This is a genomic window from Pseudonocardia phyllosphaerae, from assembly GCF_046546475.1.
Classification (GTDB): Bacteria; Actinomycetota; Actinomycetes; order Mycobacteriales; family Pseudonocardiaceae; genus Pseudonocardia; species Pseudonocardia phyllosphaerae.
On sequence record NZ_JBKGXS010000012.1, the window covers coordinates 55,764 to 96,743 of the forward strand.

General features: G+C 73.5%; 36 protein-coding genes (1 of these 36 cut by a window edge). 23 read left to right on the forward strand and 13 right to left on the reverse strand.

Annotated features, from left to right (window positions below; translation table 11 throughout):
* Both ACLE50_RS20985 and ACLE50_RS20990 read right to left on the reverse strand, forming a co-directional pair.
* On the reverse strand, positions 1 to 1,044 hold the 5' portion of the coding sequence (locus ACLE50_RS20985; RefSeq protein ID WP_410945321.1) for an AMP-binding protein. It extends 516 nt beyond the left edge of the window; the window shows 1,044 of its 1,560 coding nt (coding positions 1–1,044); its start codon is at positions 1,042 to 1,044; its stop codon lies beyond the left edge, outside the window.
* Positions 1,045 to 1,208: 164 nt separating this feature from the next.
* Positions 1,209 to 2,360 (reverse strand): MFS transporter, encoded by a 1,152-nt coding sequence (locus tag ACLE50_RS20990; protein ID WP_410945322.1) that lies wholly within the window; start codon positions 2,358 to 2,360, stop codon positions 1,209 to 1,211.
* Positions 2,361 to 2,486: 126 nt separating this feature from the next.
* On the opposite strand from ACLE50_RS20990, the gene ACLE50_RS20995 reads away from it, so the two are divergent.
* Positions 2,487 to 3,695, forward strand: a complete 1,209-nt coding sequence (locus ACLE50_RS20995) for an ROK family transcriptional regulator (protein WP_410945323.1) — start codon at positions 2,487 to 2,489, stop codon at positions 3,693 to 3,695.
* Between the two features lie 3 nt (positions 3,696 to 3,698).
* Here ACLE50_RS20995 and ACLE50_RS21000 read toward each other — a convergent pair whose 3' ends face one another.
* Positions 3,699 to 5,435: a pyruvate dehydrogenase gene (locus tag ACLE50_RS21000; RefSeq protein WP_410945324.1), complete on the reverse strand. Its 1,737-nt coding sequence runs from the start codon at positions 5,433 to 5,435 to the stop codon at positions 3,699 to 3,701.
* A gap of 115 nt (positions 5,436 to 5,550) precedes the next feature.
* On the opposite strand from ACLE50_RS21000, the gene aroQ reads away from it, so the two are divergent.
* On the forward strand, positions 5,551 to 6,171 hold the full coding sequence (gene aroQ, locus ACLE50_RS21005) for a gamma subclass chorismate mutase AroQ (protein ID WP_410945325.1): 621 nt from the start codon (positions 5,551 to 5,553) through the stop codon (positions 6,169 to 6,171).
* A 33-nt stretch (positions 6,172 to 6,204) separates the two neighbouring features.
* Here aroQ and ACLE50_RS21010 read toward each other — a convergent pair whose 3' ends face one another.
* Positions 6,205 to 6,678 carry a hypothetical protein gene (locus ACLE50_RS21010; RefSeq protein WP_410945326.1) on the reverse strand — a complete coding sequence of 158 codons (474 nt, stop codon included), beginning with the start codon at positions 6,676 to 6,678 and terminating at the stop codon, positions 6,205 to 6,207.
* Between the two features lie 89 nt (positions 6,679 to 6,767).
* The gene (locus tag ACLE50_RS21015) at positions 6,768 to 7,361 is read right to left on the reverse strand and encodes a TetR/AcrR family transcriptional regulator (protein WP_410945327.1); all 594 of its coding nucleotides are present in this window, start codon (positions 7,359 to 7,361) and stop codon (positions 6,768 to 6,770) included.
* Positions 7,362 to 7,524: 163 nt separating this feature from the next.
* Here ACLE50_RS21015 and ACLE50_RS21020 point away from each other — a divergent pair, with 163 nt between their 5' ends.
* Positions 7,525 to 8,376: an SDR family NAD(P)-dependent oxidoreductase gene (locus ACLE50_RS21020; protein ID WP_410945328.1), complete on the forward strand. Its 852-nt coding sequence runs from the start codon at positions 7,525 to 7,527 to the stop codon at positions 8,374 to 8,376.
* A 3-nt stretch (positions 8,377 to 8,379) separates the two neighbouring features.
* Here ACLE50_RS21020 and ACLE50_RS21025 read toward each other — a convergent pair whose 3' ends face one another.
* Positions 8,380 to 10,059 (reverse strand): glycoside hydrolase family 13 protein, encoded by a 1,680-nt coding sequence (locus tag ACLE50_RS21025; RefSeq protein ID WP_410945329.1) that lies wholly within the window; start codon positions 10,057 to 10,059, stop codon positions 8,380 to 8,382.
* Between the two features lie 133 nt (positions 10,060 to 10,192).
* Here ACLE50_RS21025 and ACLE50_RS21030 point away from each other — a divergent pair, with 133 nt between their 5' ends.
* The 4 genes from ACLE50_RS21030 (at position 10,193) to ACLE50_RS21045 (ending at position 13,547) form a co-directional block, all read left to right on the forward strand.
* Complete coding sequence (locus ACLE50_RS21030) at positions 10,193 to 10,417, forward strand: hypothetical protein (RefSeq protein WP_410945330.1); 225 nt, start codon at positions 10,193 to 10,195, stop codon at positions 10,415 to 10,417.
* Complete coding sequence (locus ACLE50_RS21035) at positions 10,414 to 10,830, forward strand: META domain-containing protein (protein WP_410945331.1); 417 nt, start codon at positions 10,414 to 10,416, stop codon at positions 10,828 to 10,830. Before ACLE50_RS21030 ends, ACLE50_RS21035 begins: the two co-directional genes overlap by 4 nt.
* 270 nt (positions 10,831 to 11,100) lie before the next feature.
* Positions 11,101 to 12,627 (forward strand): alpha/beta hydrolase, encoded by a 1,527-nt coding sequence (locus tag ACLE50_RS21040; protein ID WP_410945332.1) that lies wholly within the window; start codon positions 11,101 to 11,103, stop codon positions 12,625 to 12,627.
* Positions 12,628 to 12,737: 110 nt separating this feature from the next.
* On the forward strand, positions 12,738 to 13,547 hold the full coding sequence (locus tag ACLE50_RS21045; protein WP_410945333.1) for a PIG-L family deacetylase: 810 nt from the start codon (positions 12,738 to 12,740) through the stop codon (positions 13,545 to 13,547).
* Between the two features lie 7 nt (positions 13,548 to 13,554).
* Here ACLE50_RS21045 and ACLE50_RS21050 read toward each other — a convergent pair whose 3' ends face one another.
* Positions 13,555 to 14,718 carry an acyltransferase family protein gene (locus ACLE50_RS21050; protein ID WP_410945334.1) on the reverse strand — a complete coding sequence of 388 codons (1,164 nt, stop codon included), beginning with the start codon at positions 14,716 to 14,718 and terminating at the stop codon, positions 13,555 to 13,557.
* A gap of 289 nt (positions 14,719 to 15,007) precedes the next feature.
* Between ACLE50_RS21050 and ctaD the strand changes: the two genes are divergently transcribed.
* The 3 genes from ctaD to ACLE50_RS21065 are packed head-to-tail and all read left to right on the forward strand — an operon-like array spanning position 15,008 to position 18,775.
* Positions 15,008 to 16,762 carry an aa3-type cytochrome oxidase subunit I gene (gene ctaD, locus ACLE50_RS21055; protein WP_410945335.1) on the forward strand — a complete coding sequence of 585 codons (1,755 nt, stop codon included), beginning with the start codon at positions 15,008 to 15,010 and terminating at the stop codon, positions 16,760 to 16,762.
* Position 16,763: 1 nt separating this feature from the next.
* Positions 16,764 to 18,041 carry a phosphoserine phosphatase SerB gene (gene serB / locus ACLE50_RS21060; protein ID WP_410945336.1) on the forward strand — a complete coding sequence of 426 codons (1,278 nt, stop codon included), beginning with the start codon at positions 16,764 to 16,766 and terminating at the stop codon, positions 18,039 to 18,041.
* Positions 18,038 to 18,775, forward strand: a complete 738-nt coding sequence (locus ACLE50_RS21065; RefSeq protein ID WP_410945337.1) for a peptidyl-tRNA hydrolase — start codon at positions 18,038 to 18,040, stop codon at positions 18,773 to 18,775. The genes serB and ACLE50_RS21065 overlap by 4 nt, the downstream gene beginning before the upstream one ends.
* A 107-nt stretch (positions 18,776 to 18,882) precedes the next feature.
* Here the strand turns inward: ACLE50_RS21065 and ACLE50_RS21070 are convergent, their stop codons facing one another.
* Complete coding sequence (locus ACLE50_RS21070; protein WP_410945338.1) at positions 18,883 to 19,299, reverse strand: organic hydroperoxide resistance protein; 417 nt, start codon at positions 19,297 to 19,299, stop codon at positions 18,883 to 18,885.
* Positions 19,300 to 19,393: 94 nt separating this feature from the next.
* Between ACLE50_RS21070 and ACLE50_RS21075 the strand changes: the two genes are divergently transcribed.
* Positions 19,394 to 19,915 (forward strand): mycothiol transferase, encoded by a 522-nt coding sequence (locus ACLE50_RS21075; RefSeq protein WP_410945339.1) that lies wholly within the window; start codon positions 19,394 to 19,396, stop codon positions 19,913 to 19,915.
* A gap of 3 nt (positions 19,916 to 19,918) precedes the next feature.
* On the opposite strand, the gene ACLE50_RS21080 is transcribed toward ACLE50_RS21075, so the two are convergent.
* Complete coding sequence (locus tag ACLE50_RS21080; protein WP_410945359.1) at positions 19,919 to 21,892, reverse strand: ATP-dependent DNA helicase; 1,974 nt, start codon at positions 21,890 to 21,892, stop codon at positions 19,919 to 19,921.
* 281 nt (positions 21,893 to 22,173) lie between these two features.
* On the opposite strand from ACLE50_RS21080, the gene ACLE50_RS21085 reads away from it, so the two are divergent.
* Positions 22,174 to 23,070, forward strand: a complete 897-nt coding sequence (locus tag ACLE50_RS21085; protein WP_410945340.1) for a thioesterase family protein — start codon at positions 22,174 to 22,176, stop codon at positions 23,068 to 23,070.
* Between the two features lie 115 nt (positions 23,071 to 23,185).
* Here the strand turns inward: ACLE50_RS21085 and ACLE50_RS21090 are convergent, their stop codons facing one another.
* From ACLE50_RS21090 to ACLE50_RS21100, 3 genes are all read right to left on the reverse strand, one after another.
* Positions 23,186 to 23,857, reverse strand: a complete 672-nt coding sequence (locus ACLE50_RS21090; RefSeq protein WP_410945341.1) for a GntR family transcriptional regulator — start codon at positions 23,855 to 23,857, stop codon at positions 23,186 to 23,188.
* A gap of 37 nt (positions 23,858 to 23,894) precedes the next feature.
* Positions 23,895 to 25,268, reverse strand: coding sequence for an L-serine ammonia-lyase (locus tag ACLE50_RS21095; RefSeq protein WP_410945342.1), 1,374 nt, complete (start codon positions 25,266 to 25,268; stop codon positions 23,895 to 23,897).
* Between the two features lie 108 nt (positions 25,269 to 25,376).
* A complete protein-coding gene (locus tag ACLE50_RS21100; RefSeq protein ID WP_410945343.1) occupies positions 25,377 to 26,816 on the reverse strand; it encodes an MFS transporter in 1,440 nt (479 codons plus the stop codon).
* Between the two features lie 345 nt (positions 26,817 to 27,161).
* On the opposite strand from ACLE50_RS21100, the gene ACLE50_RS21105 reads away from it, so the two are divergent.
* From ACLE50_RS21105 to ACLE50_RS21145, 9 genes are all read left to right on the forward strand, one after another.
* Complete coding sequence (locus ACLE50_RS21105) at positions 27,162 to 27,542, forward strand: bifunctional 3-phenylpropionate/cinnamic acid dioxygenase ferredoxin subunit (protein ID WP_410945344.1); 381 nt, start codon at positions 27,162 to 27,164, stop codon at positions 27,540 to 27,542.
* Entirely contained in the window at positions 27,542 to 28,714 is a 1,173-nt protein-coding gene (locus ACLE50_RS21110) for an NAD(P)/FAD-dependent oxidoreductase (RefSeq protein ID WP_410945345.1), read from the forward strand. Before ACLE50_RS21105 ends, ACLE50_RS21110 begins: the two co-directional genes overlap by 1 nt.
* A 156-nt stretch (positions 28,715 to 28,870) precedes the next feature.
* Positions 28,871 to 30,172 carry a serine hydroxymethyltransferase gene (glyA, locus tag ACLE50_RS21115; RefSeq protein WP_410945346.1) on the forward strand — a complete coding sequence of 434 codons (1,302 nt, stop codon included), beginning with the start codon at positions 28,871 to 28,873 and terminating at the stop codon, positions 30,170 to 30,172.
* A 5-nt stretch (positions 30,173 to 30,177) separates the two neighbouring features.
* Complete coding sequence (locus ACLE50_RS21120) at positions 30,178 to 31,434, forward strand: sarcosine oxidase subunit beta family protein (RefSeq protein WP_410945347.1); 1,257 nt, start codon at positions 30,178 to 30,180, stop codon at positions 31,432 to 31,434.
* A gap of 36 nt (positions 31,435 to 31,470) precedes the next feature.
* Positions 31,471 to 31,761 (forward strand): sarcosine oxidase subunit delta, encoded by a 291-nt coding sequence (locus tag ACLE50_RS21125; protein WP_410945348.1) that lies wholly within the window; start codon positions 31,471 to 31,473, stop codon positions 31,759 to 31,761.
* The gene (locus ACLE50_RS21130) at positions 31,758 to 34,622 is read left to right on the forward strand and encodes a 2Fe-2S iron-sulfur cluster-binding protein (RefSeq protein ID WP_410945349.1); all 2,865 of its coding nucleotides are present in this window, start codon (positions 31,758 to 31,760) and stop codon (positions 34,620 to 34,622) included. The genes ACLE50_RS21125 and ACLE50_RS21130 overlap by 4 nt, the downstream gene beginning before the upstream one ends.
* Positions 34,615 to 35,226 (forward strand): sarcosine oxidase subunit gamma, encoded by a 612-nt coding sequence (locus ACLE50_RS21135; RefSeq protein WP_410945350.1) that lies wholly within the window; start codon positions 34,615 to 34,617, stop codon positions 35,224 to 35,226. Before ACLE50_RS21130 ends, ACLE50_RS21135 begins: the two co-directional genes overlap by 8 nt.
* Positions 35,227 to 35,279: 53 nt before the next feature.
* Complete coding sequence (locus ACLE50_RS21140) at positions 35,280 to 37,772, forward strand: GcvT family protein (RefSeq protein WP_410945351.1); 2,493 nt, start codon at positions 35,280 to 35,282, stop codon at positions 37,770 to 37,772.
* Between the two features lie 70 nt (positions 37,773 to 37,842).
* Entirely contained in the window at positions 37,843 to 38,538 is a 696-nt protein-coding gene (locus ACLE50_RS21145; RefSeq protein WP_410945352.1) for a formimidoyltetrahydrofolate cyclodeaminase, read from the forward strand.
* 50 nt (positions 38,539 to 38,588) lie between these two features.
* Here the strand turns inward: ACLE50_RS21145 and ACLE50_RS21150 are convergent, their stop codons facing one another.
* Positions 38,589 to 39,254 (reverse strand): GntR family transcriptional regulator, encoded by a 666-nt coding sequence (locus ACLE50_RS21150; protein WP_410945353.1) that lies wholly within the window; start codon positions 39,252 to 39,254, stop codon positions 38,589 to 38,591.
* Between the two features lie 105 nt (positions 39,255 to 39,359).
* Here ACLE50_RS21150 and purU point away from each other — a divergent pair, with 105 nt between their 5' ends.
* Complete coding sequence (gene purU / locus ACLE50_RS21155) at positions 39,360 to 40,223, forward strand: formyltetrahydrofolate deformylase (RefSeq protein ID WP_410945354.1); 864 nt, start codon at positions 39,360 to 39,362, stop codon at positions 40,221 to 40,223.
* A gap of 535 nt (positions 40,224 to 40,758) precedes the next feature.
* Positions 40,759 to 40,980, forward strand: a 222-nt coding sequence (locus ACLE50_RS21160) for a hypothetical protein (protein ID WP_410945355.1), incomplete at its 3' end; no start/stop codon positions are given.

Sequence of the window (40,980 nt, forward strand, 5' to 3'; positions counted from 1 at the left end):
CACCCGCCCGACGGTCTCGAGCAGCTCGGGCTTCGCGTGCTCCTCCGCGGTGAGCGCGGAGATTCCGCCGGCCTCGGTCTGGCCGTAGAACTGGGTGAGGACCGGACCGATCCGCTCGACGGCCTCGGCGATGCGCCGCGGGTTCGCCGGGGCGCCGCCGTAGACGATCGTGCGCAGCGACGACAGGTCGGTGGTGTCCAGCGCCGGATCGTCGAGCAGCCGGTAGACCAGCGGCGGGAGCAGCCAGGAGTGGGTGATCCGCTCGCGCTCGACGGCGGCGAGGAACGCGCCGGGCTCGAACTCGTCCTGCAGGACCACGGAGCCGCCGACGGTGAGCATCCGGTCGGCGATCCCGCCGCCGGCGTGCGCGACCGGGGTGGCCAGCAGCATCCGCGGCGGCGCACCGGCCGACAGCGCGGACAGGTGCCTGCGCACGTCGGCGGAGCGGGCGTGGTGGCCGAACGTGTAGGTGATGCCCTTGGGGTGGCCGGTGGTGCCGCCGGTGTGCCGGATCTGCTGGACGTCGGCGGCGCGCGCCCGCCCGGTGACCGGCTCGGCCGACGCGCCCGCGGCCTCGGCCAGGACGTCGGGGAAGCGGCCTGCGGTGTCGCCGAGACCGAGCACCTCGACCGGGGACGACGCCGCGGCGAGGATCCGCTCGGCGATCCCGAGCTTCGGAGGGTCGACCAGGACCAGGGCGGCGTCGACGTCGTCGACGATGCGGGCCTGCGCGGCGGCGGACAGGCCCTCGTGCGGCTGGGTGACCCCGGCGCCGAGCAGGTTGACCGCCCAGCGGGCGATGACGGCCTCCGGGGTGTTGCCGGCCAGCAGCGCGACGATCGAGCCGGGGCCGACCCGGCCGTCGAGGGTGCGGGCCAGTCGGTGGGCCGCGTCGGCGACCTCGCCCGCGGTGAGTCGCCGGTCGCCGTGCACCAGGGCCTCGCGGTCCCGGTGCCCGGCCAGGCCCTCGAGCAGCTCCTCGGTGTCGGAGTGCACGTGCCCGGCGGGGGCGGTCGTGCCGGCGCGGGGTGCCGCCGTCGTCATGCGGGGTTCCTCCAGGAAGCGGTACTACGAAAGATCAGTTGTCTGGCGCAACGATCCGTCCGGTACCGGGCTTCCCGAAGGTGATCCGATCGACACCTATCACTTGCAATCTGTTCGTCACGCGGGCCGGGGAGGCCATGCGGGCCGGGGAACCCGGCCCCGGCTCAGGCGGCCAGGGCCAGGTTCGCGCGGCGCTCGTTGCGCTCCATGCGGACCGCGATCGCGAGCGTGCCCAGGCCGAGCAGCGGCAGGAGCGCGGCGACCGCGGCGGGCGAGGTCCAGCCCCACCCGGCGGCGAGCACGACACCGCCGAGGGCGGCGCCGAGTGCGTTGGAGACGTTGAACGCCGCGTGGTGCAGGGCGGCGCCCAGGGTCGGACCCTCGCGGCCGGCGTCCATCAGGCGGGTGGCCAGGGCCGGGGTGGTCGAGGTGCTGGCGAACGACAGCGCGAACAGGGCGATGATCGCCGCGACCGCGGAGCCCGCCACGACGGCGAACGACGCGGTGGCCAGCGACGCGACACCCATGCCGACCGCGATCGTGCGGACCGGGGCCTTCTCGGCGAGCCGGCCGCCGACCTGGTTGCCCAGGGTCATGCCGAGACCGAACACGGCCAGGGCGATCGGCACCGCGGACTCGGCGAGGCCGGAGACCTCGGTCAGCACCGGGGTGACGTAGCTGTAGACGGCGAACGTGCCGCCGAACCCGGCCGCGATGACGGCCATGGTGATCCAGACCTGCCCGCGGCGCAGGGCCGAGAGCTCGCCGACGATCGAGCCACGGGTCTCCTCGCGGACGTCGGGGACCAGCACGTAGATCGCGGCCATGGTGACCAGCGCGATCACGCCGACCGTCAGGTACGCGGCGGGCCAGCCTGCGGCCTGGCCGAGCCAGGTCGCGCCGGGGACGCCGATGATGTTGGCGATCATCAGGCCGCTCATCACCGTGGCGATGGCGCGCGGGCGCTTCTCCTGCGGGACCAGCGATGCGGCCAGCACCGACGCGGTGCCGAAGTAGGCGCCGTGCGGCAGGCCTGCCAGGAACCGGGTCGCGACGAACGTGCCGAACGTCGGGGCCAGTGCGGAGAGCACGTTCGCGACGCCGAGGGCGGCCGCGAGCGCGATGACCAGCCGCTTGCGCGGCCAGCGGGCACCGAGGACGGCGAGGATCGGGGCGCCGACGACGACGCCGAGTGCGTAGGCGCTGATCGCCGTCCCGGCCTGCGGGACGGACACGCCGAGGTCGCCGGCGAACGAGGGCAGCAGGCCCATCGAGGCGAACTCGGTCGTCCCGATGGCCAGCCCGCCCAGCGCCATGGCGAACAGGGCAAGACCGGGTGAACGCGTGGTGGTGTCGGGGGTGGGAGACTGTCGGGAGAGGAGCGCTACGTTTTTCATCGTGACACGAGGATAAATCCGCGCAGGTGGGAGGTGTCAAACGTGATGACTACGTTGTCAGGCGGCTCACGTCCCGACCGTGCGCGGCTCGGGCCCGGCCGGGCCGAGATCGACCGGTGGCGCACGGCCGCCGAGATGCTCGACGCCGTGCGCAGCGAGCCGGGACGCACCCGCGTCGAGCTGGCGCGTGACCTGGGCCTGACCAGCGGTTCCGCCACCGAGATCACTGCCCGGCTGCGGGACCTGGGCTGGGTGACCGAGGAGCGTGCGCCGTGCGGCGGGCGGGGCCGGCCGACCACGAAGGTGGTGCCGGCACCCGACGGGCCCGCCGTCGTCGCCGTGGACGTGCGGTTCGAGGGCTGGCGCGCCGCGCTGGCCGGGCTCGACGGCGTGCCGGTGGCGGTGCGCTCCGGGCGGCACGCCGTCCGCGACCCGGACCGGGTCGCCACGGACCTGGCCGCAGTGGTGACCGGGCTGGTCGACGCCCATCCCGGCCCGGTCGTCGGCGTCGGGGTGGGGGTGGCGGCCACGCTGGTCGACTCGCACCTCGCGCAGGCGTCGGGTCAGGGCTGGAGCCCGCTCGACGTCCGCCGGATCGGCGCCGGCCTGGACCTGCCCGTCTACGCGGGCAACGACGCGAACGTGGCCGGCGTCGCCGAGGTGCGCGACGGCGCGGCCGCGGGCGCGGACCCGGCGCTGTACCTGACCGTCGAGGTCGGGATCGGTGGCGTCCTGCTGCTGGCCGGGCGCCCGCAGACCGGTGCGCGCGGCGCTGCCGGTGAGTTCGGGCACCTGCCCTTCGGCGACCCGTCGCTGCCGTGCTCCTGCGGCGCCCACGGGCACTGGGACTCCGAGGTCGACGGCCGCGCGCTGGCCCGGATGCTCGGCGAGCCCGAACCCGACGACCCGTACGGCTACTTCCTCGAGGTGCTCGCCCGCGCCGCGGCCGACGAGCCCGGGGCGACCGAGGTGATCGGCCGGGCCGCGCACGCGCTCGGCCGGGGAACGTCCGGGCTGGTCAACGCGCACGACCCGGAGATCGTCGTGTTCGGCGGCCTCGGAATCGCACTGCGCCACGCCGCCCCGGACCGCTTCCACGACGCCTACGTGGCCGGGCTCATGGCGTTCCGCCGCGACGACCCGCCCCCGGTCGTCGACGCCGCGCACGGCGCCGACGGGGTGCTGCGGGGCGCCGCCGCCATCGCGCTGGACCACGCCACGTCGGCGGAGGGGCTGGCCGAGCAGGCGGCGTGACCGTCAGGGGCGGGGGATGGACCGCAGGTTCGACCGCGCCAGCTCGATCATCTTCCCGACGCCGCCGTCGAGCACCGTCCGGCTGGACGCCAGCGCGAACCCGCGCACCTGCGCCGCGGTGATGTGCGGCGGGATGGACAGCGCGTTCGGGTCGGTACGGACGTCGACCAGCGCCGGGCCGGGGTGGTCCAGCGCGGCCCGGATCGCCCGTCGCACGTCGGCGGGGTCCTCGACGAGCGTGGCGTGCGCACCGGCCTCGCGGGCGATCCCGGCCAGGTCGGCGGGCCCGTGGTCGGTCTGGAACGACGGGTAGCCCGCCACCATCATCTCCAGCCGGATCATGCCGAGCGAGCCGTTGTTGAATGCGACCACCGTCAGCGGCAGGTCGTGCTCGACCGCGGTGAGCAGCTCGCCGAGCAGCATCGTCAGGCCGCCGTCGCCGGACAGCGACACGACCTGCCGGTCCGGGTACGCGCACTGCGCCCCGATCGCGTGCGGCAGGGCGTTGGCCATCGTCCCGTGCCGGTAGGAGCCGATGATCCGGCGACGACCGGTCGGGGTCAGGTAGCGCGCGGCCCACACGTTGCACATGCCGGTGTCGACGGTGGCGATCGCGTCGTCGGCCAGCTCGTCGTCGAGGACGGCGGCGACGTGCTCGGGGTGGACCGGGCGCAGGTCCTCGACCTTGCGGGTGTAGGCCCCGACGACCTTCTCCAGCGCGTCGGCGTGCTTGCGCAGCATGCGGTCCAGGAACGACCGGTCGGTGCGCGGGGTCAGCTTCGGCAGCAGCGCCCGCAGCGTGGAGCGGGTGTCGCCGTGCACGCCCAGGTCCAGCACGGTGCGCCGGCCGAGGTTGGCGGCGTCGGCGTCGATCTGGACCGTGTTGCGCTGCGGCAGGAACCCGTCGTAGGGGAAGTCGGTGCCGATCAGGATCAGCAGGTCGGCGTCCTGGGTGGCCTCGTAGCAGGCGCCGTAGCCGAGCAGCCCGCTCATCCCGACGTCGTAGGGGTTGTCGTACTGGATCCACTCCTTGCCGCCGAGCGAGTGCCCGACCGGCGCCTGCACGGTCCCGGCGAGCTGCAGGACCTCGTCGCGGGCCCCGGCGATGCCGGCGCCGACGAACAGCGTGACCTTCTGCGCCTCGGTGATCAGGCGGGCGAGCTCGTCGACCTTCTCCTCGTCGGGCACGACGGTGTGCGATGGCGTCACCAGGTCCGAGCGGCCGGTGTCGCGCGCGGCCGGCTCGGCGCTCACGTCACCGGGCAGGACCAGCACCGACACGTCACGCTGCGCGATCGCGGTCTGCATGGCGATCCGCTGCAGCCGCGGCATCTGCTCCGGCCGGGAGATCTGCTCGCAGAACGCGGAGCACTCGGTGAACAGCCGCTCCGGGTGGGTCTCCTGGAAGTAGTTCGTCCCGATCTCGGTCGAGGGGATCTGCGAGGCGATGGCCAGCACCGGCGCACCGGTGCGGTGGGCGTCGTAGAGGCCCTGGATCAGGTGGGTGTTACCGGGCCCGCAGCTGCCCGCGCACACGGCCAGACGCCCGGTGAGCTGGGCCTCCGCGGCCGCGGCGAGGGCGCCGGCCTCCTCGTTGTGGACGTGCACCCAGCGGATGCGACCGTCCCGGCGGATCGCGTCCGCCAGCGGGTTCAGGCTGTCCCCGACCAGCCCGTAGATCCGCTCGACGCCCGCCTGGTGCAGCAGTTCGATCATCTGGTCGGCCACGGTGCGGCTCACCGGTGATCCCTCCTCCCGTTGGACACACCGACCGGGTTCCCGCTCCCGGCGGGGTGAACCCGGCCGGGGTCGTGACACTCGACGCGGTGCAACGGGGCACACGTAGGGTGGCCGCGTGTCCGGTCATCGCTCGCCCGCCCACGCCGTGCTCCGGTGCGCGGCGGCCACGGCGCTCGCCGTCGCGGCCCTCGCCGGGTGCGGCGCGCAGGCGCCGCCGATCACCGCCGGTCCGCCCGGGGCCAGCCCCGCCGACGGGCTCACCCGGATCGCCGGGCTCGCCGCCGAGCGTGCGGTGCTGTCCGACCGTGTCGCGATCGCCAAGTCCGCCACGGGTGGCGCGATCACCGACCCGCCGCGCGAGGCCGCCGTACTGGCCGGGGCCCGGGCGTCCGCGGTCCGCGACGGGGTCGACCCGGAGTGGGTCGCCCGCGTGGTCGCCGACCAGATCGCGGCGTCGACCCAGGTGCAGGATGCGCTGACCAAGCAGTGGGCCGAGCACCCCGACACCCGACCGGCGCAGCGGGTGGACCTGGCGACCGTACGGCCCGAGCTGGACCGGATCGGGCGCGAGCTGGTCGCGGCGCTGAAGGTGGCGCAGCCGGCCCGGGCGAACGAGGACTGCCCGTCGAGCCTGGCGCAGGCCGCCGTCGCCGCGGCCGGCCCGCTCGACGACGTGCACAAGGCGGCGCTGGGGCGCGCGCTGCACTCGGTCTGCGACCGCAGCTCCGACAGCTGACTCCCGGCCGGTGACTCCTGGGGCGGTCCGGGGTCAGGAGGCGCCGACGGCGCCCGCGATGCCCTGCACCCCGGCCTGCACGGCGGCGAACGCCGGCCCGCAGACCGCGGGGTCCCCACCGCCGACGGCGCCGGGGGAGGCCTGGCAGCGGGCGTCGGAGAACCGGTCGAGCGCCTGCTCGGTGGCGTCCGCCCGCGATCCCGCCGCCGGGGCGTCGCGGCGCACCTGGCCGACGATGTTGCGCACCTCGACGGTGAACCGCCCGCACCGGGTGAACACCTGCGCGGGCGGACCCGTGGCGCACTCGTCGCGGGTCAGGAATCCGGTCTTGGTGCGCAGCGCCTCCAGTCCGGGCGCGCCGACCTCGTCCGACGCCGTGTTGCTGCGCGGGGCGGGCGAGCCGCGCTCGAGGGTCGCCGGTCCGGACGCGCATCCGGCCAGCGTGCACGCGGCGGCCACGGCCAGGGTGGTCACCTTCCAGGCGGCGGGGCGGCTTCGCGAGGACACCCCGCGACAGTAGGCCCGCCGGACGCGGCCCGCCGGGCTGGGGTGATCACCGCCCGGACGCCCGTTCCGTCCGGCCGCCCGCGGTGCGCTCAGCGCGGGCGCAGGCCGTCGACGAGCAGGTCCAGCAGGCGTCCGGCCTGCTCGCGGCCCTGCGGGTCGGCGATCGCCATGCAGATCCCGGAGGTGCCGACGAGCACGTCGGCGGCGTCGACGTCGTCGCGCAGGGTGCCGTCGGCGATGCCCGCCTCCTGCAGCGAGCGGACCGCGGCGACCATCCGCTCGCGGCTCTGCGCGAACGGGTTCCGCCCGCACGCGACGAGTGCGTGCAGCGAGTCCGCCAGGTGCTTCTTGGTGATCACGTAGTCGACGAACCGGTCCATCCACGCCCGCAGCGCCCGGTCCGCGGGCAGCTCGGTGCGCAGCTCGTCGGCGGCGCGGCAGAGCCGGTCCAGCTCGTTGCGGTAGACGGCCTCGACCAGCGCGTCGCGGTTGGGGAAGTGGCGGTAGAGGGTGCCGATGCCGACGCCCGCGTCCTTGGCGATGCCGTCGAGGGTGGGGGCTGGGCCCCCGGTGCTCTCCGCGGCGAACGCCCGGACCGCGGCCGCGAGCAGCAGTTCCCGGTTGCGCGCGGCGTCCGCGCGCAGTGCGGGACGGGTTCCGGGCTCACCGGTGCCGGTCGCCATGACGTGCCTCCTCGAACGCGATCGGCCCCACGATACGGCTTGCGATCCGGAGGGTGCTCCGGATAGAGTTCCGGTTCATACGGAGGCCTCTCCGTTTCTTCGCCCGGACCGCCGCCGCCCGAGGGTGCCGCACCGGTTCCGGTGAGCCAGAAGGGATCAGCCCATGTTCCTCCGGTCCACGACCACCCGATCCCCGATCGTCCCGCCCGTTCCCGTTCCCGTTCCCGCTCCGGTCTCCGGCGAGGCCGGATACGACGGCCCGGCCGCCGTCGAGGTGCTCGACGGCGTCGACCTGACCGGGCGGCGTGCGGTCGTCACCGGCGCCGCGTCCGGCGTCGGCTACGAGACCGCCCGCGCCCTGGCCGCGGCCGGCGCCGAGGTGACCCTCGCCGTCGACGACGCCGACGCCGGAGCGCTCGCCCGCGCCGGGATCGTCGCGGACACCGGCAACGAGCAGGTGCGCGTCGGTGAGCTCGACCTCGCCGACCAGCACTCGATCTCCCGGTTCGTCCGCCTCTGGGACGGCCCGCTGCACGTCCTGGTCGACGCGGCAGGCCCGGCCGCCACGACCGGCACGACCGTTGATGGCTGGGACCCGCGCCTGGCCGTCGGGTACCTCGGCCCTGCGGCACTGACCACCGGCCTGCACTGGGCGCTGACCGCGGTCGACGGGGCGCGCGTGGTGCACCTGACCGACCCCGCCCGCGACGACGCGCACGTCCGGCCCGCCGAGGCGACGGCCCTGCACACCGCCGAGGCCGCCCGCCGCTGGGCAGGCGACGCGATCGCGGTGAACACCGTGCACCGGACCGCCGTGCCCGGCCGCGACGCGGCGACGGTCGTCCTGGCCGCCGCGTCGCCGCTGGCCGCGGGGATCAGCGGGAGCCGGTTCGCCGGCCTCGCCGAGGCCGGCCCGGCGCAGGACCCGTACGACCCGGCCGCCGCCCGCGGGCTCTGGGACCGGACCGAGCGGACCCTGCGCGAGGTCTGGCTGCCGGGCCTCGCCGCCGCCTGAGCCTCAGCTCCGCAGCCAGACGGTGGTGTCGGCGGGGACCTCGCCGCGGGCGGTGAGCGGGCCGCTGGTCAGCAGCACCTCGGCGTCCTCCGGCAGCGAGACCGGCGCCGAGGACACGTTCACCAGCGCGGTGAAGCCGCCGCTGCCGTCGTCGCCGGTGCGGCTGAAGGCCAGCGTTCCGGTGGGGGAGTCCTGCCAGGTAAGCCCGCCACCGCCCAGGGCCGGGTGGGCCCGGCGGATCGCCAGCGCGTCCCGGTAGAGGTGCAGCGTCGAGTCCGGGTCGGCCTCCACGACGTCCGCGGCGTGCCGGGCGAACACCGGCGGCTGCGGCAGCCACGGCTCCGCGGGCGCGGACGTCGGCGCGGTCGCGGCGAACCCGAAGCCGGGCTCGCCTGCGACCCAGGGCAGCGGGACCCGGCAGCCGTCGCGGCCGCGGTCGGTGTGCCCGGACAGCTCCCAGGTCGGGTCGTCGAGCCGGTCGACCGGGATGTCCTCCACCTCGGGCAGCCCGAACTCCTCGCCCTGATAGAGGTAGGCCGTGCCCGGCAGCGCCAGCATCAGCAGCGTCGCCGCGCGGGCGCGGCGCAGGCCGAGCTCCGGGTCGGCGGGCAGGCCGGCGACGTCGACCAGGTTCCAGCCGCGCCCGGCCTCCGGCTCGCGGGCCAGCCGGGACGGGTGCCGGCACACGTCGTGGTTGGACAGCACCCACGTCGCGGGTGCGCCGACCGCGGTGTTCTCCGCGATCGCGTCGTCGATGTTGTTGCGCAGGTCGTCGGCCAGCCACGCGGCGGTGAGGAAGTTGAACCCGAACGCGGTCTGCAGCTCGTCCGGGCGCAGATAGCGCGCGAGCCGCTGCGGGTCCGGCACCCAGGCCTCGGCGACGAACACCCGCGGCGGGTCGTAGGAGTCGCCGATCCGGCGCCACGACCGGTAGACGTCGTGCACCCCGTCGCGGTCGAGGTAGGGGTGCCCGCCGTCCTGGACGTCGTTGACGTTCTCGACCAGGTCGGGCAGCCCGTCCTGCTTGACCATCGCGTTCGCGACGTCGATCCGGAACCCGTCGACGCCGCGGTCGAACCAGAACCGCAGCGTGGTCTCGAAGTCCGCGCGGACCTCCGGGTTCTCCCAGTTCACGTCCGGCTGGCGGACGTCGAACAGGTGCAGGTACCACTGCTCCGGACGGCCGTCGGCGCCGACGACGCGCTGCCACGCCGGCCCGCCGAACATCGACTCCCAGTTGTTCGGCGGCACCTCGCCGAACTCGCCGCGGCCGTCGCGGAACACGTAGCGGTCCCGCTCGGGCGACCCCGGACCGGCGGCCAGCGCGGCCCGGAACCACTCGTGCTCGTCGGAGTGGTGGTTGGGGACGATGTCCAGCAGGACCCGCAGCCCGTGCTCGTGCGCCTCGGTCAGGAACGCCTCGGCCTGCGCGGTGTCGCCGAACATCGGGTTGATCGCCCGGTAGTCGGCGACGTCGTAGCCGCCGTCGGCCAGCGGCGACGGGTACCAGGGGTTGATCCAGAGCGCGTCGACGCCGAGCCGTGCCAGGTGGCCGAGCCGGCTGCGCAGCCCGGCCAGATCGCCGGTGCCGTCGCCGTTCCCGTCGGCGAAGCTGCGGATGTAGACCTGGTAGACGACGGCGTCGCGCCACCAGTCGTGCTCGGCGGACAGGGCCGTGGACATGAGTCTCCCGGGAGATCGGGTGCGGGGGTGGGCCGGAGTGTTCCACGAGCGTGCCCGGAACCGCCCGCGATCCGCCCCGGATGTCGGTCCGGCGTGCTTTCCTGGTGGCGACGCTCCGCCGGAGGGGGATGCCGTGGTCCGGGTCGAGGGACACTGGCGCAACCGCAGCTGGGTCCGCACGCACTACCGCCATCCGCTGCGCCCCGAGGGGCGCCAGACCGGGCTGCTGTTCCCGCGCGCCCTGGTCGTGCGGATCGCCGTCGCGGGCGGTCCGTACCCGTCGTCGCCGGTCACGGCGCGGCCGCCGCTGCCCGTCCCCGGCCCGCGCCGGCCGCACCAGCGGGGGCGGGACAGGTGAGGAGGGGTGCGCTCGCGGCGGTTCTCCTCGCCGGGCTCGCCCTCACCGGCTGCGCCGACACCCCCGCCACGGGCCCCGCCGCGTCCGGGCCGCGCGCCGCCACCGCCGCCGACCTGCTCGGGCGCTGGTTCCCGGCCGACGGCACGGGGCAGGGCCGGGTGTTCGCCGAGTTCGAGCCGGACGGCTCCTGGCACGGCTCCGACGGCTGCAACGGCCAGGGCGGCACCTGGTCGCTGGGCCCGGACGGCACCGTCGACGCCACCGCGAACCCGAGCACGTTGATCGGCTGCGAGAACCTGCCGCTGGCCTCCTGGGTCGCCACCGCCCGCCGCGTGACGCTGGACGGGCCCGCCCTCGTCCTGCGCGACGGGGGCGGCGGCGAACTGGGCCGTCTGGTGCGCGGCCCGGCCTGACCGTCCCCCGGATGCGCGTCCGGCACGCCCGGCGGTGCGCGGCCCGCACGGGTGACCCACGGTGACGGGGTAACCCGAGGTGCCGGAAAAAGTCTGATACGTCCCCTATCGTTACGCCTATCGTGTCCCCGGTCCGGCGCGTTGATTGTGGATCAGGTGCGGAGGGTGGCAGCGTCCTCGCTCACGGTGCCGAGTGCGGCGCCGACGTCGTCGGATCCGCTCGGGATCCGGGAAGCCGGGGGACAGGTGCGCAGGACGTTCGGAGCGACAGTGGTCGCCATCCTCACCGCCGGCGGGCTCGCCGCCGGAGCCGTGACACCCGCCCTCGCGGCGCCCGGCGCGCCCCCGGCCCCGGTCGCCCCCACGGCCCCCGCGCCCGGCCCGATCGCCTGGGGACCCTGCTCCACGCCCGGCCTGGTCGCGGCGAAGGCCCAGTGCGGCTTCCTGTCCGTGCCGCTGGACCACGCGAAACCGGCCGGGAAGAAGATCCAGCTCGCGGTCTCGCGGGTGAAGCACACCGTGCCGGACGCGCAGTACCAGGGCGTCGCGCTCGCCAACCCCGGCGGACCCGGCGGCTCGGGCCTCGGCCTGTCCCGGCTCGGCTCGAAGGTCCCGAAGAACGCCGGCGCGGCCTACGACTGGATCGGCTTCGACCCGCGTGGCGTCGGGTCCAGCAAGCCCGCGCTGAGCTGCCAGGCCGACTACGGCGGCTACCACCGCCCCGACTACCGGCCCGAGCACGGTGCCGAGGCGGCCTGGCTCCCGAAGACCCGCGCCTACGCCAAGGCGTGCGGGAAGAAGGGCGGGGAGCTGCTGAAGCACCTGCGCACCGAGGACACCGTGAAGGACATGGACCTGATCCGTCAGGCCCTGGGTGCCGAGCAGATCACCTACTACGGCTTCTCCTACGGCACCTACCTCGGGCAGGTCTACGCCACGATGTTCCCGGACAAGGTCCGGCGCATGGTGCTCGACGGTGTCATCGACACGCGTGACTGGTGGTACGAGGCCAACCTCAACCAGAACGTCGCGTTCGAGCGCAACATCAAGACCTTCTTCGGCTGGGTCGCCAAGAACGACGAGCACTACCACCTCGGCACCACCGCAGACGCCGTCGAGAAGCGCTACGAGGAGACCTCCGAGAAGCTGCGCAAGAAGCCGGCCGGTGGTCTGATCGGTGCCTCGGAGCTGACCGACATCTTCCTGCGCGCCGGGTACAACGTGACCGAGTACACCGACGTCGCCGACGCGTTCGTCGCCGCCACGAAGAACGACGCCGTGACGCTCAAGGCGGCGTTCGACAGCGCCGGGTCGCCGACCGACGACAACAACTACGCGGTCTACCTCGCCACCCAGTGCACCGACGCCCCGTTCCCGCACGACTGGGCCACCTGGAAGCGCGACAACGTCCGTACCGACAAGAAGGCGCCGTTCAACACCTGGGGCAACGCCTGGTACAACGCGCCGTGCCTGGCCTGGCCCGCCAAGCCCGGCCCGAAGCCGGTCGTGTCGGGCAAGCTGAAGAACGGCCCGCTGCTGATCTCGGAGACCGACGACGGCGCCACCCCCTACGCCGGTGCCCTCCAGGCGCGCCGCACGTTCCCGGGGTCGTCGCTGATCGAGGGCGTCGACGGGCACACCCACTCGTCGTCGCTGTCCGGTGTGAAGTGCGTCGACGACAAGGTCGCCGACTACCTGCTCACCGGTGCGCTCCCGAAGCGGACCGCCGGTGAGGGGCACTCCGACGTGCAGTGCCCGGCGCTGGCGCCGCCGGACCCGGGTGCCCCCGCCAAGTAGCCGGCAGGCGTAGGTAAGCAGAGCAGGGAACGCGCTCCGGGGAGCGGGACGGCCGACGAGGCCGGACCGCTCCCCGGTCGTCGTTCGGGGCGTCGGTAGGGTCGGTCGTCGTGGGGACCCTCGTCAGCTTCCACGCCCATCCCGACGACGAGTCGATCGGCACCGCCGGCACGCTCGCCAAGGCCGCGGCGCTCGGACACCGTGTCGTACTCGTCTTCGCCACCCGCGGGGAGCTGGGCCGTTCCGTGCCCGGCGTCCTCGCCGAGGGCGAGAACCTCGCCGTGCGCCGCTCGGCCGAGTGCTACGCCTCGGCGAAGGAGCTGGGTGTCGCCCGGGTCGAGTTCCTCGGCTACGTCGACTCCGGCCCGGCCGGTGAGCCCGGCGCCGAGGCGCCGTACAGCTTCGCGCAGGTGCCGACCGAGCAGGCCGCGCGCCGCCTCGCCCTCGTCCTCGAGGACGAGGAGGCCGACGTGCTCACCACCTACGACGACAACGGCGGCACCGGCGACCCGGACCGGATCAAGGTGCACCAGGTCGGACAGCGGGCCGGCGAGCTGGCCGGTGTGCCGGTCGTCGCGCAGAGCACCACCAACCGCGACTGGATGCTGCGCGGCATGCGTGGCCTGCGCTCCGAGCGCGGCGAGGCCGCCCCGGACATCGAGATCCCGGACGAGGCACCGGCCATCGGCAAGCCCGAGTCGGAGATCACCCACCGGGTCGAGGCCGTCGAGTACGCCGAGCAGAAGCGGAACTCGATGCGCGCGCACGCCAGCCAGATGGGCCCGGACCACTTCCTGCTGACGATGCCCGACGCGGTGTTCGCGATGGGGCTGGGCACCGAGTTCTACATCGTCGACGAGCCGCCGAACCCGGCGTCGGCGCCGGACGTGTGGACCGACGTGTTCGAGCCGATGCGCTGAGTGCGGCTCAGACCTTCTCGGCCGGGACCGGCGCCGCGTCGCCGGATACCGCCTTCCGGGCGGCGCGGGCGGCGACGAACCGGTCGTAGCCGCGCATCAGGACCCGGTGGGCGGGGCGTTCCACCAGGCGGGTCAGCAGCCAGCCCAGCACCAGCGCGTTGACGAGCATCGCGACGGTCTGCAGGGTCGGGCCGACACCGACCTCCTGCAGCCGGCGCATCAGGACGTAGCCGGTCGTCTGGTGGATGAGGTAGACGCCGTAGGAGATCCCGGCCAGGCGCTGGAACAGCGTGGCCAGCGGGGCGGGCATCCGGCTGCCGGGCCGCGGCAGGTGCGCGACGACGGCGACCAGCAGGATCCCGATGCACACCAGCATCGAGGCGACCAGGTCCTCGGAGATGCCCTCGTCGTTGACCTCGGCGGTGTGCAGGAACTGCCCGAACCCGCACAGCACGAGCATCGCGACGGCATTCGGGGTCCGGAGCCGCCCGGTCGACCACATCCACACCGCGATCCCGGCGACGAACAGGTGCCAGCGGTGGAAGCCCAGGCCGTCGACGACGGTGGTGTACCAGACCGGCGGCTCACCCAGCGGCGTCAGACCGGCCCGTAGCGGCCAGAGCACCATCGGCACCAGCAGCGCCGACCACAGCACGACCCGCAGCGGCGTCCCGCGGCCCCAGCGGCTCGCGCCGAGCAGCGCGGCGACGGTGAACGCCATGAGCTGCAACGGCAGCGTCCAGTAGGCGGGGTCGAGCCAGGGCCACTTGTCGGTGCCCCAGTTGCCGAGCATCAGCCAGTTGTCGATCAGCTGCCCGACCGTCGGGTCGCCCCAGTTGTCCGGGGTGAGGTAGCGCAGGGTCAGCCAGGCGATCGGCACCGCGACGACGAACGCGGGCAGCAGCCGCGAGACCCGGCCCCACCAGTAGTGCGGTGCGGTGTGGCGTCCGCGCGTGGCGGCCGCGAAGTACGCCGAGACGACCAGCAGCAGGCTCGCCCCGACCTGGTGCGGGAACTCGAAGCGCGGCCGCGGAATGAGGTCCGGATGCAGCGCCGGCCCGAGGTGGGTGGAGTGGTAGAGCACGACGAGCAGCACGAATCCCGTGCGCAGCACGTCCCAGCCGGGCTCACGACGACGCCGGGGGCCCGCGGCGCTCTGCGGTGCACTCACCCGACCGACGGTAGCTCCTCGGTCACGCAGCGCCTGCGACCCCCGGTCGTGCGTGTCGATCAGCAGGTCACGGTGCCGCCGGCCCGGAGCGGGTGCGCGGACGGGTCCGCCGAGGGGTGAACCTTGACCCCGCGGTGTAGATTTCTACCCGGTGTAGAGCAGGCGTGCGGCGCACGTGGCGCGGGTGGGTGGCAGGGAGCTGCCCGGTCGGGCCGGACCCGCCGGCAGGGGCTAGAGTTCCCCTGTCCGCGAGGACGTGCTCACAGGTGAGGCAAGTGCAGGAGGCCCAGTGACAGCCGTCGCGCCCAAGCCGATCTCGACGCGCCCGTACCCGGCGCGTCGGACGGGCAAGGGTTCCACGTTCCTGAAGATGCTGCGGACGACGGACCCCAAGGACATCGCGATCCTGTACATGGTCACGTCGTTCGGCTTCTTCCTCGCCGGTGGCGCGATGGCGCTGCTCATCCGGGCCGAGCTGGCCCGCCCGGAGCTGCAGTTCCTGTCGACCGAGCAGTACAACCAGCTGTTCACGATGCACGGCACGATCATGCTGCTGCTGTACGCGACGCCGATCCTGTTCGGCTTCGCGAACTACATCGTGCCGCTGCAGATCGGTGCGCCGGACGTCGCGTTCCCGCGGCTGAACTCGTTCTCGTACTGGCTGTTCCTCTTCGGCGGCCTGATCGTGCTGTCCGGCTTCCTCACCCCGGGCGGCGCCGCCGACTTCGGCTGGTTCGCCTACACCCCGCTGTCGGACGCGATCCGCTCGCCCGGCCCCGGCGGCGACCTGTGGATCATGGGTCTGGCCGTCTCCGGTCTGGGCACGATCCTCGGTGGCGTCAACTTCATCACCACGATCGTCTGCATGCGCGCGCCCGGCATGACGATGTTCCGGATGCCGATCTTCACCTGGAACATCTTCATCACCGCGATCCTGATCCTGCTCGCGTTCCCGGTGCTCACGGCGGCGCTGTTCGGCCTCGCGGCCGACCGCCACCTCGGCGCGCACGTGTTCGACCCCGAGCACGGCGGCGTGGTGCTCTGGCAGCACCTGTTCTGGTTCTTCGGGCACCCCGAGGTCTACATCGTGGCGCTGCCGTTCTTCGGCATCGTCTCGGAGATCTTCCCGGTCTTCGCCCGCAAGCCGATCTTCGGTTACAAGGGCCTGGTCTTCGCGACGATCTCGATCGCCGCGCTCTCGGTCGCGGTGTGGGCGCACCACATGTACGCCACCGGCGCGGTCATGCTGGCCTTCTTCTCCTTCACCACCTTCCTCATCGCGATCCCGACGGGCGTCAAGTTCGTCAACTGGATCGGCACGATCTGGAAGGGCAAGCTGACCTACGAGTCGCCGATGCTGTTCTCGGTCGGCTTCCTGGTCACGTTCCTGTTCGGCGGCCTGACCGGCATCCTGCTCGCGATGCCGCCGGTGGACTTCCACGTCTCGGACACCTACTTCGTCGTCGCGCACTTCCACTACGTGCTGTTCGGCACGATCGTGTTCGCGACCTACGCCGGCATCTACTTCTGGTTCCCGAAGATGACCGGCCGGTTCATGGACGAGACGCTGGGCAAGGTCCACTTCTGGCTGACCTTCATCGGGTTCCACCTGACGTTCCTGGTGCAGCACTGGCTCGGCAACGAGGGCTACCCGCGGCGCTACGCGGACTACCTGCCCACCGACGGCTTCACGACGCTGAACACGATCTCCTCGATCGGCGCGTTCGTGCTCGGTGCCTCGACGCTGCCGTTCATCTACAACGTGTTCAAGAGCTACCGCTTCGGGCGGGTCGCCGAGCACGACGACCCCTGGGGCTTCGGCAACTCGCTGGAGTGGGCGACCTCCTGCCCGCCCCCGCGGCACAACTTCACCGAGCTGCCGCGCATCCGGTCCGAGCGCCCCGCGTTCGACCTCCACTACCCGCACCTGGTCGAGCAGGCGCGCGCCGAGGCCCACGTGGGCAACCGGGCGCACCCGACGGAGGTGCTGGCCAAGGAGGTCGGCAAGGAGTCCTGGCCGGACAACGACCCCAAGAACAACTGAGGTGGGCACGGCCGAACCCGTCCATCCCGGCCCGGCCCGGCCCACCGTCCTGGTGACGGTGACCGGGCCGGACCGGCCGGGCGTCTCGTCCGTCCTGTTCACCGCCCTGACCACGGCCGGGGTCGAGCTGCTCGACCTCGAGCAGGTCGTGGTCAACGGTCGTCTCACCCTCGGCGCGCTGGTGCTGCCCGAGGGCGACGCCGAGGAGCTCACCGAGGTCGTCGGTGAGGCCATGGACTCGATCGGCATGTTCGTGCACATCGAGGTCCAGCGCGACGGCGCCGTGGACGCCGGGCGCGCCCGCCCCGCGTCCACGCACGTCGTCACCGTGCTCGGCCGGCCCATCACCGCCCGGGCGTTCGGCTCGATCGCGGCCGAGCTCGCCGCCGTCGGCGCGAACATCGACTCGATCCGCCGGGTCGCCGACTACCCGGTGACCGGGCTGGAGCTGCTCGTCTCGCCCGTCCCCGACGGGGACCCGGACTCCTACCCGCCCGGCACGCTGCGCAAGCGGATGGTCGAGGTGGCCCGCCAGGCCGGTGTCGACGTGGCGGTGGCCCGGGCCGGGCTGGCGCGGCGCAGCAAGCGGCTCATCGTGTTCGACGTCGACTCGACCCTGATCCAGGGCGAGGTCATCGAGATGCTCGCCGCGCGGGCCGGTGCCGAGGTCGAGGCCCAGGTCCGGAAGGTGACCGAGGACGCGATGGCCGGCGAGCTGGACTTCGCCGAGTCGCTGCGCCGCCGGGTCGCCGCGCTGGAGGGGCTGCCCGCCTCGGTCGTCGACGACGTCGCCGCACAGCTCGAGCTGACGCCCGGTGCCCGCACCACGATCCGCACGCTGCGCCGCCTCGGCTACCGCTGCGGCGTCGTGTCCGGCGGGTTCTCCCAGGTCATCACCGGGCTGGTCGACGAGCTGCGGCTCGACTTCGCCGCCGCGAACGAGCTGGAGATCGTCGACGGCCACCTGACCGGACGGGTCCGGGGCGAGATCGTGGACCGGGCCGGGAAGGCCGTCGCGCTGCGCCGGTTCGCCGCCACCCACGAGATCCCGATCGAGCAGACCGTCGCCGTCGGGGACGGCGCGAACGACATCGACATGCTCTCCACCGCCGGGCTGGGCGTGGCGTTCAACGCCAAGGCCGCGCTGCGGGAGGTCGCCGACACCGCGCTGTCGGTGCCCTACCTCGACGTCGTGCTGTTCCTGCTCGGGATCACGCGCAACGAGGTCGAGGCCGCCGACGCCGCCGAGGGCGTGCTCCGGCGGGTCCCGATCGGATGACGGCGGTGCCGGGGACCTCCGTGCTCGGCCTGCTGTCCGACCGCTACGGCCGGGGCGCGCGGCGCCGGGAGATCCCGCCCGAGGCCGACGGCGTCGTGCGGGCCATGCCGGTCGTCCTGCGGATCGAGCGCGACCCGCTCCCGGAGCGCACACCGCTGCTGGAGGCCGCCGCGATCGCGGCCGTCGCCGTCTGCCTGGACCCGCGGGCCCAGCCCGGCGGGGAGTGGCACGACGCCGTCGAGACCTGGATCGACGGCCGCATCCGCAAGATCGCCCGCCGGGCCCGTGGCGCGCACTGGCGTGCGGTGCAGGAGCTGCCCGGGGTGACTGTCGAGGTGGATGGCGCCGCGGCCCGCGCGCTGCTGCCCGGCCCGGTCGACGACGTGCCGAAGACGGTGTCGCGGCTGCAGATCGGCGGCACCGAGCTGCCCGCCGACGAGCCCGGCCCGGCCCCGGACGGCATGCCGCTGGTGCTGCTGAACCCCCGCGTCGAGATGACGGTCGGGAAGGCCGCGGCGCAGGTCGGGCACGCGACGATGATCCTGGGCGCGGAGCAGGACTGGCCGGTCGGCGAGGCGCCGTCCTGCGCGGTGCGCACCCCGGACGCCGCCACCTGGGACCGGCTGTGCGACGAGCTCGATGCCGGCCTGCCCGGGCTGGTCGCTGTCCGCGACGCGGGGTTCACCGAGGTCGACCCGGGCACCGTGACCTGCCTGGGGCTGGCGGCTGGGTGACGCCCGGGCCCCGGTCGCGCGGGAACCCGGACGTCGCCCGGCACAGGACCGCCCGGGTCCGGCGGCGTGTGCCACGCCGGACCCGGGCGGAGTCGTGGGGACGGAGCTCAGACCGTCGTGGTGAGGCTGACCTCGACGTTGCCGCGGGTCGCCTTGGAGTACGGGCACACCTGGTGTGCGGCCTCGACGAGGTCCTCGGCGGTGTCCTTGTCCAGGCCGGGCAGGTGCGCGGCGATGTCGGCGGAGATCGCGAAGCTGGTGTCGTCCGGCGCGAGCTGCACGGTCGCGGTCACCTCGGTGCCGTCGGGCACGGTGACCTTCTTCTTGCCTGCCGCCAGGCGCAGCGCGCCGTGGAAGCACGCGGCGTAGGCCGCGGCGAACAGCTGCTCGGGGTTGGTGGCCCCACCGGGACCGCCCAGCTCCGGCGGCATCTTCAGGTCCTGGTCGATGAAGCCGTCATCGGAACGGATGTGGCCGTCCCGGCCGCCCCCGGACGACGTGGCCTCGGTCGTGTAGGTCGCCATCTGCGATCGCTCCTTCCGTCTCGCCACGAAATCGATTGCGCACAATCTAACGCGGACGCGTCGAGAACGCAGCACGTGGGGCAGGATCGGCGTCGTGGCCAGCGCGCAGCCGGAGTTCCCCGAGCCCACCGCACCGCGTGCCGATCGGGCCGCGGTACTGCTCGGCTACCTGGACTACTTCCGGGAGACCGTGATCGCGGCCGTCGACGGCATGCCCGGCGACGTGGCCCTGGGCTCCGTGCTGCCCTCGGGCTGGTCTCCGGCCGAGCTGCTGCACCACCTGCGCCACGTGGAACGCCGGTGGCTGGAGTGGGGCTTCCTCGGTCTCGACGTCGGGGACCCGTGGGCCGACCGGGCCGGCACCGACCGCTGGCTGCTGCCCGCAGGCGCGACGCCCGCGACAGTCCTCGCCGCACTCCGCGAGCAGGGGGAGCGGACCCGGGAGATCGTCCTCGCACACCCGCTCGACGCCGTCGGGGCACCGGGCCCGCGGTGGGAGGGCGCGCCCGCGGCGACCCTGGAGCGGGTGCTGCTGCACCTGGTCCAGGAGTACGCGCGGCACACCGGCCAGCTCGACGTCGTCGACGAGCTCACCACCGGCCGCACCGGCGAGTGAGGCTCAGGCGCCGCGCAGGCGTCGTAGCGCGCCCTTGACCTTCTCCGGGTCCGAGGTCTCCCAGAACGGCGGCAGCGAGGCCCGCAGGAACCCGCCGTAGCGGGCGGTCGCGATGCGCGGGTCCAGGATCGCGACGACGCCGCGGTCGTCGGTGGCGCGCAGCAGCCGCCCGGCACCCTGGGCGAGCAGCAGCGCCGCGTGCGTCGCGGAGACCGAGAGGAACCCGTTGCCGCCGCGGGCGTCGGTGGCCTTCTGCCGCGCGGAGACCAGCGGGTCGTCCGGCCGCGGGAACGGGATCCGGTCGATGATCACCAGCGACAGCGAGGACCCCGGCACGTCGACGCCCTGCCAGAGCGACAGCGTGCCGAACAGCGAGGTCTCCTCGTCCTCGGCGAACCGCTTGACCAGCAGCATCGTCGAGTCGTCGCCCTGGCACAGCAGCGGCGTGCTCAGCTTGCCGCGCAACGCCTCCGTCGCCTGCTTGGCCGCGCGGGTGGAGGAGAACAGGCCGAGCGTGCGGCCGCCGGCTGCGGTGACGAGCTCCTGGATCTCCGCCAGCGTCTGCGGCGCGAGGCCGTCGCGGCCGGGGGAGGGCAGGCGCTTGGCGAGGTAGAGGATCCCGGAGCGGCCGTGCGCGAACGGCGACCCGACGTCGAGCCCGGACCAGCGCGGCGCGTCCGGGTCCTGCACCGGCCCGTGCCCGGAGTCCGACGACGTGGACGTCGGCGGGGTGTCCCCGGCCTCCTTCGGCTGCTCGGCGGGCAGCCCCCACTGGCGGGCCAGCGCGTCGAACGAGCCGCCGAGCGCCAGGGTCGCCGAGGTGAGCACCGTGGTGCGCTGCCCGAACAGCCGCTCGCGCAGCAGCCCGCCGACCGACAGCGGCGCCACCCGCAGCACCTTGTACCGGCTGCCGTCGGGGCCCTGCTCACCCAGCCACACGACGTCGTAGCGCTTGGCGGGGTCGGACTCCTCGAACGTCTTCGTCAGCCGGGTGACGGTGTCGGAGACCTCGTCGAGCAGCGCCAGCGCGAGCTTGCGCGCGGCCGCGCCCTCCGGGTCGGTCTCGTCGGAGCGCTTGTTGGCGCCCAGGGCCTGCCGGCAGCCGCCTGCGGCGGACAGGATCGCGTTCAGTGCGCCCGCGACCGGGCCGGGCAGCGACTCCCAGCGTCCCGGTGCCAGGTCCTCGAGCACCGCGGCGAGACCCTCGCCGGACTCGGCGAGCCCGTCGGCGAGGTCCTGGTCGACGAGCTTGCCGCAGCGCCGCGCGGCCGCGGAGACGGTGCCCGCGGTCAGCTCGGCGGTGGCGGCGCCGGTCACCCGGTCGACGAGCTCGTGCGCCTCGTCGACCACGACGACGTCGTGCTCGGGCAGCACCTGCGCCTCGCCCATCGCGTCGATCGCGAGCAGCGCGTGGTTGGTGACGACGATGTCGGCCCGCCCGGCCTCGGCCCGCGCCTTCTCGGCGAAGCAGTCGTCGCCGGACGGGCAGCGCGACGCCCCGAGGCACTCACGCGCGGTCACCGACACCTGGCGCCAGGCGGCGTCCGGGACACCCGGGACGAGCTCGTCGCGGTCGCCGGTCTCGGTGTCGGACGCCCACTCGTGGATGCGCTTCACGTTGCGCCCCATGGAGGATATCGCGAACGCGTCGAAGAGCTGGTCGGCCTCGTCGGCCGGGTCGTCCATGTCGCCGTGCAGCTTGTTCAGGCACAGGTAGTTACGGCGGCCCTTGAGGATCGCGAAGGTGGGCTCGCGGCCCAGCGACTTCTTCAGCGCCTTCGCCACCCGCGGCAGGTCCCGGTCGACGAGCTGGCGCTGCAGCGCGATCGTCGCCGTCGAGATGACGACGGTGGTGTCGCGGGCCATCGCGTGCCGGATCGCGGGCACCAGGTAGGCCAGCGACTTGCCGGTGCCGGTGCCGGCCTGCACGGCGAGGTGCTCGCCGGAGGACAGTGACTTGCGCACCGCGTCGGCCATCGCGTCTTGGCCCTCGCGGCGCGCGCCACCGACGGAGGACACGGCCACCTCGAGCAGCTCGTGCACACCGGGCAGGTCACGGGTCTGCACAGGGGCCGGCACGTCGCCCAGGTTACCGAGCACCCCCGACGGCCACGGCCGGACGGGGGCACCGGGAGGGCCGGCCGGGACGGCCGGCGACCGCACTCGGGCACCGGGGCCCGGCGTGACAACGTACTCACCGGGTGTGATATCGGACGCCCGGTTGCCGGTGAGCGGCGACACAGCGTCACGATAGGGGCGTGACAGCGACTATCCCCACCGAGAACGTGTCGATCCCGGCGCCGGGCGAGTTCCCCGTGCTGATCGAGCACGACGCCCGTTACGCCGACCTGGACCCGAGCCGGCGGATCTCCCGCCAGGCCCTGGTGCGCTGGTTCGAGGACGCCCGCGTCGCCGTCGAGCGCGACGCGTTCGGCGCCGACCTCGTCGCGCGCCTGCAGTCCCGGGTCGGTCTGCTGCTGGCCGCGATCCGGGTCGACGTGCTGGCCCCGCTGCGCGTCACCGGCTCGTACCGGATCGGGATCGGCGTGAGCCACATCGGCACGAGCTCCTTCGCCTACCGCTACGCCGTGTTCGCCGGCGACGAGTGCGTCGCCACCGGCGAGTCGACTTCGGTGCACACCGACGGCGGCGCCCCCGCCGCGCTGCCCGCCGAGGTCCGCGCGTCGCTGGAGAAGCTGCGCGTCGAGACCCCGGCGTCGGGCCGCCCGGAGCGCGCCGAGGCCCGCCTGACCCGCGAGAACTACCCGTTCCGCTGGGACGTCCGGACCCGGTTCACCGACCTGGACACCAACCGCCACGTCAACAACGTCGCGCTGGTCTCCTGGTACCTCGACGGCATCGCCGAGCTGCACACCGACGTCCTCGGCTACCCGACCGGCGGCCCGCTCGACGGCCTCGCGCCGTCGTCGCTGTCGGTGCAGTACGTCGACGAGGTCCAGTACCCGGGCATCTACCAGATGCGCGTCGCGGTCTCGGAGATCACCGAGGACACCGTGCGCTACGTCTGCGGCCTGTTCGACGGCCGCCGCTGCATCGGCCTCGCCGAGGCCGAGGGCGGGCACCGCGGCTCGGACAACGACGGCGACCAGATCGACCTGGCCGAGGCCCTCGCGCCGTTCCGCTTCGAGGACTGAGCACCACCCCTGTCACCGGGTGGCGGTCCGGCGGGCGCCGCCCGACCGCCACCCCACAACTGACCAGAGCTGCACCCGCGCACGGCCGGGTTCACAGCAGCTGACGACGCAGGGCTCAGAGCACCGCTCGGATCGCCTCCTCGAAACCCGCGACGTGCGCCCGGCAGACGACCTCGGCGCGGCCGGTGTCGCCGTCGGCGACGGCGTGCAGCAGCTCGCAGTGCTCGTCGACGTGCCGGGCGACCTCGTCGAGCCGGTCCAGGAACATGCAGTGGATCCGGGTGGCCAGGTTGTTGTACCGGGTCAGGGTGTCCTCGAGGTACCGGTTCCCGGCCGCACGGTAGATCGCGCGGTGCACGCTCACGTCCCAGCGCATCAGCTCCGTGCGGCCCATCCCGGAGCCCTCCAGCCGGCGGACGCGCTCGGCCAACCTGCGCAGCTCGTCCCGCATCGCCGGTGACGCCGAGGCAGCGGCCCGGCGGGCCGCGAGGGGCTCCAGTGCGGTCCGGACCTCGCTGACGTCGCGCAGGTCGGAGATGTCGACGGCGGTCGCGAACGTCCCGCGGCGGGCGTAGGACACGACCAGCCGCTCGCCCTCCAGCCGCTTCACCGCCTCCCGCACCGGTGTGCGGCCCAGACCCAGCTCGGTGGACAGCGCGTCGTCGTCGATCGGGGCCAGCGGCGGGATGTCGAGCATCACCAGCTGGTCGCGGATCGCGACGTAGGCGCGGTCGGCCAGCGAGACCGGCTCGTCGAACTCCAGCGGGGTGTCGTCCAGGGTCGTCATCGGGGTTCTTCCGGGTCGGGGAGCGGGCAGGAGCTGCTCAGCACTCGACGATGTTCAGGGCGAGCCCCCCGCGGGAGGTCTCCTTGTACTCGTCCTTCATGTCGGCGCCGGTCTCGCGCATCGTGGTGATCGCCTTGTCCAGCGAGACGTGGTGGACCCCGTCGCCGTGGCACGCCATCCGGGCCGCGGTGATCGCCTTGATCGAGGCGACGGCGTTGCGCTCGATGCACGGGATCTGCACCAGGCCGCCGACGGGGTCGCAGGTCAGGCCCAGGTTGTGCTCGATGCCGATCTCGGCGGCGTTCTCGACCTGCTCGGGGGAGGCGCCGATCAGCTCGGCGAGCGCGCCGGCGGCCATCGCACACGCCGACCCGACCTCGCCCTGGCAGCCGACCTCGGCGCCGGAGATCGAGGCGTTCTCCTTGAACAGCACGCCGATCGCACCCGCGGTGAGCAGGAAGCGGACGACGGCGTCGTCGTCGATGCCCGGGAGGAACCGGGTCGCGTAGTGCAGGACGGCCGGCACGATCCCGGCCGCCCCGTTCGTCGGCGCGGTCACGACGCGGCCGCCGGCGGCGTTCTCCTCGTTGACCGCGAGCGCGTAGAGGGTCACCCACTCCATGGCGTGGAAGGCGTCGGGCTCGCCGGTCGCGGACTCCAGGTGCGCGCGCAGCGTGGCCGCGCGGCGGCGGACCTTCAGCCCGCCGGGCAGGGTGCCACCGGTCGTGGTGCCGCGTTCGACGCACTCCTGCATCACCGACCAGATGTGCAGCAGCTCGGCGCGGACCTCGTCCTCGGTGCGCCTGCACAGCTCGTTCTCCAGCATCACCCCGGCGATCGAGAGCCCGGTGCGGCGGGTGACGGCGAGCAGCTCGTCGCCGGTGGTGAACGGATGGGCGACGGGGGTGTCGTCCTCGGGGAGCGCGTCGCGCGCGATCTCGGTCGCGTCGAGCACGAAGCCGCCGCCGACGGAGTAGTACTCGTGCTCGTCGAGCACGGCGCCGTCGGCGTCGCGGGCGGTGAAGACCATGCCGTTGGTGTGGAAGTCCAGGCGCTTCGTGCCGGACAGCAGCACGTCGTCGTCGAGGTCGAAGGCGATCTCCCGGACCCCGCCGAGGTCGAGCCGGCCGCTCGCGCGCACCGCGTCGACCAGCGGCTGCGCGCGGTGCGGGTCGACCAGCTGCGGCTGGTACCCGGCGAGCCCGAGTGCGACGGCGGTGACGCTGCCGTGGCCCTGCCCGGTCGCGCCGAGCGAGCCGAACAGCTCCACCCGGACGCCTGCGGTGCGGGGGAGCAGGCCGGCGTCGGTGAGCCGGGTGACGAACCGGTACGCGGCACGCATCGGCCCGACGGTGTGCGAGCTCGACGGGCCGACGCCGACGCTGAACATGTCGAAGACGGAGATGGTCATCCGCGCTCTCCTCCCGGGAAGTCGCTGACCGGATGACCGACATTAGACTGATATATCAATGCTGCCAAGGGGTGCGCGGCGAGCGTGTCGCCCGGCGGCTCGCGTCGCTCAGTGGCTGCGGTCGTGCGGCTGCTCCAGGGGGACCCCGTCCGGCGACATCGGCGGGGGCTCCAGGTCCGCGCTCGAGGTCAGCGGTGCCGCGCCGGCCAGTGGCCTGCCCGCGGACTCGCGCAGGAAGAAGGCGCTGACCGTGCCGACCACACCCGCTGCGAGCAGGTAGTACGCCGGCCAGTCGAGATCACCGGTCGCGGTCACCGCGGCCTCGATCACCGTCGGCGCGGTCCCGGCGAACGCGGCCACGAACACGTTGAACACCACGCCGAGGCCGCCGTAGCGGACCATCGTGGGGAACTGGGCGGGCAGCGTCGCGGGCAGGACCGCGGCGAAGCAGACCAGCACCGCGCCGAGCAGCAGCAGGCCGACGACCTGGCCGACGACCCCGGTGCGCAGCAGCCACACCGCGGGCAGGGCGACGACGACCGTCGCGAGCCCCGCGGTCAGCAGCACCGGTTTGCGGCCGATCCGGTCCGAGAGCCGTCCGATGCCGCCGATCGCGCACAGCATGCACAACATGACCCCGACCAGCGCCGCACCCGCGCCGGCCGGGCTCGTCCCGGGGACGCCGAAGCGCGGAAGCGTGCCGGTCAGGTAGGTCGGCATGTAGGTGGTGAGCACGTAGTTGACGACGTTCCACGCGACGACCAGGCCGCCCGCGACCAGTGCCGGACCGCGGTAGCGGGTCAGCAGGATCTGCATCGCGCGCCGGTAGGGCATCGTCGCCAGCGCGGGGGAGCGCTCCATCAGCTGGCGGAACGCGGGTGTGTCCTCCAGGCGCATCCGCAGGTAGATCCCGGCGACACCGAGCGGCAGGGCCAGCACGAACGGGATCCGCCAGCCCCAGCTCACCAGGTCCTGCGGGGGCAGCGCCGCGACCAGTACGCCGCACACCCCGGCCCCCAGGGTGTAGCCGGTGATCGTCCCGAACTCGAGCCGGCTGCAGAAGAAGCCGCGGCGCCGGTCCGGGGCGTACTCCGCGACCAGGGTCAGTGCGCCGGTGTACTCACCGCCCGCGGAGAAGCCCTGCAGCATCCGGATGAGCAGCACCAGCAGCGGGGCCGCGATCCCGATCGACTCGTAGCTCGGGACGAGACCGAGCGCGACCGTCGCGACGGTCATCAGCAGCACGGTGAACGCCAGCACCCGGGTCCGGCCGATCCGGTCGCCCAGCGGGCCGAGTACGAACCCGCCGAGCGGGCGCACGAGGAACGCCGCGGCGAACGTGCCGAGGGTCAGCACCAGCGACCAGCGTCCGGCCTCGGGGTAGAGGACCCGGCTCATCGCCGTCGCCGCGAGGTAGGAGAAGAGCCCGAAGTCGTACCACTCGGCCACGTTGCCGACCGCCGCCGCCGTGGCCGCCCGCCGGACGGTGCGTTCCTCCTCGATCGCCACCGGGCCCCGGCGGCGGGGTCGCCGCGGTGCGTCGGACATCAGGAGGCCCCCTTCGGCGGGGTCGTGGGTGGTGGTGCCGCGGAAGTGTCGCAACCGTCGGTCGCGCGGCGCCATCGTCGCCGACGTTCCGTACGTGGTCCACGAGTGATATATCTTTCGCCGCGTCGGTCTTCCATGTCCTCTGTGGTGCGGTGCGTGTGCTTCGCGACACCCGGTGCGTTGCCGCCCGCGTCGCGGGCGTTTCGGACGTGTTTCCGCCCGCCCCGTCGCGTCGATCGCCTGGTCGGGCGCCGAAAATCGATCGTTGACGGCCGCCGGTCCCGGCCTCATTCTCTGGTTGCGCAACGCGTGGTGAGTTTCGCGATAGGCAACACAGGAGGAACCATGATCTTCGTGGGCGAGCTGTCCGACATCCCCGTCGGGGAGTCCGTTCGTGTGTCCGGGACGGTGGCGATCGCGGTGTTCAACGTCGACGGCGAGCTCTACGCCATCGACGACACCTGCACCCACCAGGACGCATCGCTCTCCGACGGCTGGCTCGAGGGCTGCGCGGTCGAGTGCCCGCTGCACGCGGCCTGCTTCGATCTGCGCACCGGCAGGCCGAGCGGCCCGCCCGCGAAGACGCCGGTCCGCACGCACGCCGTGCTCGTCGAGGACGGCCGGGTGTGGGTCCGCGAGACCGCGGGGGCCGAGCAGGCCGCCGCGCTCGACGTCACCGCAGGCGCCACCGCGCCGGAGATCGTGGGTTCCGGAGCGGAGGTCTGATGCTCGAATCCGTGACCGTGGTCGGCGCCTCCCTCGCCGGGCTCGCGACCGCACGGGCCCTGCGCGAGCAGGGCTTCACCGGGCGTCTGGTCGTCGTCGGCGACGAGAAGCACCTGCCCTACGACCGTCCTCCGCTGTCGAAGGACTACCTCGGCGGCACCGCCTCCGACGAGGACGTCGCGCTCACCACCGCCGACGACGGCGAGCTCGGCATCGAGTGGCGCCTCGGCCGCGTGGCCACCGCCCTGGACGCCGCCACCCGCACCGTCACCCTCGACGACGGCGAACGCCTCACCGCCGACGCCGTCGTGCTCGCCACCGGCGCCCGGGCCCGCACCCTGCCGGGCGAGCTCCCGCAGGGCGTCCACACCCTGCGCACCCTCGACGACGCCCGAGCCCTGCGTACCGACCTGCAGCCCGGCAGACGGCTCGTCGTGGTCGGGGCCGGGTTCGTCGGTGCGGAGGTCGCCTCCACCGCGGCCGGGCTCGGCCTGGCCGTCGAGATCGTCGAGGCGGCGCCGGGGCCGCTGCGCCGCGCCCTCGGCGAGCAGCTCGGCGACGCCTGCGGCGGGTTGCACGCCGCACACGGCGTCACGCTGTATCCGGGCACCGGTGTCCGGGAGATCGCCGGATCCCCGCGGGTCACCGGCGTCGTGCTCGACGACGGCCGCACGCTGCCCGCCGACGTGGTCGTCGTCGGGATCGGGGCGGCGCCCAACGTGGAGTGGCTCGACGGCTCCGGACTGGAGATCGACGACGGCGTGGTCACCGACGCCGCCGGGCTCACCGCGTTCCCGGGGGTCGTCGCGGTCGGGGACTGCGCCGCCACCCAGCGGGACTACACCGGCTCGCGGCTGCGCCTGGAGCACTGGACCAACGCGCTGCAGCAACCCGCGGTCGCCGCGGCCGCGCTGCTGGGTGGGGCGCACGCGCTGCCCGCCCACCACGTGGTGCCCTACTTCTGGTCCGACCAGTACGGGCACAGCATCCAGTTCGCCGGGCACCGCGACCCGGCGGGCTCGGTGCGCATCGAGGACGGCGACCCGGCCGCGGCCGATGCCGGCCTGCTGGCGCTGTTCCTCGACGCGGCCGGCGACCCCGTCGGTGTGCTCGGTATCGACCGGCCCCGGCCCTTCGGCCGGTGGCGCCGGGAGCTGGCGAAACGCTGCTGAGCGGCCCGCGCTGGGGGGTCGGTGCGTCCGCGCCCGACCGCCCGGCGCAGGCGGGAATCCCGCTCCCACCAGCCTATTGACCGCAGATCCGCCGCCGTGCCAGCCTTACGGCCAGTTGATATATCAGTCCGCACGAGATGATATCTGGAGGGCCCGATGACGACGTTCGCCGTCGACTCCGGCCAGGAGACCGGGGACCCGGCCGCAGCGCTCAACGGCAAGCTGAGCGAGGTCGACCCGCAGGTGTACGCGGCGGTCACCGCCGAGCTCGCCCGGCAGCGCGGCACGCTGGAGATGATCGCCAGCGAGAACTTCGCCCCGCAGGCCGTGATGGAGGCACAGGGTTCGGTCCTGACCAACAAGTACGCGGAGGGTTACCCGGGCCGGCGCTACTACGGCGGCTGTGAGCACGTCGACGTCGTCGAGCAGCTGGCGGTCGACCGGCTGACGGCGCTGTTCGACTGCGAGTACGCCAACGTCCAGCCGCACTCCGGCGCCCAGGCCAACGCCGCGGTCATGGCCGCGCTGCTCGAGCCGGGCGACACGATCCTCGGCCTGGACCTCGCGCACGGCGGGCACCTCACGCACGGGATGCGGCTGAACTTCTCCGGCAAGCTCTACGACGTCGCCGCCTACCGGGTCCGCGAGAGCGACCACCTCGTCGACATGGCCGAGGTCGAGCGGCTCGCCCACGAGCGCCGTCCGAAGCTGATCGTCGCCGGCTGGTCGGCCTACCCGCGCCACCTCGACTTCGCCGAGTTCCGCCGGATCGCCGACGACGTCGGCGCCTACCTGATGGTCGACATGGCGCACTTCGCCGGCCTGGTCGCCGCGGGGCTGCACCCCTCGCCGGTGCCGCACGCGCACGTCGTCACCAGCACCACGCACAAGACCCTCGGCGGCCCGCGCGGCGGCGTGATCCTGGCCGGTGCGGAGCTGGCGAAGAAGTTCAACTCCAGCGTCTTCCCCGGTCAGCAGGGCGGTCCGCTGGAGCACGTGATCGCGGCCAAGGCCGTGGCGTTCAAGCTCGCCGCCGAGCCCGCGTTCCGCGAGCGCCAGGAGCGCACCCTGGCCGGCGCACGGATCCTCGCCGAGCGGCTGCGCGCCGAGGATGGTGTCGGCGTCGTCTCCGGAGGCACCGACGTCCACCTCGTCCTGGTCGACCTGCGCCACTCCGAGCTCGACGGCAAGCAGGCCGAGGACCGGCTGCACCGCGTCGGGATCACGGTGAACCGCAACGCCGTCCCGTTCGACCCGCGCCCGCCGATGGTCAGCTCCGGTGTCCGGATCGGCACCCCCGCCCTGGCCGCCCGCGGCTTCGACACGGACGACTTCACCGAGGTGGCCGACGTCGTCGCCCGCGCCCTGCGGCCCGCCGCCGACGAGTCCGAACTGGACGCTCTCGCCGCCCGCGTCACCGCGCTGGCCGACCGCCACCCCCTCTACCCGGAGCTGTGACCGTCATGGACCACCGGACCGAGCCTCCCGGCGCCCACCTGCCCGAGCACCCCGACTTCCTGTGGCACAACCCGGAGCCGAAGCGCTCCTACGACGTCGTGATCGTCGGCGGCGGCGGGCACGGCCTGGCCACCGCGCACTACCTGGTCAAGAACCACGGGATCACCAACGTCGCCGTCCTGGAGAAAGGCTGGCTGGCCGGCGGGAACATGGCCCGCAACACCACGCTGATCCGCTCCAACTACCTGTGGGACGAGTCCGCCCGGATCTACGAGCACTCCCTCAAGCTCTGGGAGGGCCTGGAGGACGACCTCGGCTACCCGATCCTGTTCTCCCAGCGCGGCGTGCTGAACCTCGCGCACACCGAGCAGGACGTCCGCGACTCGGTCCGCCGGGTCGAGGCCAACAAGCTCAACGGGATCGACGCCGAGTGGCTGGGCCCCGACGACGTGGCCAAGGTCTGCCCGATCGTCAACGTCTCGGACGGCATCCGCTACCCGGTGCACGGCGCCACCTACCAGCCGCGCGCCGGCATCGCCAAGCACGACTACGTGGCCTGGGGCTTCGCCCGCCGCGCCGACGCCGCAGGCGTCGATCTCATCCAGGACTGCGAGGTCCTGGACTTCCACACCGAGGGCAGTGTCGACGACGGCACCGCGCGGATCACCGGGATCCGCACCTCGCGCGGCGACATCGCCTGCGGGCAGGTCGCGCTCTGTGCCGCCGGGTTCACCTCGACGCTGCTCGACAAGCTCGGCGTCGCCGCGCCGCTGCAGTCGCACCCGCTGCAGGCGCTGGTCTCGGAGCTGCTGGAGCCGGTGCACCCGACGATCGTCATGTCCAACGCCGTGCACGTGTACGTCTCGCAGGCGCACAAGGGCGAGCTGGTCATGGGTGCCGGGGTGGACTCCTACAACGGCTACGGCCGCCGCGGCGCGTTCCACATCATCGAGCGCCAAATGGCCGCCGCGGTCGAGCTGTTCCCGGTGTTCGCCCGGGCGCACCTGCTGCGCAGCTGGGCCGGCGTCGTGGACACCACCCCGGACGCGTCGCCGATCGTCGGCCGCACCCCGTACGCCAACGCCTACCTCAACTGCGGCTGGGGGACCGGCGGCTTCAAGGTCACCCCCGGGCTGGGCTGGTGCCTGGCCGACACGATCGCGAACGACGAGCCGCACCCCTACGTCGCGCCCTTCGGCCTGGACCGGTTCGTGACCGGCGCACTGGTCGACGAGCACGGCGCCGCCGCCGTCGCCCACTGAGCCGTACCGACCCGCACCGTTTCCCAGGAGACCGCCATGCAACTCATCCCGTGTCCGTGGTGCGGCCCCCGCGAGGAGGTCGAGTACCACTACGGCGGCCAGGCGCACGTCGCCTACCCCGCCGACCCGGCCGCGCTGACCGACGAGCAGTGGGCGCACTTCGTGTTCTTCCGCGACAACCCCGCGGGACCGTTCGCCGAGCGCTGGAACCACGCCGCCGGCTGCCGACGCTGGTTCGACGCCGTCCGTGACACCCGCACCTACGAGTTCCTGAGCGTGTCCCGCCCCGGCGAGGCCCGCCCGAGCACCCCGGGAGCCCGCACATGACCGGACACCGTCCCGAGGGCCCCTGCCGTGTCGACGGCTACGGCAGTGTCGACGGCTACGGCGGTGTCGATGGTTACGGCAGTGTCGACGGCTACGGCGGTGTCGACCGCACCCGCACCCTCGGCTTCACCTTCGACGGCGTGCCCTACCGCGGGCACCCGGGCGACACCCTGGCCTCGGCGCTGCTCGCCAACGGCGTCCGCGTGCTGGGCAGCAGCGTCAAGCTCGGCCGCCCGCGCGGTATCGGCGCCGCCTGGACCGAGGACCCGACCGGGCTCGTGCAGATCGAGGAGCCGTTCCCCGAGCCGATGCTGCTCGCGTCGGCCGTCGAGCTCTACGACGGCCTGGTCGCACACGGTGTCGCCGGGCAGGGCAGGCTCGCCGGCGTCGCCGACACCGCGCGGCACGACCGGCGCTGGGCGCACTGCGACACCCTCGTCGTCGGCGCGGGACCGGCCGGGCTGCTCGCCGCGCGCACCGCGGCCCGGCGCGGCGAGCGCGTCGTGCTCGTCGACGACCGCCCGCAGGCCGGCGGAGCGCTGCTCCCGGCCGACCGGGTCGACGGCCGTCCGGCCCCGGACTGGGTCGCCGGCGTCGTCGCCGAGCTGGCCGAGCACCCCGAGGTCACCCACCTGCAGCGGACCACCGCCTTCGGCCACTACGACGACGGCTTCGTGCTCGCACTGGAACGCCGGACCGACCACCTGGGCTTCGACGCGCCCCGCGACCGCGCCCGCCAGCGGGTGCACCGCATCCGCGCCGGAAAGGTCGTCGTCGCGGCCGGGGCGATCGAGCGGCCGGTCGCGTTCGCCGACAACGACCGCCCGGGGATCATGCTCGCGTCCGCGGCACGGGAGTTCCTGCACCGCCACGGCGTGCTCGCCGGGCGCGAGGTCGTCGTGTTCACCACCGACGACGCCGCCTACGCCGCGGCGACCGACCTCGCCCGAGCCGGCGCGTCGGTCACCCTGCTCGACGCCCGTACCGAGGCTCCCGCCGAGCGCTCCGCCACGGCCGCCGAGGCCGGGGTCGTGGTGCGGACCGGCACCGTGGTCGTCGGGAGCGAGGGCGGCGCCGACGGTGCCGTCGCCGCGGCGCTCACCGGCTCCGGCGAGACGCTGCCGTGCGACTTGCTGCTGGTCTCCGGCGGCTGGACGCCGACCGCCCACCTGTTCAGCCACATCCGCGGCGCCCTGACCTACGACCCGGCACTGGGCGCGTTCCGGCCGGGGGAGCGGATCGCGGGCACCGAGGTGGTCGGCGCCGCGAACGGCACCCTCGACCTGGCCGGATGCCTCGCCGAGGGCGCCGGCCCCGGCACCCCGGACGTGCCGGCCGTCGAGCCGGAGCCCGCGCGCACCCCGACGTCGGTGCTGTGGCGCACCCCGGGGGACCCGGCCCGCCAGTTCGTCGACATCCAGCGCGACGCGACCGTCGCCGACATCGAGCGCGCCGTCGGCGCCGGGATGCGCTCGGTCGAGCACGTGAAGCGCTACACCACGATCGGCACCGCGCACGACCAGGGCCGGACGTCGGGGATGATCGCCTCCGGGATCACCGCGGAGCTGCTCGGCAAGGCCGGCGGCGACCTCGGCACCACGACGTTCCGCCCGCCGTACGCCCCGGTCGCGTTCGCCGCGCTGGCCGGGCGCGAGCGCGGCGACCTGTTCGACCCGGTCCGTACCACCGCGGCGCACCCGTGGCACGTCGCGCAGGGGGCGGTGTTCGAGGACGTCGGGCAGTGGAAGCGGCCGCGGTACTACCCGCAGCCCGGTGAGGACATGGACACCGCGGTGCTGCGCGAGTGCGCCGCCGCCCGCACCGACGTCGCGATCATGGACGGCTCCACGCTCGGCAAGATCGACGTGCAGGGCCCGGACGCCGCGGAGCTGCTCGACCGCGTCTACACGAACATGATGAGCAGCCTGAAGGTCGGCCGCGTCCGCTACGGCGTCATGTGCGGCAACGACGGCATGGTCGCCGACGACGGCACCGTGCTGCGGCTCGCCGACGACCGCTTCCTGCTCACCACCACGACCGGCAACGCCGCGTCGGTGCTGGAGACGCTCGAGGACTGGATCCAGACCGAGTGGCCCGATCTGCGGGTGCACCTGACCTCGGTCACCGAGCACTTCGCGACGTTCCCGGTCGTCGGGCCGCGCTCCCGGGAGGTCATCGCCGAGGTCTTCGGTGACCTCGACGCCTCCAACGACGCGTTCGGCTTCATGAGCTGGCAGGACACCACCCTCGACGGCGTGCCGGTGCGGATCGCGCGGATCTCCTTCTCCGGTGAGCTGGCCTACGAGGTCAACATCGACTCCCGCTACGGCCTGGCCCTGTGGGAGCGGCTGGTCACCGTCGGCGCGCTGTGGGGGATCACCCCGTACGGCACCGAGACCATGCACGTCCTGCGCGCCGAGAAGGGCTTCCCGATCATCGGGCAGGACACCGACGGCACCGTCGCCCCGCAGGACCTTGGCATGAGCTGGGTGGTGTCGAAGAAGAAGGCCGACTTCGTCGGGAAGCGCTCGTTCTCCCGGCCGGAGAACCTCGACCCGCTGCGCAAGCACCTGGTCGGGCTGCTGCCCACCGACGGCGCGACCCGGGTGCCGGAGGGCTCGCAGATCGTCGAGTTCGCCGCCGACGGCACGCTGCCGCCGCCCCCGGTGCCGATGCTCGGCCACGTCACCTCCAGCTACCGCAGCGCCGAGCTGGACCGGCCGTTCGCACTCGCCCTGGTCAAGGGCGGCCGCGACCGGATCGGCGAGGTCGTGCACATCCCGTACGAGGGCGCGCTGGTGCCCGCCGAGATCACCGGGACGGTCTTCGTCGACCCGGAAGGAGCCCGCCGTGATGGCTGAACTGCAGACCCTGCGCGCGTCGCACCCGCTCGTGTCCTACGAGCCGGCGTTCGCGGCGCTCGGCCGCGACACCGGCGGCGACCTGACCGTCGAGGTGGAGGCGACCGGCAGCAGCACCGACCTGCGCCTGGACCCCGAGGGCCCGGCCCGCGGCGTCGCCGAGGCGGTGCTCGGTGCCCCGCTGCCGGTGCTGCCCGGCACCTGGACCTCCACCGAGGACGGCGAGATCGCCTGGCTGGGTCCCGACGAGTGGCTGGTCACCAGCCGCCGCGCACGACCGCACGCCGGCGAGTCCACGCTGCGCGACCTCGTGGCGGCCGACGGCGGTGCGGCCGTCGACGTCACCGGGCAGCGGGTCGCGCTGCGGCTGCGCGGGCGCCTGGCCCGCGAGCTGCTCGCCTTCGGCTGCGCGCTCGACCTGCACCCGCGGGCGTTCCCCGCCGGGCGCTGCGCGCAGACCCTGCTGGGGCAGGCGCACGTCCTGCTGGTCGCCCTCGGCCACGGCGACGACTACCTGATCCACGTCCGGTGCTCGTTCGCCGGCTACCTCGCCGACTGGCTGCTCGACGCGGCCACCGAGCTCCGCCCCGCCCCCGCCCTCTGACCCCTTTCCCACGGCACAGCTTTCCCACGGCACAGCGCGACCAAGGAGACACCATGACCACGAGCTCTCGTGTCGTCATCATCGGAGCCGGGATCGTCGGGACGAACCTGGCGGACGAGCTGACCGAGCGCGGCTGGACCGACGTCACCGTCGTCGACCAGGGCCCGCTCCCGCTCACCGGCGGGTCCACCTCGCACGCCCCCGGCCTGGTGTTCCAGACCACCGGGTCGAAGACGATGACCGCCTTCGCCGGCTACACCGTCGAGAAGCTGAAGGGCCTGACGGTGGACAGCCCCGACGGAACCGAGGGGGAGTGGTGCTTCAACCAGGTCGGCGGCCTGGAGGTGGCGACCACCCCGGAGCGGCTCGCGGACCTGCACCGCAAGCGGGGCTGGGCGATCTCCCGCGGGGTCCCGGCCGAGGTCGTCGGGCCCGAGGAGTGCGCGGCGCTGCACCCGCTGCTCGACGCGAGCCGGGTCCTCGGCGGGCTGCACACCCCGACCGACGGGCTGGCCAAGGCGTCGCGGGCCGTGGTCGCGCTGGCCCGGCGCGCGGAGTCCCGGGGCGCGGTGTTCCGCGGCTCCACCCGGGTCACCGGGATCGCGCAGGACGGCGGGCGGGTCACCGGAGTCGAGACCGCGGACGGGGACACGATCCCCGCCGACATCGTGGTGTCGTGTGCCGGGTTCTGGGGCCGGGAGCTGGGCGAGCTCGTCGGGATGCGGGTGCCGCTGCTGCCGCTGGCCCACCAGTACGCCCGCACCGGGCAGGTCGAGGAGCTCGTCGGCCGCAACGACGAGCGCTCCGAGGCCTCGATGCCGATCCTGCGGTACCAGGACGCGGACCTGTACTACCGCGAGCACGGCGACGCCATCGGCATCGGCTCCTACGCCCACCGCCCGATGCCGGTGTCGATCTCCGAGCTGCCCGAGGTCGGCGACGACGTCTCCGAGTCGGCCCAGCCGTCGATGCTGCCCTTCACCGAGGAGGACTTCGCGACGCAGTGGGAGCAGACCCGTGAGCTGCTGCCCGCCCTGCAGACGGCGAAGATCGAGACCGGGTTCAACGGCGTCTTCTCCTTCACCCCCGACGGCGGCCCGCTGATCGGCGAGTCCGCCGACGTCGCCGGGTTCTGGATCGCCGAGGCCGTCTGGGTCACCCACTCCGCCGGTGTCGCGCGGGCGGTGGCGCAGCTGCTCACCGACGGCCGCAGCGAGCTGGACCTGCACGGCTGCGACGTGCATCGGTTCGACGAGGTCGAGACCACCGACGCCTACGTCGACGAGACCTCGCAGCAGAACTTCGTCGAGATCTACGACGTCCTGCACCCGCTGCAGCCCAGGGTGTCCCCGCGCGACATCCGGGTCAGCCCGTTCCACACCCGCGAGCGGGAGCTGGGGGCGTTCTTCCTGACCTCGCACGCCTGGGAGCGCCCGTACTGGTACGAGGCGAACGCATCGCTGGAGACGGAGCTGCCCGACGGCTGGCGGCCGCCGTCGCGGGACGCCTGGTCGGCGATGTTCCAGTCGCCGGCCGTCGCGGTGGAGGCGTGGCGGACCCGTACCGCCGTCGCGCTGTACGACATGACCCCGCTGACCCGGCTCGAGGTCACCGGCCCGGGAGCGACGGAGTTCCTGGACCGGCTGACCACCGGGAAGATGGACAAGTCCATCGGCTCGGTCACCTACACCCTGATGCTCGACGAGGCCGGCGGCGTCCGCAGCGACGTCACCGTCGCCCGGCTCGGTGCGGAGCGGTTCCAGGTCGGCGTGAACTCCCACCTCGACCTCGACCACCTGCGCCGCAACCTGCCCGCCGACGGGAGCGTGCGGGTCGCCGACATCACCGGCGGCACCTGCTGCATCGGGGTCTGGGGCCCGCTGGCCCGCGACCTGGTGCAGCCGCTGACCGGCGACGACTTCTCCCACGAGGGACTGAAGTTCTTCCGCGCCAAGGCCGCGACGATCGCCGGGATCCCGGTGACGGCCATGCGGCTGTCCTACGTCGGCGAGCTCGGCTGGGAGATCTACACCAGCGCGGAGTACGGGCAGAAGCTGTGGGACGCGCTCTACGCCGCCGGGCGTCCGCTGGGGGTGGTCGCCGCGGGCCGCGCCGCGTTCGACAGCCTGCGCCTGGAGAAGGGCTTCCGGTCCTGGGGTGCGGACATGACCTCCGAGCACACGCCCTACGAGGCCGGCGTCGGGTTCGCGGTGCGGCCACAGACCAAGGGCGACTTCGTCGGCCGTGCCGCGGTCGAGGCGATGGACCCTGATGCGGTCACCCGGCGGCTGACCTGCCTGACGATCGACGACCGGCAGAGCGTCGTCCTCGGCCACGAGGCGGTCCTGGTCGACGGCGAGCCCGCCGGTTACGTCACTTCCGCCGCCTACGCCCACACCCTCGGCACCCCCGTCGCCTACGCCTGGCTGCCCGCGGGGCTCGAGGTCGGCAGCAGCGTCGAGATCCTGTACTTCGATCGGCGGGTCCGGGCCTCGGTCGCGGCGGAGCCGCTGCTGGACCCGGCGATGGAGCGCATGCGCCGCTGACGGCCGGCCCACCCACGGGCTTCCGCTCCCATCCACAGGCTCCCGGGTTCCACCCACAGGAAGGAGCGCCATGCGCTCGGACACCCTCGACCGGTTCCTCTGGGACCTCGCCGCGCACGCCCCGGTCCCGGCCGGAGGTGTGACGGCGGGCCTGCACCTCGCCCAGGCCGCGGCCCTGCTGGGGCGGGCGGCGCGGGCCAGCGACGCCGTGGCCGCAGCCGGTGGGGCGGCCCTCTCCGGCACCGCCGCCCCGGGCGCGCACGGCTCCGCGTCATCCCCGGCGAGTGCGGGGTCCGCGGCGGGCACGTCGCCGGCGGGGGAGCGGATCGTCCGGCCCGGTGACCAGGACGCACTGCGGATCGTGCGCAATCGTGCCGACGAGCTCCGGATCGTCGGGCTCGGCCTCGCCGAGGACGACGCCCGGGCCCGCGCGGCTCTCGCGCGTTCCGATCCGGCCGGGCAGGCGGCACGGGTCGAGGCCGGGCGGGTGCCGGCGCGCGTCGTGGGGGTCGCGGAGCAGGTCGTCGGTGTGGCCGAACGGCTGCTGCCGGTCGCCGTACCCGGGGTGCTGGGGGACCTCGGGGCGGCGGCCGAGACCGCGCGGGCCGCCGCGGTGACCGCCCGGCTGCAGGTGGAGGCGGGGCTCGCCGGGATCGTCGATCCGCTGGCCCGCCTCGAGCTCACCGACGCCCTCGACGGCGTCGACGCCCTGCTCCTCCGGGTGGACGCCCTGGTCGCCGACGTCCGGGACCGGCTGCGGCGATGAGAGCGGCCACGGCCGTACCGAGAAGGGGGCGCCCTGTCCCGGACGGCTGCTCAGACGACCGCGCGGATCGCCTTCTCGAACCCGATGACGTGCTCGCGGGCGCGTTCCTCGGCCTCGTCGGGGCGTCGCTCGGCGATGGCGCGCAGCAGGTCCACGTGCTCGCCGACGTGCTGGTCGAAGTGCGACATCCGGTCCAGGAACAGGCAGAAGATCCTGGTCGCGAGGTTGTCGTACCGGATCAGGGTGTCCTCCAGGTGCGGGTTGCCTGCGGCGGAGTACACCGCGCGGTGCACGTGCAGGTCCCAGCGCATGAGGGTGTCGCGGTCCAGCGTGGCGACGTCGACGCCGTCGAGCGCGTCGGCCAGCTCGGCGATGCCGGCCAGCGTGGCGGCGCTCGCGGACTCCGCCGCACGACGCGCGGCGAGCGGCTCCAGCTGCACCCGGATGTCGGAGATGTAGGCCAGGTCGGTGATGTCGACGCCGGTCGCGAACGTCCCGCGGCGGGGGTAGGAGACGACGAGCCGGTCGACCTCGAGGTGCTTGAGGGCCTCCCGCACGGGGGTGCGGCCGACCTCGAGGGACCTGGCGAGCGCGACGTCGTCGATCGCGGTCATGGGCGGGATGTCCAGCATGATCAGCCGGTCCCGGATCGCCGCGTACGCCTTGCCGGCCAGCGAGCTGTACTCGGGCTCGTCGGTGTCGGGGAGAGCGGTCATCACCGCATCGTAATCGAGTAGACCGCACATCCGGCGCACAACGGTCGGCTCATCAGTGTCCACCAGTAGTACATCAGTCGTATTCCAGCTATCCGGAGGTGCACCGTGACCCGGTCCTTCATTCTCACCCTCAGCTGCCCGAACCGGACCGGGATCGTGCGCGCGGTCAGCGCGTTCCTGTTCGAGCACGGGTGCGACATCTCCGAGTACCAGCAGTTCGACGATCCGGTCAGCGGCCGGCTGTTCCTGCGGACCCGCGCCGACGTGACCTGCTCGGACGCGGAGCCGGAGCCCGACCTCGACGCGGTGTCCCGGGCCTTCGCCGACGTCGCCACCGAGTTCGGCATGGACTACCAGTTCTCCGACGGCGCCCCGGCCCGGATCCTGGTGATGGTGTCCAAGCTCGGGCACTGCCTCAACGACCTGATCTACCGCTGGCGGGCAGGCAGCCTCGGTGCGGAGATCGTCGCCGTCGTCTCCAACCACGAGGACCTGCGGCCGATGGCCGAGAGCGCAGGCCTGCCCTACGTCCACATCCCCGTCACCGCGGACACCAAGCCCGACGCCGAGGCGCAGCTGCTGGCCACCGCCGACGCCTACGACGCCGAGCTCGTCGTCCTGGCCCGCTACATGCAGGTGCTCTCCGACGAGACCTGCAAGGCGCTGTACGGGCGGGCGATCAACATCCACCACTCGTTCCTGCCCGGGTTCAAGGGCGCGCGGCCGTACCACCAGGCCTACGGGCGCGGGGTGAAGCTGGTCGGCGCGACCGCGCACTACGTGACCCCGGACCTCGACGAGGGGCCGATCATCGAGCAGGAGGTGATCCGGATCGACCACACCTACGACCCGTCGTCGTTGCAGATGGTCGGCCGCGACGCCGAGGCCCTCGCTCTGTCCCGTGCGGTGCGCTGGCACTGCGAGCGCCGGGTCCTGCTCTCGGGGACGAGCACCGTCGTGTTCCGGTAGACCATCCGGCCCGTGCGGCGGCCCCGGCTCCGGTGGAGCCGGGGCCGTCTGCTGTGCGGGGGAACCGGCGGCCCCCCGGTGTCCGGGGCTCGGGCGGACCGCAGTGCGGAGTTGATCAGCACAGCCATGACGTGCGCGCCGCCGAGCGGCGCAGATGATCAGTGCTGGATCTGTTGATCGGTACGGAAGTGGTGTCGATTCCGCGGAAGCGGGGCGATCGACAGGCGGGGTACGTCGTCGGTGCGGGAATGTGATGGCCGGTGTCGCCAGGTGCTGATCGCGGAGCGGTCCCGGCGTTCGGTGCTGTTTTCGGGCGGGATCTTCGGCGCCACATCGTTCGGCCTACGAACGGAGTGGCGCGTAACGTGCGAGCCACATCATTCGGTCGTCGAACGATATGGTGCGTACCGTTCGGCGCAGTCGAATCTTTCGCCGTTCGAACGGTTTCTCGCTCGAGTCCTCCCGGCGCGACGAACGGTCGGGAGAATGCGCCGAGTGACAGTTGATCAAACATCTGTTCGAGTAGAATGGTGTCGTGTCCAGTGACCGGCTTCGTGACGCCTACCGCCTCCTTGTCGAGGCGGTGGATGCGCTCGATGCTGCCGCCGGAGCCGATGCCGATGATGCGGCTCTGCTGTCGTCGCTGCCGATGGCCGAGGGCGTGGTGCGCCGGCTGGACCGGTGCACGGTGGCGGTCACGGCGGAGCTGGAGCGGCGGGGGGCGTTCGTCGAGCGCGGTTACAAGAATGCCGATTCC

Excerpts from the sequence above, each read along its gene's own strand:
- ACLE50_RS20990 (WP_410945322.1), bottom strand. The coding sequence starts at position 2,360 with ATGGCGCTGGGCGGGCTGGCCATCGGGACGACCGAGTTCGCCTCGATG.
- ACLE50_RS20995 (WP_410945323.1), top strand. The coding sequence starts at position 2,487 with ATGACTACGTTGTCAGGCGGCTCACGTCCCGACCGTGCGCGGCTCGGG.
- ACLE50_RS21015 (WP_410945327.1), bottom strand. The coding sequence starts at position 7,361 with ATGGCGACCGGCACCGGTGAGCCCGGAACCCGTCCCGCACTGCGCGCG.
- ACLE50_RS21020 (WP_410945328.1), top strand. The coding sequence starts at position 7,525 with ATGTTCCTCCGGTCCACGACCACCCGATCCCCGATCGTCCCGCCCGTT.
- ACLE50_RS21025 (WP_410945329.1), bottom strand. The coding sequence starts at position 10,059 with ATGTCCACGGCCCTGTCCGCCGAGCACGACTGGTGGCGCGACGCCGTC.
- ACLE50_RS21065 (WP_410945337.1), top strand. The coding sequence starts at position 18,038 with ATGACGGCGGTGCCGGGGACCTCCGTGCTCGGCCTGCTGTCCGACCGC.
- ACLE50_RS21070 (WP_410945338.1), bottom strand. The coding sequence starts at position 19,299 with ATGGCGACCTACACGACCGAGGCCACGTCGTCCGGGGGCGGCCGGGAC.
- ACLE50_RS21080 (WP_410945359.1), bottom strand. The coding sequence starts at position 21,892 with ATGGCCGACGCGGTGCGCAAGTCACTGTCCTCCGGCGAGCACCTCGCC.
- ACLE50_RS21090 (WP_410945341.1), bottom strand. The coding sequence starts at position 23,857 with ATGACGACCCTGGACGACACCCCGCTGGAGTTCGACGAGCCGGTCTCG.
- ACLE50_RS21095 (WP_410945342.1), bottom strand. The coding sequence starts at position 25,268 with ATGACCATCTCCGTCTTCGACATGTTCAGCGTCGGCGTCGGCCCGTCG.
- ACLE50_RS21100 (WP_410945343.1), bottom strand. The coding sequence starts at position 26,816 with ATGTCCGACGCACCGCGGCGACCCCGCCGCCGGGGCCCGGTGGCGATC.
- ACLE50_RS21105 (WP_410945344.1), top strand. The coding sequence starts at position 27,162 with ATGATCTTCGTGGGCGAGCTGTCCGACATCCCCGTCGGGGAGTCCGTT.
- ACLE50_RS21110 (WP_410945345.1), top strand. The coding sequence starts at position 27,542 with ATGCTCGAATCCGTGACCGTGGTCGGCGCCTCCCTCGCCGGGCTCGCG.
- glyA (WP_410945346.1), top strand. The coding sequence starts at position 28,871 with ATGACGACGTTCGCCGTCGACTCCGGCCAGGAGACCGGGGACCCGGCC.
- ACLE50_RS21120 (WP_410945347.1), top strand. The coding sequence starts at position 30,178 with ATGGACCACCGGACCGAGCCTCCCGGCGCCCACCTGCCCGAGCACCCC.
- ACLE50_RS21125 (WP_410945348.1), top strand. The coding sequence starts at position 31,471 with ATGCAACTCATCCCGTGTCCGTGGTGCGGCCCCCGCGAGGAGGTCGAG.
- ACLE50_RS21130 (WP_410945349.1), top strand. The coding sequence starts at position 31,758 with ATGACCGGACACCGTCCCGAGGGCCCCTGCCGTGTCGACGGCTACGGC.
- ACLE50_RS21135 (WP_410945350.1), top strand. The coding sequence starts at position 34,615 with ATGGCTGAACTGCAGACCCTGCGCGCGTCGCACCCGCTCGTGTCCTAC.
- ACLE50_RS21140 (WP_410945351.1), top strand. The coding sequence starts at position 35,280 with ATGACCACGAGCTCTCGTGTCGTCATCATCGGAGCCGGGATCGTCGGG.
- ACLE50_RS21145 (WP_410945352.1), top strand. The coding sequence starts at position 37,843 with ATGCGCTCGGACACCCTCGACCGGTTCCTCTGGGACCTCGCCGCGCAC.
- ACLE50_RS21150 (WP_410945353.1), bottom strand. The coding sequence starts at position 39,254 with ATGACCGCTCTCCCCGACACCGACGAGCCCGAGTACAGCTCGCTGGCC.